General features: G+C 36.9%; 53 protein-coding genes, 2 rRNA genes, 1 other RNA gene and 4 pseudogenes (2 of these 60 only partly in view). 24 read left to right on the forward strand and 36 right to left on the reverse strand.

Annotated elements, in window-relative coordinates:
• The 3 genes from DCC35_RS03600 to DCC35_RS03610 all read left to right on the forward strand — a co-directional run.
• A 23S ribosomal RNA gene (locus DCC35_RS03600) occupies window positions 1–2,343 on the forward strand; it begins 548 nt to the left of the window's first position.
• Between the two features lie 114 nt (window positions 2,344–2,457).
• Window positions 2,458–2,569 (forward strand): 5S ribosomal RNA (gene rrf / locus DCC35_RS03605).
• 363 nt (window positions 2,570–2,932) lie between these two features.
• Window positions 2,933–3,259: a hypothetical protein gene (locus tag DCC35_RS03610; RefSeq protein WP_137089507.1), complete on the forward strand. Its 327-nt coding sequence runs from the start codon at window positions 2,933–2,935 to the stop codon at window positions 3,257–3,259.
• Between the two features lie 34 nt (window positions 3,260–3,293).
• Here DCC35_RS03610 and DCC35_RS03615 read toward each other — a convergent pair whose 3' ends face one another.
• Window positions 3,294–5,630 (reverse strand): penicillin acylase family protein, encoded by a 2,337-nt coding sequence (locus DCC35_RS03615; RefSeq protein WP_137089508.1) that lies wholly within the window; start codon window positions 5,628–5,630, stop codon window positions 3,294–3,296.
• 141 nt (window positions 5,631–5,771) lie between these two features.
• On the opposite strand from DCC35_RS03615, the gene sucD reads away from it, so the two are divergent.
• On the forward strand, window positions 5,772–6,644 hold the full coding sequence (sucD, locus tag DCC35_RS03620; protein WP_137089509.1) for a succinate--CoA ligase subunit alpha: 873 nt from the start codon (window positions 5,772–5,774) through the stop codon (window positions 6,642–6,644).
• Window positions 6,645–6,720: 76 nt separating this feature from the next.
• Here sucD and DCC35_RS03625 read toward each other — a convergent pair whose 3' ends face one another.
• The 10 genes and pseudogenes from DCC35_RS03625 to rpsT form a co-directional block, all read right to left on the reverse strand.
• Window positions 6,721–8,247, reverse strand: a complete 1,527-nt coding sequence (locus DCC35_RS03625) for a M1 family metallopeptidase (RefSeq protein ID WP_137089510.1) — start codon at window positions 8,245–8,247, stop codon at window positions 6,721–6,723.
• Between the two features lie 272 nt (window positions 8,248–8,519).
• Window positions 8,520–10,021, reverse strand: a pseudogene (rny, locus tag DCC35_RS03630) (ribonuclease Y); the annotation flags it as partial.
• Window positions 10,022–10,094: 73 nt separating this feature from the next.
• Window positions 10,095–10,397: a cell division protein ZapA gene (locus DCC35_RS03635; protein WP_137089511.1), complete on the reverse strand. Its 303-nt coding sequence runs from the start codon at window positions 10,395–10,397 to the stop codon at window positions 10,095–10,097.
• Window positions 10,397–10,702: a hypothetical protein gene (locus DCC35_RS03640; RefSeq protein ID WP_137089512.1), complete on the reverse strand. Its 306-nt coding sequence runs from the start codon at window positions 10,700–10,702 to the stop codon at window positions 10,397–10,399. Before DCC35_RS03640 ends, DCC35_RS03635 begins: the two co-directional genes overlap by 1 nt.
• An 82-nt stretch (window positions 10,703–10,784) precedes the next feature.
• The gene (locus DCC35_RS21705; protein WP_317128979.1) at window positions 10,785–11,531 is read right to left on the reverse strand and encodes a phenylalanine--tRNA ligase subunit beta-related protein; all 747 of its coding nucleotides are present in this window, start codon (window positions 11,529–11,531) and stop codon (window positions 10,785–10,787) included.
• Window positions 11,531–13,204, reverse strand: a complete 1,674-nt coding sequence (gene pheT, locus DCC35_RS03645; protein WP_317128980.1) for a phenylalanine--tRNA ligase subunit beta — start codon at window positions 13,202–13,204, stop codon at window positions 11,531–11,533. The genes DCC35_RS21705 and pheT overlap by 1 nt, the downstream gene beginning before the upstream one ends.
• Before the next feature lie 81 nt (window positions 13,205–13,285).
• Complete coding sequence (locus DCC35_RS03650) at window positions 13,286–13,876, reverse strand: DUF1684 domain-containing protein (protein WP_137089513.1); 591 nt, start codon at window positions 13,874–13,876, stop codon at window positions 13,286–13,288.
• Window positions 13,877–13,885: 9 nt separating this feature from the next.
• Window positions 13,886–14,572 carry a RadC family protein gene (gene radC / locus DCC35_RS03655; protein WP_137092583.1) on the reverse strand — a complete coding sequence of 229 codons (687 nt, stop codon included), beginning with the start codon at window positions 14,570–14,572 and terminating at the stop codon, window positions 13,886–13,888.
• Window positions 14,573–14,724: 152 nt separating this feature from the next.
• Window positions 14,725–16,674, reverse strand: coding sequence for a M1 family metallopeptidase (locus tag DCC35_RS03660; RefSeq protein WP_137089514.1), 1,950 nt, complete (start codon window positions 16,672–16,674; stop codon window positions 14,725–14,727).
• Window positions 16,675–17,071: 397 nt separating this feature from the next.
• Entirely contained in the window at window positions 17,072–17,326 is a 255-nt protein-coding gene (gene rpsT, locus DCC35_RS03665; RefSeq protein ID WP_137089515.1) for a 30S ribosomal protein S20, read from the reverse strand.
• A 207-nt stretch (window positions 17,327–17,533) separates the two neighbouring features.
• On the opposite strand from rpsT, the gene DCC35_RS03670 reads away from it, so the two are divergent.
• From DCC35_RS03670 to DCC35_RS03680, 3 genes are read left to right on the forward strand one after another with little or no spacing between them, the layout of a single operon-like run.
• The gene (locus DCC35_RS03670; RefSeq protein ID WP_137089516.1) at window positions 17,534–18,466 is read left to right on the forward strand and encodes a zinc dependent phospholipase C family protein; all 933 of its coding nucleotides are present in this window, start codon (window positions 17,534–17,536) and stop codon (window positions 18,464–18,466) included.
• Window positions 18,459–19,733: an aminopeptidase P family protein gene (locus DCC35_RS03675; protein WP_175402704.1), complete on the forward strand. Its 1,275-nt coding sequence runs from the start codon at window positions 18,459–18,461 to the stop codon at window positions 19,731–19,733. The genes DCC35_RS03670 and DCC35_RS03675 overlap by 8 nt, the downstream gene beginning before the upstream one ends.
• The gene (locus DCC35_RS03680) at window positions 19,730–20,509 is read left to right on the forward strand and encodes an META domain-containing protein (RefSeq protein WP_137089518.1); all 780 of its coding nucleotides are present in this window, start codon (window positions 19,730–19,732) and stop codon (window positions 20,507–20,509) included. The genes DCC35_RS03675 and DCC35_RS03680 overlap by 4 nt, the downstream gene beginning before the upstream one ends.
• Before the next feature lie 52 nt (window positions 20,510–20,561).
• Here the strand turns inward: DCC35_RS03680 and tsf are convergent, their stop codons facing one another.
• The 9 genes and pseudogenes from tsf to DCC35_RS03725 all read right to left on the reverse strand — a co-directional run bounded on the left by tsf (window position 20,562) and on the right by DCC35_RS03725 (window position 27,680).
• Window positions 20,562–21,392: a translation elongation factor Ts gene (tsf, locus tag DCC35_RS03685; RefSeq protein WP_137089519.1), complete on the reverse strand. Its 831-nt coding sequence runs from the start codon at window positions 21,390–21,392 to the stop codon at window positions 20,562–20,564.
• A 101-nt stretch (window positions 21,393–21,493) separates the two neighbouring features.
• Window positions 21,494–22,279 (reverse strand): 30S ribosomal protein S2, encoded by a 786-nt coding sequence (gene rpsB, locus DCC35_RS03690; RefSeq protein WP_137089520.1) that lies wholly within the window; start codon window positions 22,277–22,279, stop codon window positions 21,494–21,496.
• Between the two features lie 50 nt (window positions 22,280–22,329).
• On the reverse strand, window positions 22,330–22,716 hold the full coding sequence (rpsI, locus tag DCC35_RS03695) for a 30S ribosomal protein S9 (RefSeq protein ID WP_137089521.1): 387 nt from the start codon (window positions 22,714–22,716) through the stop codon (window positions 22,330–22,332).
• Window positions 22,717–22,726: 10 nt separating this feature from the next.
• Window positions 22,727–23,169 (reverse strand): annotated as a pseudogene (rplM, locus tag DCC35_RS03700) (50S ribosomal protein L13).
• 123 nt (window positions 23,170–23,292) lie between these two features.
• Complete coding sequence (locus DCC35_RS03705; RefSeq protein WP_137089522.1) at window positions 23,293–24,006, reverse strand: RluA family pseudouridine synthase; 714 nt, start codon at window positions 24,004–24,006, stop codon at window positions 23,293–23,295.
• Window positions 23,993–25,036, reverse strand: a complete 1,044-nt coding sequence (locus DCC35_RS03710; protein WP_246070136.1) for a sensor histidine kinase — start codon at window positions 25,034–25,036, stop codon at window positions 23,993–23,995. Before DCC35_RS03710 ends, DCC35_RS03705 begins: the two co-directional genes overlap by 14 nt.
• Before the next feature lie 52 nt (window positions 25,037–25,088).
• On the reverse strand, window positions 25,089–25,784 hold the full coding sequence (locus tag DCC35_RS03715) for a response regulator transcription factor (RefSeq protein ID WP_137089523.1): 696 nt from the start codon (window positions 25,782–25,784) through the stop codon (window positions 25,089–25,091).
• Window positions 25,785–25,829: 45 nt separating this feature from the next.
• Window positions 25,830–26,645: a DUF3108 domain-containing protein gene (locus DCC35_RS03720; protein ID WP_137089524.1), complete on the reverse strand. Its 816-nt coding sequence runs from the start codon at window positions 26,643–26,645 to the stop codon at window positions 25,830–25,832.
• A gap of 7 nt (window positions 26,646–26,652) precedes the next feature.
• Window positions 26,653–27,680 (reverse strand): annotated as a pseudogene (locus DCC35_RS03725) (aminopeptidase).
• A 130-nt stretch (window positions 27,681–27,810) separates the two neighbouring features.
• On the opposite strand from DCC35_RS03725, the gene recA reads away from it, so the two are divergent.
• Window positions 27,811–28,851 (forward strand): recombinase RecA, encoded by a 1,041-nt coding sequence (gene recA, locus DCC35_RS03735; protein ID WP_137089527.1) that lies wholly within the window; start codon window positions 27,811–27,813, stop codon window positions 28,849–28,851.
• A gap of 193 nt (window positions 28,852–29,044) precedes the next feature.
• Complete coding sequence (locus DCC35_RS03740) at window positions 29,045–29,569, forward strand: YfiR family protein (RefSeq protein WP_137089528.1); 525 nt, start codon at window positions 29,045–29,047, stop codon at window positions 29,567–29,569.
• A gap of 75 nt (window positions 29,570–29,644) precedes the next feature.
• Here DCC35_RS03740 and DCC35_RS03745 read toward each other — a convergent pair whose 3' ends face one another.
• On the reverse strand, window positions 29,645–30,889 hold the full coding sequence (locus DCC35_RS03745; RefSeq protein WP_317128981.1) for an ABC transporter permease: 1,245 nt from the start codon (window positions 30,887–30,889) through the stop codon (window positions 29,645–29,647).
• A gap of 128 nt (window positions 30,890–31,017) precedes the next feature.
• Between DCC35_RS03745 and queA the strand changes: the two genes are divergently transcribed.
• The gene (queA, locus tag DCC35_RS03750) at window positions 31,018–32,070 is read left to right on the forward strand and encodes a tRNA preQ1(34) S-adenosylmethionine ribosyltransferase-isomerase QueA (RefSeq protein ID WP_137089530.1); all 1,053 of its coding nucleotides are present in this window, start codon (window positions 31,018–31,020) and stop codon (window positions 32,068–32,070) included.
• Window positions 32,071–32,127: 57 nt separating this feature from the next.
• The gene (locus DCC35_RS03755) at window positions 32,128–32,805 is read left to right on the forward strand and encodes a 2-C-methyl-D-erythritol 4-phosphate cytidylyltransferase (RefSeq protein WP_137089531.1); all 678 of its coding nucleotides are present in this window, start codon (window positions 32,128–32,130) and stop codon (window positions 32,803–32,805) included.
• A gap of 31 nt (window positions 32,806–32,836) precedes the next feature.
• On the opposite strand, the gene DCC35_RS03760 is transcribed toward DCC35_RS03755, so the two are convergent.
• On the reverse strand, window positions 32,837–33,058 hold the full coding sequence (locus tag DCC35_RS03760) for a DUF2795 domain-containing protein (protein WP_137089532.1): 222 nt from the start codon (window positions 33,056–33,058) through the stop codon (window positions 32,837–32,839).
• 223 nt (window positions 33,059–33,281) lie between these two features.
• Here DCC35_RS03760 and ettA point away from each other — a divergent pair.
• The 6 genes and pseudogenes from ettA to DCC35_RS03790 all read left to right on the forward strand — a co-directional run bounded on the left by ettA (window position 33,282) and on the right by DCC35_RS03790 (window position 40,571).
• Window positions 33,282–34,963: pseudogene (gene ettA, locus DCC35_RS03765) on the forward strand (energy-dependent translational throttle protein EttA).
• A 6-nt stretch (window positions 34,964–34,969) separates the two neighbouring features.
• On the forward strand, window positions 34,970–35,680 hold the full coding sequence (locus tag DCC35_RS03770) for a hypothetical protein (protein ID WP_137089533.1): 711 nt from the start codon (window positions 34,970–34,972) through the stop codon (window positions 35,678–35,680).
• Window positions 35,681–35,726: 46 nt separating this feature from the next.
• Complete coding sequence (locus DCC35_RS03775) at window positions 35,727–36,947, forward strand: M16 family metallopeptidase (RefSeq protein WP_137089534.1); 1,221 nt, start codon at window positions 35,727–35,729, stop codon at window positions 36,945–36,947.
• Window positions 36,948–36,949: 2 nt separating this feature from the next.
• Complete coding sequence (locus DCC35_RS03780; RefSeq protein WP_137089535.1) at window positions 36,950–37,594, forward strand: O-methyltransferase; 645 nt, start codon at window positions 36,950–36,952, stop codon at window positions 37,592–37,594.
• Between the two features lie 89 nt (window positions 37,595–37,683).
• Window positions 37,684–39,987 carry a lytic transglycosylase domain-containing protein gene (locus DCC35_RS03785; protein ID WP_137089536.1) on the forward strand — a complete coding sequence of 768 codons (2,304 nt, stop codon included), beginning with the start codon at window positions 37,684–37,686 and terminating at the stop codon, window positions 39,985–39,987.
• 167 nt (window positions 39,988–40,154) lie between these two features.
• Window positions 40,155–40,571, forward strand: coding sequence for a response regulator (locus DCC35_RS03790; RefSeq protein ID WP_246070140.1), 417 nt, complete (start codon window positions 40,155–40,157; stop codon window positions 40,569–40,571).
• A gap of 14 nt (window positions 40,572–40,585) precedes the next feature.
• Here DCC35_RS03790 and DCC35_RS03795 read toward each other — a convergent pair whose 3' ends face one another.
• Both DCC35_RS03795 and dnaX read right to left on the reverse strand, forming a co-directional pair.
• Window positions 40,586–40,897, reverse strand: a complete 312-nt coding sequence (locus DCC35_RS03795) for a hypothetical protein (RefSeq protein ID WP_137089537.1) — start codon at window positions 40,895–40,897, stop codon at window positions 40,586–40,588.
• Window positions 40,898–41,255: 358 nt separating this feature from the next.
• A complete protein-coding gene (gene dnaX, locus DCC35_RS03800) occupies window positions 41,256–42,341 on the reverse strand; it encodes a DNA polymerase III subunit gamma/tau (RefSeq protein ID WP_137089538.1) in 1,086 nt (361 codons plus the stop codon).
• A 180-nt stretch (window positions 42,342–42,521) separates the two neighbouring features.
• Here dnaX and DCC35_RS03805 point away from each other — a divergent pair, with 180 nt between their 5' ends.
• Both DCC35_RS03805 and ssrA read left to right on the forward strand, forming a co-directional pair.
• A complete protein-coding gene (locus tag DCC35_RS03805; protein ID WP_137089539.1) occupies window positions 42,522–42,956 on the forward strand; it encodes a hypothetical protein in 435 nt (144 codons plus the stop codon).
• A gap of 250 nt (window positions 42,957–43,206) precedes the next feature.
• Window positions 43,207–43,620, forward strand: a transfer-messenger RNA (tmRNA) gene (gene ssrA / locus DCC35_RS03810).
• Window positions 43,621–44,064: 444 nt separating this feature from the next.
• Here ssrA and DCC35_RS03815 read toward each other — a convergent pair.
• Together DCC35_RS03815 and DCC35_RS03820 are read right to left on the reverse strand one after the other, a co-directional pair.
• Complete coding sequence (locus tag DCC35_RS03815) at window positions 44,065–44,922, reverse strand: CHAD domain-containing protein (protein ID WP_137089540.1); 858 nt, start codon at window positions 44,920–44,922, stop codon at window positions 44,065–44,067.
• A 10-nt stretch (window positions 44,923–44,932) separates the two neighbouring features.
• The gene (locus DCC35_RS03820) at window positions 44,933–45,382 is read right to left on the reverse strand and encodes an MgtC/SapB family protein (protein ID WP_137089541.1); all 450 of its coding nucleotides are present in this window, start codon (window positions 45,380–45,382) and stop codon (window positions 44,933–44,935) included.
• A gap of 176 nt (window positions 45,383–45,558) precedes the next feature.
• Here DCC35_RS03820 and DCC35_RS03825 point away from each other — a divergent pair, with 176 nt between their 5' ends.
• Window positions 45,559–45,762, forward strand: coding sequence for a dodecin family protein (locus DCC35_RS03825; protein ID WP_137089542.1), 204 nt, complete (start codon window positions 45,559–45,561; stop codon window positions 45,760–45,762).
• A gap of 272 nt (window positions 45,763–46,034) precedes the next feature.
• On the forward strand, window positions 46,035–46,493 hold the full coding sequence (locus tag DCC35_RS03830) for a hypothetical protein (protein WP_137089543.1): 459 nt from the start codon (window positions 46,035–46,037) through the stop codon (window positions 46,491–46,493).
• Window positions 46,494–46,517: 24 nt separating this feature from the next.
• Here the strand turns inward: DCC35_RS03830 and DCC35_RS03835 are convergent, their stop codons facing one another.
• Both DCC35_RS03835 and DCC35_RS20565 read right to left on the reverse strand, forming a co-directional pair.
• Window positions 46,518–46,745 carry a bactofilin family protein gene (locus DCC35_RS03835; protein ID WP_137089544.1) on the reverse strand — a complete coding sequence of 76 codons (228 nt, stop codon included), beginning with the start codon at window positions 46,743–46,745 and terminating at the stop codon, window positions 46,518–46,520.
• A complete protein-coding gene (locus DCC35_RS20565; protein ID WP_175402705.1) occupies window positions 46,745–46,885 on the reverse strand; it encodes a bactofilin family protein in 141 nt (46 codons plus the stop codon). Before DCC35_RS20565 ends, DCC35_RS03835 begins: the two co-directional genes overlap by 1 nt.
• 117 nt (window positions 46,886–47,002) lie before the next feature.
• Here DCC35_RS20565 and DCC35_RS03840 point away from each other — a divergent pair, with 117 nt between their 5' ends.
• On the forward strand, window positions 47,003–50,047 hold the full coding sequence (locus tag DCC35_RS03840; protein ID WP_137089545.1) for a PAS domain-containing hybrid sensor histidine kinase/response regulator: 3,045 nt from the start codon (window positions 47,003–47,005) through the stop codon (window positions 50,045–50,047).
• Entirely contained in the window at window positions 50,044–50,508 is a 465-nt protein-coding gene (locus tag DCC35_RS03845) for a hypothetical protein (RefSeq protein WP_137089546.1), read from the forward strand. Before DCC35_RS03840 ends, DCC35_RS03845 begins: the two co-directional genes overlap by 4 nt.
• 26 nt (window positions 50,509–50,534) lie before the next feature.
• Here the strand turns inward: DCC35_RS03845 and DCC35_RS03850 are convergent, their stop codons facing one another.
• The 3 genes from DCC35_RS03850 to DCC35_RS03860 are packed head-to-tail and all read right to left on the reverse strand — an operon-like array spanning window position 50,535 to window position 52,211.
• On the reverse strand, window positions 50,535–50,993 hold the full coding sequence (locus DCC35_RS03850; RefSeq protein ID WP_137089547.1) for a c-type cytochrome: 459 nt from the start codon (window positions 50,991–50,993) through the stop codon (window positions 50,535–50,537).
• Window positions 50,994–50,995: 2 nt separating this feature from the next.
• Window positions 50,996–51,670, reverse strand: a complete 675-nt coding sequence (locus DCC35_RS03855; protein ID WP_137089548.1) for an SCO family protein — start codon at window positions 51,668–51,670, stop codon at window positions 50,996–50,998.
• 7 nt (window positions 51,671–51,677) lie between these two features.
• Complete coding sequence (locus tag DCC35_RS03860; RefSeq protein WP_137089549.1) at window positions 51,678–52,211, reverse strand: CopD family protein; 534 nt, start codon at window positions 52,209–52,211, stop codon at window positions 51,678–51,680.
• Between the two features lie 149 nt (window positions 52,212–52,360).
• Between DCC35_RS03860 and DCC35_RS03865 the strand changes: the two genes are divergently transcribed.
• Window positions 52,361–53,044, forward strand: a complete 684-nt coding sequence (locus DCC35_RS03865; protein ID WP_137089550.1) for a Crp/Fnr family transcriptional regulator — start codon at window positions 52,361–52,363, stop codon at window positions 53,042–53,044.
• Here the strand turns inward: DCC35_RS03865 and DCC35_RS03870 are convergent.
• The 5 genes in view from DCC35_RS03870 to DCC35_RS03890 are tightly spaced (at most 7 nt apart) and all read right to left on the reverse strand, a layout consistent with a single transcriptional unit that may run on beyond the window.
• A complete protein-coding gene (locus tag DCC35_RS03870; RefSeq protein WP_137089551.1) occupies window positions 53,041–53,871 on the reverse strand; it encodes a hypothetical protein in 831 nt (276 codons plus the stop codon). The genes DCC35_RS03865 and DCC35_RS03870 overlap by 4 nt on opposite strands.
• Window positions 53,868–54,470: a TIGR04282 family arsenosugar biosynthesis glycosyltransferase gene (locus DCC35_RS03875; RefSeq protein ID WP_137089552.1), complete on the reverse strand. Its 603-nt coding sequence runs from the start codon at window positions 54,468–54,470 to the stop codon at window positions 53,868–53,870. The genes DCC35_RS03870 and DCC35_RS03875 overlap by 4 nt, the downstream gene beginning before the upstream one ends.
• Complete coding sequence (locus tag DCC35_RS03880) at window positions 54,467–55,792, reverse strand: glycosyltransferase 87 family protein (RefSeq protein ID WP_137089553.1); 1,326 nt, start codon at window positions 55,790–55,792, stop codon at window positions 54,467–54,469. Before DCC35_RS03880 ends, DCC35_RS03875 begins: the two co-directional genes overlap by 4 nt.
• A 7-nt stretch (window positions 55,793–55,799) precedes the next feature.
• Complete coding sequence (locus DCC35_RS03885) at window positions 55,800–57,266, reverse strand: cellulose synthase family protein (protein ID WP_137089554.1); 1,467 nt, start codon at window positions 57,264–57,266, stop codon at window positions 55,800–55,802.
• Window positions 57,256–57,671, reverse strand: the 3' portion of a protein-coding gene (locus tag DCC35_RS03890) for a glycosyltransferase family 2 protein (protein WP_137089555.1). 280 nt of this gene lie beyond the right edge of the window; 416 of the gene's 696 nt are visible here — the last part of the coding sequence; its start codon lies off the right edge, out of view; it ends in the stop codon at window positions 57,256–57,258. Before DCC35_RS03890 ends, DCC35_RS03885 begins: the two co-directional genes overlap by 11 nt.

The following is a 57,671-nucleotide window of genomic DNA, read 5'->3' on the forward strand; positions in this document are numbered from 1 at the left end:
CGCTTACAAGCGGTCGGAGTCCGTCAGCTGACGGATGACGGCGTGCCTTTTGCATAATGAGCCTACGAGTTACTCTTCGTTAGCAAGGTTAAGGGTTTAAGGCCCGCAGCCGGAGCGAAAGCGAGTCTGAACAGGGCGAGTAGTTAGCGGAGGTAGGCGCGAAACCCATGTGATCTACCCATGTCCAGGGTGAAGTTTCGGTAAAACGGAATGGAGGCCCGAACCGGTAAACGTTGAAAAGTTTTCGGATGAGGTGTGGGTAGGGGTGAAAGGCCAATCAAACTGGGAAATAGCTCGTACTCCCCGAAATGTTTTTAGGAACAGCGTGAGTGGAGTCTGACAGAGGTAGAGCTACCAATAGGACTAGGGGGAGTCAAATCCTACCAAATCCTGATGAACTCCGAATGCTGTCAGATGCTCACTTGCAGTGAGGGTTAGGGTGCTAAGGTCCTAATCCGAGAGGGAAAGAACCCAGATCCGCAGCTAAGGTCCCAAAATGTATACTAAGTTGAACTAAGGTAGTCCGATTGCTTAGACAGCCAGGAGGTTAGCTTGGAAGCAGCTATTCCTTTAAAGAGTGCGTAACAGCTCACTGGTCGAGCGATAGGGCATCGATAATAATCGGGCATAAAGTATACTACCGAAGCTCGGGATCCGTCAACTGACGGATGGTAGGGGAGCATTCTATTGGCGGTGAAGGTGTGATGTGAGTCATGCTGGAGCGGATAGAAAAGCAAATGTAGGCATAAGTAACGATAAGACGGGCGAGAAACCCGTCCACCGCAAAGCTAAGGATTCCATGGCAATGCTAATCAGCCATGGGTTAGTCAGGACCTAAGGCGAACCCGAGAGGGGTAGTCGATGGCAAATCGGTTAATATTCCGATACCTGCGTATAGAGTGATGGGGAGACGGAGTAGTGACAGGTCCGCGTGCTGACGGAATAGCACGTTAAAGCATGTAGGTAATGTTGGTGTAGGCAAATCCGCACCGATAGCTGAATGTGATAGTACTGCAATCCTTCGTGAGCGCAGATAGTGACCGTAATCAGACTTCCAAGAAAAACCTCTAAGCATATGTATACGCAGCCTGTACCGTAAACCGACACAGGTAGCTGAGGAGAGTATCCTAAGGTGCTCGAGTGATTCGTGGCTAAGGAACTAGGCAAAATGACCCTGTAACTTCGGGAGAAGGGGTGCTTCCTCACCTTCGGGTGAGAAGCCGCAGTGAAGAGGCCCAGGCGACTGTTTAACAAAAACACATGGCTCTGCGACACCGAAAGGTTAAGTATAGGGCCTGACACCTGCCCGGTGCCGGAAGGTTAAGGGGGGACGTTAGCTTCGGCGAAGCGTTGAACTGAAGCCCCGGTAAACGGCGGCCGTAACTATAACGGTCCTAAGGTAGCGAAATTCCTTGTCGGGTAAGTTCCGACCTGCACGAATGGTGTAACGATCTGGGCACTGTCTCGGCCACGAGCTCGGTGAAATTGTAGTAACGGTGAAGATGCCGTTTACCCGCAGTGGGACGGAAAGACCCCATGAACCTTTACTATAGCTTCACATTGGTATTGTGTAAACGATGTGTAGGATAGCCGGGAGGCTTTGAAGCTGCGTCGCCAGGCGTGGTGGAGCCGTTGTTGAAATACCGGCCTTTGTTTACGTGATATCTAACCCGTTAGACGGGGACAGTGTGTGGTGGGTAGTTTGACTGGGGTGGTCGCCTCCAAAAAAGTATCGGAGGCTTCCAAAGGTACCCTCAGCACGGTTGGTAATCGTGCGTAGAGCGCAATAGCATAAGGGTGCTTGACTGTGAGACCTACAAGTCGATCAGGAACGAAAGTTGGGTATAGTGATCCGGTGGTTCCGCATGGAAGGGCCATCGCTCAAAGGATAAAAGGTACTCTGGGGATAACAGGCTGATCTCCCCCAAGAGCTCACATCGACGGGGAGGTTTGGCACCTCGATGTCGGCTCGTCACATCCTGGGGCTGGAGAAGGTCCCAAGGGTTGGGCTGTTCGCCCATTAAAGTGGCACGCGAGCTGGGTTCAGAACGTCGTGAGACAGTTCGGTCCCTATCTACTGTGGGCGTTAGAAGCTTGAGAGGACCTGACCTTAGTACGAGAGGACCGGGTTGGACGAACCTCTGGTGTATCGGTTGTGGCGCCAGCTGCAGTGCCGAGTAGCTATGTTCGGAAGAGATAAGCGCTGAAAGCATCTAAGCGCGAAACTCCCCTCAAGATGAGGCTTCTTTTAAAGGACGTCAGAGACGATGACGTTGATAGGCTGCAGGTGTAAAGTTAGAGATAGCATAGCCGAGCAGTACTAATTACCTGTAACTTTCCAGGGATCTCCTAAGGATCCAATCTTAATGTACTTATGATTATTTTTAATCTGAAGTTTACTTGTGTGTTTGATATGTCAAAAGATATTGGTGTCAGTAAAAGAACTGACCAAGAGTTTATGGTGACTATAGCGAGGGGGATCACCTTTCCCCATTTCGAACAAAGAAGTTAAGCCCCTCAGCGCTGATGGTACTGCAGTTAAATGTGGGAGAGTAGGTCATCGCCATTTTATTATTTAGAACCCTGACAACGAAAGTAGTCAGGGTTTTTTTATTATAGTTCAAAGAAAGACCAGACCCTGACATTTATCGTCATGGGTCATCGCCATTTTATTATCAATGCCTCATCGATTTTCGGTGAGGCTTTTTTTATGCCCGATCCCTACAACGATTACTACCTCTCCACTCTTCGCTCTATGTTCTCCTACCTTCATTCACTCTCACACTGTTCTCCTTCCTTCTTTCACTCTATCTCTTTATATACTATTTCAACTGCCTAATTAAAACCTAATAGGTTATCATGATTATTATTATTTTCTTAATTAAAATTTATCTTCATATATTAGCAACCTCATATTTTTTAGAATCATATTATGCTTGGATTATTTTTAATATTTTTTATCGGAAAACGATTTTATCAATTATCTGAAAGTTTTAACAAATCTAAATGGCTTTTTGCCATACTCGGGATTGCATCCTATTATATTGCAAATTTTCTTGCTGGATTAATTTTCGCAGTGATGGATGATGTTTTTGGATGGGGATTTCTTTATGAAACATCAGAATTTGCTATTTCACTTTTTTTACTGCCTTTCGGTATATTAGGTTGTTATGGGTTTTATAAACTACTTGAACATATATGGTCTAAAGAACCAAAAAGTCCTGATACCATAGACGGTGACTATTTTGTAGCTAAATAGTAATTACTTAATTAATTTTTGTAATTTAAGAGGTTTAGTTGGCAGGGTAAAATTCAGATTTTGATTTTGAGTTTTTCTTAATTTCGTCTTTTTTAAAGAGCATAGGCCTCCAATTTCCCTGTACATAAAGTTCACTTTGATCGTCGTACCATTCACTGTTAAATACGCCTGACTGACCTGTAGGTAAAACGTTTAATGAGCTATTAACATCTGATAAATCAACTATTTTCCTCATTGATGGACCTGCGTGAACTTTATAAGGACGGTTTTGATATTTAAATAAGTAATTGTTTAAAGCTTCGTTGGTAGAACCAACTTCAAAAGGGCCTACATTAAATATTATGTTTAGTGGTTTCTGACTACCAACAGGGTGTTCATGGGTAAGAATATGGTCACTTGCCCAATTAGAAAAATCATTGGAGTTTATAGCCTTTATTACTTTTTTCATGATGTGCTCTACAGACTCTTTATTTTCGGTAGATACATTATCAATCCAAACAGAATTTTTCTCTTTAACTAATTTCTCAAGTGTTCTTTTATAAAGGTGAGTTTGTAAAAAGGTATTATAAAGCTCTTCTCCTAATTCATCCTTAAATACTTCCTCAGAAAATTTTTCTATTCCGAATTGAATTTTAGCAGAAACATCCGAATCACGATTGAAATTTCCATTAAAATCTTCGAGTCCTTTTTTCAAAGTGCCTATTGCATACTCAGACATCCATTGACTAAAGTAAAGGGATGTTTCGTTGTAATTATCCAATTGCATTTTTTGAAAGTATCCGATGTCAAGATCATCTTTACCTTCAATCATTTCGATAATACGATTGGCCCTGTCATCCGGTAAATAATAACCAGGGATTTTAATTGAATCTACCAGTGACTCTGATTGGTTGTTAGCAGAATATACAAATCCGGTTTCAGGGTTTAATGACTTTGGATTGACAGAGAAAGGGTAGTATTCTGTAATATCATCCTTGCCTGTAACACCATCAAGGAAAAATTTAGAATTACTCTGTTTTGATCTATCCGGGAGTTTAGCAGCTGCATACCAGGCAATGTTTCCTGTAGTGTCTGCGTACATTACATTCAGCCCTGGAGCATGAACAAGTTTTATAGCATCTTCAATTTCGTTAACGGATTTTGAATGAGAAAATTTATAGCATGCTTCCATCAATTGGTCATCGAATTTCAGATAAACCCACCATAAACTAACCGGATCCTCATATTTTCTTAATTCATCTACAACATCATTAATAACCACACCATGAACAGTTTTTCGATAATTTTTATTAACCGGCTCTTCATCTTTTATCTTGAATTCCTCATTAATTATTTCGTATTCAATTTCTTCATTGCGGTATTGATAGGATTTATCTGAAACGCTTTTTCCCAGGTAAAGATCCATATCATCATTCTCAAACATGGTAAACCCCCAGGAATGGTGTTCAGTATGGCCGATGATTCCAAAAGGAACTCCGGGAAGGTGACTTCCATAAAAATTAAATTCCGGAGTAATAATATGTGCTTCATACCAGATTGCCGGCTGGGAAAAACTAATATGTGGATCATTAGCAAATAATGGATAACCAGACTTTGTTTTTGTTCCTGATGCAATCCATGAGTTAGATCCTATCAAATCAGGCATATTCAATGAATTTATTTGTTCATTTATCGATATGGCCATAGCCTGAATATCCTTACCTTTATAGGTAGGGGAAGACGGAATTGTTGTAGCAGATGTATCAAAATCAATTGCTAAGTCTGATAAATATTCAGAACCGTATTCAGTCTTAATAAATTGTAATGTTGGTTCTGTCCGTATAGCCATAGCGAAAGAATAAGACATATATCCAGTTACATAATAGATATCATCCAAAGCAAAAGGCTTAGGCTCTGTACCTAGTAAATAATACTCAATTGGTTTATTTTCTTTAAGATATTCATTTACCCCATCTACATAAGCTTTCATTCCCTTGGTCCACGGAGAATTTTCATTAAGTTGGTTAATGCTTTTTTGTGCATGGTTTTTGATCTGTAAAGCCCTCAAAAACTTGTCATTTTTAAGCATATCCTTACCAAATAACTCCGACAAAGTACCACTTCCTATTCTTCTAAATAAATCCATTTGGAAAAAGCGGTCTTTAGCCTGTATATATCCAAGAGCACGATATGCATCAGTTTCATTAGAGGCAAGAATGTGAGGGACCCCGTATTGATCATAAAATACTTCTACTGAATCCTGAAGATCTGTAAGAGGCCTGTTTTCATCATAATCCGGCTTAAAAGATAATGACCATACAAAACCAATTATTAGAAGGACAACAACTACAGTGATCAGACCTAAAAATATCCGGGTAATAGACTTTTTCATTTACACAAACGATTTAATACAATAGAAATCAAGATAATAAGATTATTAAATTTTTAAACACTTAGCGAATTATAAATCGTTAACTTTTGATATTGGGTCATGATGCCCTATTTTTGTCAGCAAAATTTTACCATAGCAGATATGAGTGTACTAGTAAATAAAGATTCAAAAGTTATAGTTCAGGGCTTTACAGGTTCTGAAGGTTCTTTTCATGCTGAGCAAATGATTGATTACGGTACCAATGTAGTTGGTGGTGTTACACCTGGCAAAGGTGGGCAATCACATCTTGGCAAACCTGTTTTCAATTCTGTTTCAGATGCAGTTAAAGAAACTGGAGCAGATGTATCAATTATATTTGTTCCTCCTGCATTTGCTGCCGATGCAATTATGGAAGCTGCAGATGCAGGCATAAAAGTGATCATTACTATTACTGAAGGTATTCCGGTAAAAGATATGATCACAGTAAAAGAATATATTACTGATAAGGATGTTGTATTGATCGGGCCAAACTGTCCTGGAGTTATTACTCCCGGAGAGGCTAAAGTTGGTATTATGCCTGGATTCGTTTTCAAGAAAGGAAAAATCGGAATCGTTTCTAAGTCTGGTACTTTAACTTACGAAGCTGCAGATCAAATTGTAAAAGCTGATCTTGGGATTTCAACTGCAATTGGAATTGGTGGTGATCCAATCATTGGTACTCCAACCAAAGATGCAGTTAAGATGTTAATGGAAGATCCTGATACTGATGCTATCGTAATGATCGGAGAGATCGGCGGTAACTATGAAGCTGAAGCTGCAAAATACATTAAAGAAACTGGTAATAAGAAACCAGTTGTTGGTTTCATCGCAGGTCAGACAGCACCTCCGGGTAGAAGAATGGGACATGCCGGAGCGATCATTGGCGGTAAGGATGATACAGCTGAAGCAAAAATGAAAATCATGTCAGAGTGTGGAATTCACGTTGTGAAATCTCCTGCTGATATTGGTGAAACAATGAAAAATGCATTAGCCTAAGACTATAATATATATAGTTAAAAAGGCTTGTGATTTACATCGCAAGCCTTTTTTTATTTTACTTCCTAATATATAATTAGTTCAGAGCTTCTTTAGTAAATATATAGAACTGACCGGTAGCCACATCAAGTTTAGCATCCTTGTTATCTAACTTCAATTTTTGCCATTCAGTTGTCGGATGAATCCTGGTTTTTTCATTTTCGATAAGTATATCCACAGGCATATCAAATCCGTCAACTGTTCTTGTCCAGCGATACTCGTATTTCTTTCCCTTCCTTTTCCATTCCAGCACCGGGATATCTGTAGTAGTAAGATATTGATCAAATACAGTGCCCAGGTCGATACCTAAATGCTTTTCGAAATAAGATTGAACTATCTGTCTGTTAACGATGGTTTTTTTATGATCAAGAGTATAATTTCTAAATGTATCCCACCATAATTCATCATTAGCAACAATATGACGAATAGTATTAAGCATCAATGCTCCTTTAGGGTACATATCTGATGAACCTTCTTTATTTACACCATAAGGACCAATTATTGGGATGTCATTTTGAACGTTTCTTTTCATGCCATTTAAATAAGTCATTGCATCCTCATAACCCCATCGACATTCTATGTAAATAGCTTCTGTATAGGTTGTAAATGCCTCATGAATCCACATATCAGCGATGTCAGCTGCTGTAATACTGTTGCCAAACCATTCATGGCCTGTTTCATGGATTATAATAAAATCCCATTTCAAGCCTACACCAGTTCCAGAAAGGTCATTACCCAAATACCCTTTTTGATATTTATTTCCATAGGCTATTGCACTTTGATGTTCCATTCCCAGGTAAGGAGTCTCTACAAGTTTATAACCGTCTTCTTTGAAAGGATAAAAGCCCATTTTTTCTTCAAAGCAGGCCATCATCGGATTTACTTCTTTAAATTGTACTTTAGCTTTCTCTAGATTTTCCGGAAGCACCCAGTAATCCAGATCAAGGTCCTTATATGTATCGTGGAAATGCACGTAATCTGCGATATTCACTGATACATCATAATTATTGATCGGATTATTTATATACCAATTCCATCTGTTATATCCATTATCAAGAGTATCAATACCCCTTAATCTGCCGTTTGATATATTCTTTAAATTATTTGGAACAGCAACACTGATCAACATGCTGTCTGGTTCATCACTTTGATGATCTTTGTTTGGCCACCATGAAGATGCTCCAAATCCCTGGCAGGCAACTGCAATAAAATGATCACCTGATGGAGTCTGATCAAAAACAAAACCACCATCCCATGGGGCTCTTTTTGCAATTGTAGGCTTGCCGGAATAATAAAACCGAATAGTTTTGATATCATTTTTTGGCAGTTCTTCTCCCAGATCAATAAAAACAGCATTGAATTCTCTTTCATAATCAAGATGCTTATCTTTAAATTTGATGCTGTCTACATTGAGATTATCAAACAGGTCAATTTGAATTTTACTAGTCGGTTCATCAATTTGAAAGGTGATATCGTTATAACCCTGAATACTTTTCTCATCGGGGTCAATAGAAATATTCAAATGATAGTATTTCACATCAAAACTGGTTCGTTCCGGTCGCATACTGCCTCTAAGACTGTCTGCACGGGTGGCATTACTATTTTTATGTAAAAGCTGAGCATCGGCCGAAAATATTGCCAGATAAATGAACGCTAATAAAAAAATGTTTTCTTCATGAAATGGGTCGTTATGTTATAATATCAAGATGTAAATTAATTAAAAATAAAAAAAGCCGGTATCATACCGGCTTTTAATAAGATTATAGTGATTTTTTACTTAGCGTAATTAACAGATCTCATTTCTCTAATAACAGTAACCTTTATCTGTCCGGGGTATTGCATATCTTTTTCAATCTTTTGTGAGATATCAAATGATAAGCTTCCTGCATCATCGTCTCCTACGCTTTCTGCATCAACAATAACACGAAGTTCTCTACCAGCCTGGATAGCGTAGCACTTTTGAACTCCGTTAAAGCTTAATGCCAGTTCTTCAAGCTCTTTTAGTCGTTTAATATAAGACTCCATGATCTCACGTCTTGCTCCTGGTCTGGAACCGCTAATCGCATCACATGCCTGGATAATAGGTGAAATAAGAGAAGTCATTTCTACCTCATCGTGGTGAGCAGCGATAGCATTTACCACCTCAGGATGTTCTTTATATTTCTTAGCAAGTTCACCACCTAATATTGCGTGAGGAAGTTCCGGTTCTTCAGGCCATACCTTACCGATATCGTGCAGAAGCCCTGCTCTTTTAGCTAGCTTGGCATTTAGACCGAGTTCAGAGGCCATTGTAGCACAAAGTTTAGCTACCTCTCTTGAGTGTTGAAGAAGGTTTTGTCCGTAACTAGATCTGAATCTCATTCTACCCACGAGTTTGATCAATTCCGGATTAACACCGTGTATTCCAAGATCGATTACCGTTCTTTCCCCGATTTCTACGATCTCTTCTTCTATATGCTTTGTAGTTTTGCTTACTACTTCTTCGATACGTGCAGGGTGGATTCTACCATCCTGAACAAGTCTGTGCAATGAAAGTCTTGCAATTTCCCTTCTAACAGGATCAAATCCTGAAATGATAATTGCTTCAGGAGTATCATCAACAATAATCTCAACCCCGGTTGCTGCTTCAAGGGCGCGGATATTTCTACCTTCGCGTCCGATGATCTTACCCTTTATATCATCACTTTCTATATTGAAAACACTTACGCAGTTTTCAATTGCATGCTCAGTAGCTGTACGCTGGATAGACTCAACAACAATCTTTTTAGACTCTTTAGAAGCAGTGAGCTTAGCTTCCTCAATTATATCTTTGATATAAGAATTAGCTTTAGTTTCAGCTTCGTCACGCAGGGCTTCAACAAGTTGCTCCCGTGCTTCGTCGGCGGTTAGGTTTGCTGCTTTTTCAAGAATAGCCACCTGCTGCTGACGGGTTTTTTCCAACTCATCTTTTCTTTTCTGACAAACTCTAATTGTTCTTCAAGGTTTTGTTTGGTTCTGTCCAGATCATCCTCTTTTCTTTTCGCTTGCTCGATCTGCTTTGAAAGGGTAGACTCCCTTTGCTTCAGCTTATTCTCATTGGTGATGATTTGGTTTTTCTTTTTATTTACTTCCTCTTCAAAGGATTCTTTCATTTTAAGAAATTTCTCCTTTGCTTCAAGAATTTTTTCTTTCTTGATCCTTTCTCCTTCAGACTTAGCCTCATTTAATTTGGCAAGTGCTACTTCTTCAGCTTCTTTTACTTTCTTATTATTGGATCCTTTCAATAAGAAGCTTGCGATGGCAAATCCGATAATTAGCCCGGCCACCGCGGCAATAATGGTTATTACCAATGGGTCCATAGTTTTTAACAGGTTTTATAGTTTACAGCCTGTATTCTGAAAAAGGGAAGAGCTGATAAGTGGATAAATGTAATTATATATCTGTAGTGCTTAGTGTTTCATCTAAGGCTTTATTCAGGTTTTGGATTCTTAGCAGGGCTGATTCTGTGACCTGTCCGGTCGAAGCTTCAACTTTAAGCTTATCAGCCATCACATCAAACGCAACCATAGCCAGTAGGTCTTGCATATCATCTAACCCAAAACGGTCTCTATAGGCTTTTAATTTTTCATGTAATAGCTTTCCAGCTTTTCGAATACGCTGTTCATCATCAGGGTGAACCCTCATTGGATACTCCCTGTTTCCAATTTTTATTTTTATGGATAACAGCTCTGCCATTATTGTTCAAAGTCGCTCAACGTTTCAATACATTTGTCGAGCTCAGATATATATTGATCTAATTTGCTTTTCAACTCAGTAGTATCAGTCCCTTCAGACAGAATACCGTCTACAATACTACTAATTTTTAATTTATTTTTATAGGCATCCAGTTCATCGTTTTTACTTTCGATTTGCCTTTTCAGGGATGCGTTATCTTTTCGAAGATCATGCAACTCATCTTCCTGCTTATTATAGGCAGCCTGCAGCAATTTAATCTTTCGCTCCAGTGAGTTTAAGGCATATTCTACGTCTTCCTGCACCATTGGCATTTAAAAAGTAACGGATTGAACAGAATACTAATCTTTAATATACAGACTTATTAAATAAATACACAGTAACAAAGAATTATTTTCTGATATAGGCATTGTTGTGCTTTTCAAATGCCTTGATCAATCTTTGCATACTCTGATCTATCATTTTGTCTGTCAATGTTTTGTCTTTATTTTCAAGAACAAAACTTAAGGCATAAGCCTTTTTTCCTTCTTCAATTTTATCACCTTCATAAACATCAAATACATTGATTCTTTTCAGCATTTTTCTTTCAGCTTTGAAGGCGGTTTCTTTCAGATCATCAAAAGAAATATTTTTATCGATCACTAAAGAAAGGTCTCTACGTACTTCAGGGAATTTTGAGATCTCGTCGTATACTACGCTATTATCTTTTTTATCGATCATTTTATCCCAGTCGAACTCAGCATACCACACCGGCATTCTGACTTCATTGATAGCAGTAAGGTCATTTTTTACCAAACCGAGTTTTACCAGTGGCGTTTTGTTAGAATATAGTGTAAGGCCATCTGCTAAAACACCGTCTGAAGTTCTTTCATTTGTGATATTATCAAAATTGAACTTTTTTAGAAGTGTTAAAACCTTTCCGTACAGGTAGTGGAAATCAGCTTCTATTGCTTTACTTTGCCAGTTTTCTTCTACAGCATCACCTGTAACGAATAAAGCTAATTTATATCCTTCCTTATAGTTGTCACCTTTCTTTTGATAAGTTTTACCTAGTTCGAAAAACTTAAGGTTACTCTGCTTCCTGTTTTGGTTTCTTGCAATTGCTTCAAGTCCTCCAAAAAGCATAGTCTGTCTCATTACCCCAGATCTTCGCTAAGCTTATTCAGTATTACGACATCTTCTTCACTGTTTAGATCTTCTACTGCCTCAGAGTACTGTGGTTTTGTTAAGGAGTTAGACATGATCTCATGAAATCCAAGCCCTGCAAGATAATGAGCAGTTGTCGTGTAAATTTTACCCGGATCTTTCTCATCAAAACTGCTTAAATAATCAGCACTAAGAGTTTCTCCAAGTGGAATATTATTTAATCCATAAATTCGGATGATCTCTTCGATCACATCAGCCTCACGAGTAACATCAACCCGATACGTAGGAACTGTTGAAATAAAGCCTTCGTCAGTTTCGTTTGACACTTCAATCTCGAGCCTTTGTAAAATTTCTTTTATTTTTTGCTTTTCAATCTTGATACCGATTAACCTGTCAATATTGTTATATTTCATATTAACTTTGACTGGCTCAACAGGCGTATCATAAATATCAATCACTTCGCCTTTAATTTCTCCTCCAGCAAGTTCTTTGATTAAGAGAGCAGCCCTTTTAAGTGCGTATAAGCAAATATTAGGATCAGTTCCTCTTTCATATCTGAAACTAGCATCTGTTTTCAATAAATGACGCTGACTGGTAGATCGGATGTAATCAGGGTTGAAATAAGCGCTTTCAAGAAAAACATCTGTTGTTTTTTCAGTCACACCGCTTTTTTCTCCACCAAATACTCCTGCGATACACATTCCGTCATCATTGCCATTACAAATCATCAGGTCTTTCTCATGAAGCTTTCTTTCTTCTCCATCTAAAGTGGTGAAAACAGTATTTTTAGGTAAAGTTTTAACCCGGACTTCATTGTTATCGATAGCGGTAACATCAAAAGCATGCAATGGTTGTCCTATTTCATGAAGAACGAAATTGGTGATATCTACAATATTATTTTTAGGAGTGAGTCCGATAGCCCGCAATTTATTTTGCAACCATTCAGGAGATGCACCTACTTTTACGCCTTCGATCGTAACACCAGAATATCGAGGACATGCTTCCTTATTTTCCACAACCACTTTTACAGGTGGCGTGGTATTGGTAGTTGAAAACGAATCGATGCTTGGCCATTCTACTTTATTGCCTGTAACAGCATGTACATCCCTGGCAACACCTATGTGAGATGTAGCATCAGATCTGTTTGGCGTTAATCCGATTTCAATGACTTGATCAGACTCAATATTCAAATATTTTGCGGCAGGAGTACCTGCAGGAAGGTCAGTATTTAAAATCATTATCCCTTCGTGAGAAGTGCCAATTCCTAATTCATCTTCGGCACAGATCATACCAAAAGAGGCTTCACCCCGGATCTTGGCTTTTTTAATTTTGAATGGTTCACCACCTTCGGGATACAAAGTAGTTCCAACAGTAGCTACCAGCACTTTTTGTCCGGAATCTACATTTGGTGCTCCACAAACTATATGTGAAGGTTCTTCTTCTCCGATGTCAACAGTGGTGATTTTTAGTTTATTAGCATTCGGGTGTTTTTCACAGGTTAACACTTCACCTACTACTACACCTTCAAGTCCGCCTTTAATGGTTTCAAATTTCTCTATGCCTTCAACTTCAAGTCCTGTTTGAGTTAACAGTTCTTCAAGTTCGTCAATTTTCAAATTATTTACATCTATATAATCTTTCAGCCAGCTAAGCGAAATTTTCATATTTAGTTCTATTCTGATTTTAAAAACCCAAAATTAATCAATATCCTTTGTGAACCCATATAAAAAATGAATCATATCAGATTAAGAAGCATCTTTTTCACCTGCTTTTACCGGGATGTTGATATAATTGCCTTTGGGAGGTATTGGACAGCTGTAATCGTGAACATAAGCACAGTAAGGATAATATGCTTTATTAAAGTTTATGAAGATGTTCCCCGCCTCTTTGTAAGGAATTTCGAGATATCTGCCACCGCCATAGGTTGACAAGCCGTTAGTTTCATCAGTAAAAAGCAGATGGTATTCATCCGGATCTTGTTTCGTCAGGGTTAACAACATGACCTCGAAATTTTCTCCATCGATTTCAAAGGATGCCATAGCTGATTGAAAATAGGTAAGATCTTCGCCTGTAGTACTTGTTAGCTTTACAGGGTTTTGAGGCCTGATCGGGCTTAGTCGGGCTTTAATTTCATAATCAGGGTTGTAGTCAAAGTAATTTACCCCTTCAAATTCCACATCAGCTTCATTAAATGGAGAGGAGGAAGAATTTCTCAGGAATTCCTCTCTATCGGATTTCCATTTTTCCCAGGACTCCTCTTGATTTCCGGAAAGACTGTAAATAGTTATACCTATAACAGCAATAAAAGCGATGGCAATAATTATTTTAAGCTTCATTTTTTCAATTTATAATACTCCTTCATCTGCCATGCTAAAATAGCCATTATTGGTAATTATTAAGTGATCAAGTACTGGAACTTCCAGAAGAAGGCCGGCTTCTTTGATTTTTCTGGTAAGTTGAAGATCTGCCTGGCTGGGCTTTAGGTTCCCTGAGGGGTGGTTGTGTGAAAGAATAACTCCTGAAGCAGTATGATCAATAGCCATTTTGAAGACAATTTTGGGATCGACGACAGTTCCGGAAACACCTCCGCTACTTGTCTTTATTGATTTTATAACTCCATTTTGCCTGTTTAATAAAATAACCCAGAATTCTTCATGAGGTAAATCTCTCATTAACGGGCTGAGAATATTATAAGCATCAGTCGAGCAGGTTATTCTTGAAATGTTTTTTCCTTCAGGTTTTCTTCTTCTTCCCAGCTCAAGTGCGCTGACTATACTTATTGCTTTTGCCTCACCGATTCCTTTAAATCGCATTAATTCGGATACGGTCATTCTGGCTATTTTATTTAAGTCGTTGTCATTGTGATGAAGAATCTGTTTACAGAGATCGACTGCGGACATAGAGCGGGTTCCCGATCCGATTAGAATTGCTAATAACTCCGCATCACTAAGTGTTGATTTTCCTTTGGTTAATAATTTTTCACGCGGCCTGTCTTCTTCGGCCCAGCTTCTAATGTTTAGGTGTGTGTTCATCCTGACAAATAAAATACTGTCTAAGGTAAATGCCAAGGTAAACGTTTAATTAGCAGAATAAATCCAAAAGTGGAATCAAACTGATGAGTTTAATTCTTTTGTTTTGGTAAAAAATAAAGGCAGGTATAAAATTTACCTGCCTTAAATATTGATTATTTTCTTTTTGCAGTAAAGACCTGACCCTGGGCGCTAATATTTGCAGCTGTGAATTCATCTCCTTCTTTGATGAATTCAATAGATATAAATCCATCCAAGCTTTTAAATTCACTGTCACTTACTGGAATCAACCAGCTATTTACACCACCACGGGGCACCCTTATTTTTAGTTTTCCGTTTTCTTCTTCAATAAACATGGCAAGGGGCACCTGATCGATCATATATTCTCCGGATACCTTCATGTCTGGCCCAACGGATTTATAAATTTTCTCCATAGAAGGAGAGATGTTATTCTTTTGAGATTCGTCAGGAACTCCAAGGCTAACCAACGCATAATTTACTTCTTTAGCATTATCTATAGTGATAGTATATTTCTTATCATTTTTCCATACATCAGCCTTCTTGGTATAAGTTTTTGTAGAGCCATCATTATAATAAACATCAAGCTTTAAGGGTACAGGACGAGTCCCTTTATTTTCTACAGTTATTTCATTTCCCTTAAGATCAGTAATTGCCAGATCTGCATTTCCATAATTAAAAAACCATGGTTTAAAAAGCCAGGTTAGATCTTCTCCGGTTACATCCTCCATTGTGAATATAAAGTCATATGGGGTTGGTGATTTCTGAGCCCACCTATTAATATATTCACTATATGCTTTTTGAAACATTTCATCACCCAAATAATCATGCAACATTGCATAAAAGAACCCAGGTAGACTGTATGATGCGTAGCCGTAATTGGTTTGATCCATAAATTGAGTAGAAGTGATCAGAGGAAGATCTTCAATTGTTCCCATGGTACCACCACCTGTTGCCAGACCAACATAATTTGGGTCCTCGCTTTCTACGAAATATTTATTTATCACTAATTGAGTGATATACTGAGCCCAGCCTTCATCCATAGCTGCGAATCTTCTTTCATTTATTCTAACATACATAGGAAAATAGGTGTGGAACATTTCGTGTACCGTTACTCCCAATCCAGGACCGGCATTGTTAGCCATCATTGGAAACTCCATTCCCCCACCTCTTAATCCGATAAAAGTAGTAAAAGCAGGATATGGATAAGCAACTCCAGGCATGTCTTCAGAGAAATGCTTCATAGTTTTTTTCTGATAGTCCGTCACTTTTGAATATGCTTGGGCTTGTCCTTTAGGGAATACAGTACTTATTAAAACATTTCTATCTTCAACTTTTTGGTTTATCGCATCCCACTGGTAGTGATCACTAACACTAAAAGCAAAATCGCTTACTTCTTCTGCAACATAATGCCACGTACCTGATTTATTTTTATAATTCTGAAGATCGTCTTCAGTTATCACATGAACTACTTCTTCAGAAGTTTTGGCTTGCTTGTATTTTTCCAGAATATCATCCTGGAAAACTTCCTCGGGGTTTTGAAGCATTCCCGTTGCCCAGATATTGAAGTTCTCGGGCATAGTAAGTGTGACATCGTAATTTGCCAGGTTGTTATAAAATTCTGAAAGGATAGTGTAGTTCATGGTATCCCATCCGAAGATATCATCGTAAACGGAGATTTGCGGATACCAGTAGGCTACATGATAGCTAGTGCTGTCATAAACACCCGTTCTTCTTAAGGTATTAGGTATTGTATAATGCCACATGATTTCAAGTTCAACTGAAGATTCAGGAGCTAAAGGTTCACTAAGCCTGATATACATATTTGTACCACTACGAGACACCTGATCTCCATTTAAATCGACTTCCTCTTCTTCCACAGATAAAGATGAGATTTCTGTACCGTTACCAATGTCTTCAGGGTTAACAGATGATCTTCTGCTAGAACCTTCTTTGAATACATCATGATAAAGTCTTACTACGATAGTGTTTAATTCGTCAGGTGAATTGTTATGATAAGTAATCTTAGCTGCTCCGGTTAATAGTCTTGTCGCCGGATCGATATTCGCATTAATATTATAGTCCACTGTGTTATGCCAATAATTTTCACCAGGGGCTCCATTCTTACTCCTGGTTCCGGCTTCGTAAGCTTCTCTTATTTCTCTTGGAATATAATATTTTTCTTCCTGAGCATAGATTACACAGGATAGTAATACAAATAAGTAACTAAATATTATTTTTTCATGGTTGATATTATTAATACAATACGAATATAAATTAATAGGACCAGAATTCGAATCGAATAAATATGTTGATCACATATAATTCAATGAACGGTAGATAATAATGAAGAGCGAACTTTATTAACACCAAATACCGGGCGGTTTTTGGTGTTAAATGGATATCCTGTGGCATGGATAACAAAAAAAGCCTTACCCGATCTACAGGTAAAGCTTTAATATTTTAAGCTAAAACAGCTGGGAATTACGCCAGGCTGTTAACGTGTTTTCTCAACTTTGATTTCTGGTTAGCTGCTTTGTTATCGTGAATGATATTTTTCTTAGCTAACTTGTCAATCATTGAAGAAACCTTGTTGTATAGCTCTAGAGCTTCATTTTTATCAGACGTATTTCTCAAACGTTTTACAAACGTACGAGTAGTTTTATGCTGATAACGGTTTCTCAATCTTCTAGCAGCGCTTGAACGAATTCTCTTTAATGCCGACTTATGATTTGCCATTTATCTATACTTTTTCTTGTTTCAAATTTAGGAGTGCAAATGTACGAAAATATTTACAAACACAAAACATACCCTGTATTTTATCTGTAAAATTAATCGCCTTTTGCTCAACAGGTTACAAAGGTAGTAAATAATAGTGCCAATAATGAATTTTTCATCAATAGATTATTAGTGGGTATTCAAAAGGAATTGGCTTATTTTAGACCAATGAAGAAAATAAACTTTTTACGTGTATTTATTATTTTAACATTGATTTTGATCCCGGTAATTTCTTTTTCCTGGGGCTTTTTTGCACATCGGGAGATTAACAGAAGAGCGATCCTGACACTTCCTGCTGAGATGAGTAAATTCTATAAAAACTTCTCTCAGTATATCAGCGAACATTCGGTAGATCCTGACAAGAGGAGGCATTCAGTTCCTGACGAGGCGCCAAGGCATTATCTTGATGCAGATGTATATGGTGATTCAGCAGTATATAAGTTGCCCAGGTATTGGAAAGAAGCAGTGGACTCACTTTCTGAGGACACCTTGAAGGCTTATGGCGTATTGCCCTGGCATGTTCAAAGAGTTTGCTATCAATTGACGGATGCTTTTAAAGAAAAGAATGTAGAAAGGATAATACAGCTTTCTGCAGAAATGGGTCATTATATCGGAGATGCTCATGTTCCTTTGCATACTACAATAAATTACAATGGACAATTAACAGGTCAGGAAGGAATTCATTCATTCTGGGAAACCAGGCTACCAGAATTGTTTTTCAAAAATTATGTTTTAGTACCTCGAAAGGCTAAGTATATAGAAAATACTCAACTTGAAATCTGGAATGTTATAGCACATAGCCATAGCCTTGTTGATTCAGTTTTATCTTCTGAAGTTAAGGCTCGAAAGAATATCCCTGAATCTGAACAATACAGTGTTACAATAAGGAAAAATGTTGAAGTTAAGCGACCTTCGTATGAATTATCAGCAGAATACAATCGATTGTTAAATAACATGGTTGAAAAGCAAATGCTGCGATCCATAAATAAAATTGGTGATTTTTGGTTTACCTGCTGGGTAGATGCGGGACAACCGAATCTTGATAAGATGCTTAAGAAATATAATAAAAACGAAGAAAGCAAAAAGAAGAGGAATGATTAAACCCGTAGATTATTACAGGAGAAGGCGTGCTAAATTAATTTCAGATTTAGAAAGTTCAACGCTAGCAGTTTTTCACAGCAATGATCTGATGCCTACTAATGCTGATGGTAATTATCCGTTTGTTCAGGATTCCAATTTGTATTACCTCACGGGAATTTTACAGGACAGAACCACTCTGATTATTGATAAAAGAGGAGAAAATGTTAAGGAAATACTCTATATAAGATATTCTGATGAGCATACGAAAATATGGGAGGGAAGAAAGCTTTCCCAGTCTGAAGCCAGTGAAATATCCGGTGTGGAGGATGTGCGATGGGAGAAAGATCTTGAGGAGGATCTTGAAATGCTTTTATCCAATGCAGATTCAGTTTCTGCTTTGGAGGATTATCCACGACGAACAACTCCGGAAGTTTACAGCAAGAATAAGAGATTTGTTGAATACCTGAAAAAAGAATACCCCGGAAAAGGCATTAGTATTTTAAATGATCTTCTAAGAGAATTACGCTTTTCAAAAGATAATCTTGAATTAGGCTATCTTCAGGAAGCTTGTAATATTACCGCCAAAGGATTTGGAAAAGTCCTTGAAACAATACGGCCCGGAGTTACTGAAAATGAATTGCAGGGAGTTTATTATTCGGAATTTCTGAAGCATAATGCGGAAGGATTTGCTTATGAACCAATAATTGCTTCAGGAAGGGATGCTTGTGTATTACATTATGTGAGGAACAATAAAATCATCAAAGAGGAATCGCTCATATTAATGGATGTAGGAGCTAAATACAGACATTATAGTGCTGACCTAACCAGGACAGTTCCGGCAAGCGGGCGATTCACCTCAAGACAAAAGCAGATATACAATATGGTGCTGAAAGCTCAGCGTCATGCATTTTCCATTATAAGAGCCGGTAAGACACTCAAAGAGATTAATGCAGAGGTTGGGCTATATATTCAGGAGCTTTTACTAGAACATGGTCTTTTGACTATTGAGGACATCAATAATTCATCTAAAGAAGCCCCTGCCTACAGAAAATACTTTATGCATGGCACTTGTCACCATTTGGGTATAGATACCCATGATATACCATCGGGGACAGAACCTTTAAAAGAAAATGCTGTAATTACAGTTGAGCCTGGATTATATTTGATCGAAGAAGAGATTGGTATACGATTAGAAAATGATGTGGTAGTCAAAAAAGATGGTATCGTTGATCTTATGGCAGATATACCAATTGAAGCTGATCATATAGAAGAATTAATGTCGAAATGAAAAAACTTTTTATTCTAAACGCCCTGGTATTAACTGGCATTCTATTTACTGGCTGTGGTGATACTTATAGTATCGACAACGAAACGTGTACTTACGAAGTTTGTGATCCCAGAAGGGCATTTACTGAATCTGTATCAAACAGGAGGTTAAGAGCTCTGCTTAATGAAAGTAATAATTATGAATTCTACCTTTACAATTCTGAAGGCTCAGAAATAGTCGATACACTTAACATATGCAATCAATTAGCTGAAAGTGTAAATTATAATGGTGAATTATTTCTTGTTACAGCCAATATCAAAACTCAGTGTCAGGAAGATCAGTCTCCAAAAGGCACTGCTTATCTAGCGAGTATAGTATCTGAACCTTTTTGTGATGTGGACAGGGTTAATTCTGAAGAGTCTGCAGACCTGATCAATACTGAATGGCAATTAGTTGGAAAGATTGTCCTGGGTGGCGATATCAATTATCCACCTTGTGATTATATAGGGGCAACTCTAGAGTTGACTTCAACTACTTTTGGACAACTTTCCGGCGGTATGAATGAATTCAATGGAGCAGTAAATGAAAGCGGAAATACAATAACCTTTAATTTCGAGCAGCAAACTTCGATTGAAGGCTTTGAAATTTCAGTGCAATATGAAACATCATTAGTAGAGGAATATTTCACTAATGATGAATTATCATATATAAATAACAATAGTGAGCTGAAATTGTGGAAAGAGACCGGTGTGGCTACTGATACGCTATTATTTCAGGTTCTGCCTGAAGAGCAATAAAAAAAGCGCTTCGATTGAAGCGCTTTTATTTTATATTTCAGTAGGATAAAAATTATCCGATAGAAATTCTTTTGAATTCAGCAACAGTAAGGCCATCTTTCACACTATTAAGATATTGTGAAATAGACTGGCTGTTATCTTTAACGAAAGCCTGCTCAAGTAGAGTGTTTTCTTTAAAGAACTTATTTAGTTTACCCATAGCAATTTTTTCAACGATTTGCTCAGGTTTACCTTCAGCCTTAGCTTGTTCTTTACCAATTTCAATTTCTTTCTCTACAATAGCAGAGTCAACACCGTCTTTGTCAAGAGCAACCGGGTTCATAGCAGCAATTTGCATAGCAACATCTCTACCAGCTTCAGTTTGGTCTTCACCACCAGTGTTTTTAAGAGAAACTAATACACCCAGTTTGTTTCCAGCGTGTACATAAGGAACAACTTGCTCGCCTTCCATTTTTTCGTAAGCAAGGATATCGATTTTTTCACCGATCTTACCTACTAATTCAGTGATCTTTTCTTCGACAGTCTGATCACCAAGCTTAATTTGCTTAAGCTCATCAATGTTTGAAGGGTTGTTTTCAAAAGCAGCGTCAGTAATTTCTTTACCAAGATTAACGAATTCATCGTTCTTAGCTACGAAATCAGTTTCACAACCGATGGCAACAATAATACCTACAGTTTTGTCGTCGTTAGTTTTGGCAAAAACATACCCTTCATTGGTCTCACGGTCACTTCTTTTAGCAGAAACCTTTTGACCTTTTTTTCTTAAGATTTCGACAGCTTTGTCGAAGTCACCGTCAGCTTCAACCAATGCCTTTTTACAGTCCATCATACCGGCACCGGTCATTTGTCTTAATTTGTTAACTTCTTTTGCAGTAACAGCCATGATTATCTTGTTTTATAAGAGATCTAGATCGTATTAAAAAAAATTGAACACCGGAAGAAGATCTCCAATGTTCAATTTTATGATATTATACTATAGTGCCATTATTCTTTATCTGAAGCACCTTCTTTAACTTTTTCGCCTTTATCTGCGGCGCGCTTTTTATTTTCCTCTTCCTTCATCTTAGAGTCTTCCTTATCTTTCTTACGCTCCATTAATCCTTCTTCGATTACAGAAGCGATATGTCCCATAAGTAGCTCTACAGATTTGTAAGCATCGTCGTTTGCAGGTATTGCGTAGTCAACCAGAGTGGGATCTGAGTTAGTATCTACAAGTGCGAATACCGGAATGTTGAGCTTTTGCGCTTCTTTGATTGCAATATGCTCACGCTTTATATCTACTACAAATAATGCTGCAGGTAGACGGGTAAGGTCTGAAATACCACCTAAAACTCGCTCTAGTTTTTCTCTTTCACGAGTAATCATCAGTCGCTCTCTTTTTGCCAGGTTTAGATAAGCTTCTTCTTTCATCATTTTATCGATGCCTGACATTTTCTTAAGCGATTTTCTGATGGTTGCGAAGTTAGTAAGCATACCTCCCAACCAACGCTCAGTTACAAAAGGCATTTTAAGATTCTTTGCATTTTCTGCAACGATACCTTTTGCTTGCTTTTTAGTAGCAACGAACATAATTTTTCTTCCTGAGCGTGCAATGTTGCGCAGCGCGTGGGATGCTTCGTCAAGACTTGCTAAAGTCTTGTTGAGGTCTATAACGTGGATCCCGTTTTTCTCCATGAAAATGTATGGAGCCATTTTAGGATTCCACTTACTCTTTAAATGCCCGAAATGGACACCAGCATCCAATAAGTCTTTGTACTCTAGTTTTGCCATTGAGTAGTTTGATTAACAATAATTTTGATTTCTTAGTCCTGTTATCAGGATTAACGTTTCGAGAACTGGAATCTTCTTCTCGCTTTGCGACGGCCGTACTTCTTTCTTTCGACCATACGTGGATCCCTTGTAAGGAAACCTTCCTTCTTTAACGCAGGTCTGTGTTCCGGATTGATCTCGTTTAGTGCACGAGCAATCGCAAGGCGTAGTGCCTCAGCTTGTCCGGCGATTCCTCCTCCGTCTAATATAGCTTTAACATCGTAATTGTCATTTTCGTCTACTAGAGCGAAAGGCTGTTTTACGATAGTCTGAAGAATATCAGAAGGGAAGTACTCGTCAAGAGCTCTGTCGTTAACGGTGATTTCACCTTTACCGGGCGTCACGTAAATTCTCGCAACAGAAGTTTTACGTCTTCCTATGGTATTGATTACTTCCATTAATTATTAATTAAAGTTTAATTTCTTTCGGTTTTTGTGCTTCATGAGGATGCTCAGTTCCTGCATAAACATGAAGATTGTTAAATAACTGACGTCCAAGTCTGTTTTTTGGCAACATGCCTTTTACGGCCATTTCCAAAACTCTCTCAGGTCTTTTATTTAACAATTCCTGTGGAGTAGCAAAACGCTGTCCCCCGGATGTCCTGTGTGACGAACGTATTGTTTAGCAGTCATTTTCTTCCCTGTAAGGTTGATCTTTTCTGCATTAATAATAATAACGTTGTCTCCGCAGTCAACATGTGGAGTGAAATTAGGTTTGTGCTTTCCTCTGATCAGTTTTGCAACCTCGCTCGCAAAACGTCCCAATGTCTGTTGTTCAGCATCAACAATAACCCACTCTTTGTTAACTGTTTCTTTGTTTGCTGAAATGGTTTTATAACTCAATGTATCCACTTTTATAAAGCTTTAATTTTTCCAATACATAATCGGTCCCCTCTCAAAAAGGGACACAAAGATAGACGTATTAATTTTGAATTCCAACAATAGTAGACAAATATCAATGAAATTGTTTGATAATCACCTGTTTTTGTCTAATTGTTTGATTGCAACTGCGAAATCTTTAGGGTATGGAGCCTTAACATCGGTCATTTTACCTTTGGGATCCTCAAAAGAAATTTCATTTGCATGAAGTGCCAGTCTTTGGATTAATGGTTTTTCGATTTCATCTCGGCCAATATTGTAATTTCTTTTGACCTTACTTAAATAGAGCGGCCTGCCTCCATATGATTCGTCTCCGGTGATTGGTGCTTTTAGAAAGCTAAGATGAACCCTGATCTGGTGCATTCTTCCCGTAACGGGCCGGCAGGCAACTAAAGTATGGGTTTTATAGGCTTCTAGGGTATCAAAATAAGTTAGCGCTTCTTTTCCATCCTGAAAATCAACTACTACTATTCCTTTTTTCAAAGTTTTGATCGGGCCGGTGGCTTTGGTATTCTTAAATTCATGCAATCCATCTACTATGGCATGATAAATCTTATTGACTTTTCTCTTTTCAAAAGCAATTGACATATGCCTGTAAGTCTCAGGATTTTTTGCGATAACCAAACAACCCGAAGTTTCTTTATCCAGGCGGTGGCATATTTGTGAATCCGGCTGATATTCTTTTGCAAACTTAAGTATGCTTAGATTTGAAGTACGATCATCTAAGGTTGAAATACCCGGAGGTTTGTTAATGATATATAAATTATCATCTTCGAAAAGTACGGATTCACTTATATTAAACTTTTTCATTAGAAGTTTTTTTACCTTTGTTTCTTTGCGGTTGTTCGCTTTGCTTTGCCAAAGGTAATGTAAAGTAAAACAACGTGCCTTCACCTGGTTTACTTTCAAGCTGAACCTTGCTGTTATGTCCGTCAACTACATGCTTTACAATTGCCAGTCCAAGTCCGGTTCCTCCTTTTTTCTTCGTACGGCTTTTTTCTACCCTGTAAAACCTTTCGAATACTCTGTGGGCATGTTCATTTGATATACCAACGCCATTATCCTTTACGCCAATAAAGGCTTCTCCGTCTTGTTGCTTTAGTATTATCTTGGCCCACCCGCCTTCTTCAGTATATTTTATAGCATTGGAGGTCAGGTTTAACATTACCTGGTAAAGCCTGCGTTGATCTCCATAAATCATTAATCCAGGGTTCGTATCCTTCGAAAAATCTAGTGATATATTTTTTTTCTGGGCTTTATCTTCTAGTTCATCAATAATCTCCTGGCACATGTTATAGATGTCGAAGTTCTCATAATGCATTTTTATTTCTCCGGCCTCCATTTGTGACAGAGTCAGAAGATCATGGACAAGGTTATCTAAGGCATCCAGACTTTTTGCTGCTTTCTTTAGAAATTTAGTTCTTACAGTCTTGTCTTTAATTGCACCGTCCAAAAGGGTGTGTACAAATCCCTGAGCTGCAAAAATGGGAGTTTTTAATTCGTGTGAAACATCTGCAAGAAAGTCTCTTCGGAATTGTTCCAGTTTTTTAAGTTCGGCGATTTCCCTTTCCTTAGTTGATGCAAATGAATAAAGTTCATCATATAATCGTCCAAACGGGCTTGACTTACTGGCAAGATCATCTTTTAGTAAGCTATAATCCTCACCTCTCATTTGCTCGAGAATGTGATACACTTTTTCGAGTTCTTTAATAAATAGAAATTCGAGTACGATATAGCTTAGAAGGTAAGAACTGGCAAATGTAACCAGGACGATCACAACAAGAGTAGTTGTATCAAAGTTACCCCAAAGAGAAATGAAGGCGACACTGATCAGGGCCACACATATTCCAATTAATATCGATATGATTTTGGAATTAAGTAATAGTGATTGTTTACTCTTGTTCAAATTTGTAGCCAACGCCTTTTATTGTTTTAATATAATCCTGTCCTACTTTTTCTCTTACCTTTCTTACGTGAACATCAACAGTTCTGGCAAGAACGAAAACATCACTTCCCCAGATATTCTTCAATAATTCATCGCGATTATAAACTTTCAAAGGGTTATTGGCAAGAAAATAGAGTAATTCGAATTCTTTTTTTGGCAAACTAATTTCTTTACCGTCCTTAATGACTTTGTAAGAAGTCTTATCGATCGTGAGATTTGGAAAGGTAAGAACATCCGAATTTTCCTCTTTGCTTTCTTCTCTCCTGAAAATAGCGCTTAAACGACTTATAAGAGCCCTTGGCTTGATCGGTTTGGTGATGTAATCATCCGCGCCCACTTCAAAAGCAGCCACTTCAGAATACTCCTCTGATCTTGCAGTGAGAAAAATAATATGGGCACTTTTAAGATCGGGAATCTCTCTCAATCTCCGGCATGTTTCTACTCCGTCCATATCGGGCATCATTATATCCAGGAGAATAACATCCGGTTTAAAGTTTTTTGCTATATCTAAAGCTTCAGCTCCGTTCTTTGCTGCTTTAGTTTGAAATCCCTCTTTATCCAGATTGTAGGTGAGTAACTCAATGATATCTTTTTCGTCATCTACGATAAGGACTTTCTTATTTTTAACTTTATTGTCTTTCATTTTAGATTCTTATGTAGCCGAAAATACCAGTTTTCATTTATTTATTCAAATCTCACCCAATTCATTCTTCAGTCCATCAACGCTGGTAATATCAACTTCTACCGCTCCAATGAACATCTTTGCTTTGATCTTAAGAGGGATTCGGTTTTTATCAGCGCTTATCCATGCTTCAATACTATCTTCACCATCAAAAATTTCATTGTCAGGCATAATTGGTGCAATAACATAAGCATCCATTTTGCCCAGTTTAGTCCTGACTTTTTCTTTTCGAAGATATCTGATTTTAAATTCATAAACCTCATCATCGAAAAAACCTGAAAGATCTACCTGGTCACCAGGTTCATATTGGTCAAAATCCAGCGTTCTAAAAAAGTAATAACCACTTACGAGATCCAATACATTTTTAGGGATGTCATATTTGTCTTTTTTCTCAACTCTTTTTGAGTCTTTGCTTAGTCGGGTAACGAGTGCTGTTCCTGTTTTATGATTAAAATCAACGATTTCATTTTTTCGATACCTGTTTTCTTTAATAAATCTATAAAACCGATGAGGGATTAAGGCAGCTGTATCCATGTAGCTACCCCATCTGTCGTCAACTTGATAAAATACTTCTACTGCACCAGAAGTCCTGCCTTGAATATCAATTCTATAACAAGGGCGGTTATTAAGTTTATAGATCTTATCACTGATGGTCATTGTAGCTTTTGCAGCATTGAATATACCATAATGAATTCTATAATTTAGCACTTCTCCAGGACCAAAATTATTTTGTTCAAGAGTTCTGTACGTTGAGTCCTGAACGGTAAAAGCACTAAAAGCCAATATTGCAAATACAGTAAAAAGTTTTTTAAATAATTTCATTATGATTTTATTTATTATTCTTTACATAGTGATCGATCATTATTTTAAGATCGCCACCAAATTTTTCATTTAGCTGAGTATTAAGAGTTTTTTCATAGCCTCTATATCTTATAAATGACATCAGATATGCGTTATTGAGCTCCTTTTCTTTAAAGATATCGTAATAAGCCTTGTTTTCGAATTGAATTGTGTTCAATTTTTCTTTTATACTGTTTATAAATTTCTTTTTAGCTTCTTCTTTAAAGGAGTCTGGCAGATAGTCAATAGACTTATATAAATCATCAAGCTTACCTGCTTGTTTTACCATATATTGTATATACGTATTTCTGTCATTTAGTTCTTTCTTATAGTTTTCGACTATTTCACTCTCAGTACCATACTTAGATTTTAAATATATCAGTGCACCTTTCGTGCCAAAAAATGAAGCGAGATTCTCATTAAATGTCAGGCTGTCCTTAATAAATAGTGTGCCATGAAATAATTCATGGATTAAAGTTTCTGAAAGCCGGGCTTCACCAGCGATTAACATTCCGGAAAGTACCGGATCATTAAAAAAGCCCAAAGTTGACCATCCACCAGCAGTCCTGATAAATGCATCATAGCCCTGATTTTTAATTTTTGCCAATTCGCTTTTTGCCATTTCTTTATCGAAAAAGCCTTTATAAGAAAAAGTTCCGATGATCGGAAAGCTCCATTCTTTTGGCTCGAACTGATAAGGCTTGCATCCGCTTACCACGAACATTATCGGATCCTCACCATGATCATAAAAATCGGTGTAGTTGTCTGATTTTTCAGGCCCAGTTCTGAAAATGCAAATTCTCTGATATCACTAACTTTTGATAATAGATTTCTTGTGGAGTCAGCAACATTATTATTGGAAATCAGTTCAGTTATCGGTTTTGCATTTTTAACTACACGAAGTTGTCCTTCACCTTGTTTGAAACCATAGTAAATTAGTTCCCTGTTCCAAATTGCCAGCGCAAAAAACAAAATTATTAAAATTGATAATATCCTCGACTTTCGTGTTTTAAGCATAATTAATGATAATACTTATAAATATAAATTGCCACTGATTAATAATCTTATATAAACGTTTATTTGTTTGGCAATTAAGTTGAATGATGTAAATTCGATCGTTGAATTAATTTTAAAAACAGAATATAAAATGGCAGATAAGTCTGAAAAAAACGAGAAGCTGAAAGCGTTGCAGCTCACTATAGATAAACTTGAAAAAACTTACGGAAAAGGAACTATCATGAAGCTCAGTGATGAGCGAGTAGTGGATGTTCCGGCAATCTCATCAGGTTCTGTTGGCCTCGATATTGCATTAGGAGTAGGTGGTTTTCCTCGAGGTCGAATAGTTGAGATTTATGGACCTGAGTCTTCAGGTAAAACTACTTTAGCAATGCATGCTATTGCCGAGGCTCAGAAAGCCGGAGGGATGGCAGCTATCGTCGATGCAGAACATGCCTTTGATAAGACTTATGCTGAGAAACTAGGTATCGACACTGAGAACTTACTGATCTCTCAGCCTGATAACGGTGAGCAAGCACTTGAAATAGCAGAGCATCTAATTCGTTCGGGAGCTTTAGATATAGTAGTTATTGACTCAGTAGCTGCTTTGGTGCCAAAAGGGGAGCTTGAGGGAGAAATGGGAGATAGTAAAATGGGTCTTCAGGCTCGTTTGATGTCTCAGGCATTGAGAAAATTAACGGGTGCGATCAACAAGACAAAATGTACCTGTGTATTTATTAACCAGTTGAGGGAAAAGATCGGTGTTATGTTTGGTAACCCCGAAACTACCACCGGTGGTAATGCCTTAAAATTCTATGCTTCAGTTCGTCTTGATATTAGGAGAATAGGGCAAATCAAAGAAAGCGCAGATTCTGTTCAGGGTAACAGAACAAGAGTGAAAGTAGTAAAAAACAAAGTTGCACCTCCTTTCAAAGTAGTAGAGTTTGATATACTTTATGGAGAAGGTATATCAAAGGTAGGAGAGATAATTGATATTGGCGTTGAAATGGGGATTCTTGATAAAGCAGGATCATGGTTCAGCTATGACGGAAACAGGCTTGGACAGGGTCGTGAGGCAATAAAAAAACTAATTCTCGATAATCCGGAATTAATGGAAGAATTAGAGAAAAAGATTAAAGACAAAATTGCCGGTAAAGACGAAAACACTAAAGAAGCAGTAAAAGAAAAGTAGTTTATACAATTATAACTATCTCATAATAAAGCAGAAGTGATTTTTTCACCTCTGCTTTATTATTTTAAGCGTAAAAAATATAAACATTCTAATAATGTTGTATTTATTTAAGATGAATGATAGTTGAATGGGTTACATTATACTTTTAAACTGTATAAATTTACGATAATTGTCACTCAAATTGATCTAAGTTATGAAAATGAATGGTGTGAAGAAAGGTCTGCTTTCTTTCGTCTTTACTTTTTTTGTCGGAATAGCAGCATTTGCCCAGGGGGATATGGAAGATGTGCAGTCGATGTTCATTTATCACTTTATTAAGTATATTGAATGGCCAGCTTCTAGTAATTCCGGAAATTTTGTGATAGGCGTAACTGGAAATGATGCGCTTTATCAGCAAATCAGTTCAAAGTTAAATGGAAAGCCAAGACCGGGAGGTAAAATAATTGTTAAACAAGTGAGCGATCCTTCGCAAGTGAGCGGATTACAGATCGTCGTGTTGGGAAAAAATAAATCGAGAGAATTTGAGTCTTATAAGGCTAAAACAGCTGGAAAGCCAATTCTTTTAATAACCGAAGATAGAGGTTTAGGTAAAAAAGGAAGTTCGATTAATTTTATTGTCGTGAATGGCAAGCTGAAATTCGAACTCAATAAATCAGTAATTGACGCACAAAAGTTAAGGGTTTCTTCCAGCCTTACTCAAGTTGCCGTTGTGATTTAAAACTTGTTTTTGTTAAGAAAAAAAGCCGATTTCGTTGATCGAAATCGGCTTTTTTAATTTGTCTATTTTTATTGATTAAGATCTTATTGCGATCACCGGGTCAAGTTTCGCTGCTTTCGCTGCTGGTATTAAGCCAGACAAAATTCCGGTCAGAGAAGCAATGATTACCCCTATAATAATATTTTTCGTGGTTAATATTATTTCAAGGCTTCCTAATGGAACGAACGTGAGAAGATAAACTAAAATTATACCACAGAATCCTCCAATAAGACTTAGTAATAATGCTTCAAATAGAAATTGAGCAAGAATAACATAGTTTTTTGCTCCCAGTGATTTTTGAATGCCTATCAACGGAGTTCTTTCTTTTACTGTAACGAACATAATGTTTGCGATACCAAACCCTCCGATCAGGATGGCACAGAGACCAATTATGGTACCGGCGACATTTACAACTCCAAAAACCCCGGATACCATATCAGCAATTGCTTCAGGTTTGTTTATAGAGAAGTTGTCTTTTTCACCGGGTCTGAGTCCCCTTACCGGACGTAACAGGCCTTTAATCTCTGAAATTAACTGTTCTAATCCAGTATCACCTTCCACCCCGCCAATACCTATTCTGGCTCCTATTCCTTCGTATTTACTTCCGGTTAGATATAGTTTTTGAAATGCTTTAAAAGGGATGATAATCTTCTCATCGTTACTAGTAATTCCCAAAAAGCTTTCTCCAGCCTCTTGCATAACACCAATAACTTTAAACTTGTAACCCCTATGCTTAATTTCATTACCTATTGCAGGTTCATTTGGAAAAAGTGAGGTAGCCACAGTATGACCAATAATAGCTACAGGTCTTCCTCCTTCAATCTCCTGCATTGAAAAATATCTTCCTGTTCCAATTGGAGTATCCTGTAGTTTAAAGTAATCATAGGTGCTGCCTGTCAGATTAACTGTTCCAATACTGTTGGATCCATGCTTAAATGTTCTACTTCCAACACTGCTTATAATTGCAACACCGCTTTGATTGACCAGATTTTCTTTTAGTAATTCGTATTCCTGATAAGTTGCCTGCGGGCGTTTAAGATATTCCCACCATGGAAAGTCAGGACCTCCTACAAAAGGCCATTTTTCAACATATACTACGTCAGCACCTAGAAAAGAAAAACTGTCTTTAATATTTCTTTCAAGTGAGTCAACAAGGGTGTAAACGGCTATAATCAGAAAAATACCTACTGTAACACCCAAAAGAGATAGAGTGGTTCTGAGTAAGTTAGTTTTTAAGGCCGTGAAGGCAAAAACAAAGCTTTCGTATAACTGCCTGAGCATCTTTATGATTTATTTAACGGAGTTTTTCAGAAGTAAGAAATGAATGTTAAGAAATTAAAAAACAATTCATTAGATTTGCAACCTTAAATTATTCTGTTCATTTTGAACAATATAGTGTAAATATACATATGAAGTTATCAGAGTTCAAATTCGATTTGCCCGAAGGTTCTATTGCGTTATATCCGGCTGAAAACAGGGATGAATCTCGCTTAATGGTCGTAAACCGCAAAGAAGGAACAATTGAGCACCGCCTATTTAAAGATATTATTGAATATTTTGACGAGGATGATGTGTTTGTTCCAAATGACACAAAAGTATTTCCTGCCAGAATGTATGGAAATAAGGAGAAGACCGGGGCAAAGATCGAGGTATTTTTACTTCGTGAGCTGAATAAAGATCTTCACCTTTGGGATGTTCTTGTAGATCCTGCCAGAAAAATTCGTGTAGGTAATAAGCTTTACTTTGGTGAAAGCGATCTTGTAGCAGAAGTAGTTGACAACACAACATCAAGAGGAAGAACGATTAGGTTCTTGTTTGATGGAACAGATGAGGAGTTTTATGCTACTATCGATGCTCTTGGTGAAACTCCATTACCAAGAGAGATCAAAAGAGAGACAGAAGCTGAAGACAGAGAGCGATACCAGACAATTTTCGCTAATGAGAATAAGGTAGGTGCAGTCGCTGTTCCAAGTGCAGGTTTACATTTTACCCCTCACGTAGTTAAGAGACTTGAGCTAAAAGGTATTGAAATTGCTCCAATCACTATGCATCTTGGCTTGGGTACGTTCAGGCCTGTTGATGTGGAGGATCTTACTAAGCATAAGATGGACAGTGAAAACTTTACTGTTGCTCAATCTACTGTAGATATTGTTAATAACGCCCGAGATAATAAAAACAGAATCTGCGCTGTAGGTACCACGGCCATGAGAGCATTGGAGTCTTCTGTTTCTGCAAATAATGAGTTGAAGGAAAATTCGGGATGGACAGATAAATTTATTTTCCCTCCATATGAATTTAAAATTTGCGACGCATTATTAACTAATTTTCACCTTCCTGAATCGACCTTATTAATGAGTGCTGCGGCTTTCGGAGGTTATGATCTGATCATGGAGGCTTATCAAATTGCCATAAAGGAAGGATATAGATTTTATGCCTATGGTGATGCAATGTTGATCATATAAATAATTATTTAAAATATATTAAATTCCGATCCTTACAGGTTCGGAATTTTTTTTGCCATGAAAAAGTTTGTTGTAATAGTAGCCGGGGGTTCAGGGTCAAGAATGAAGTCTGAAATCCCTAAACAGTTTTTAAGACTAAAAGGTATTCCTGTGTTAATGCACACCATTCAAAAGTTTTATAGTGCTTTTGAAGGGGAGATTACTATTGTACTCGTATTACCTTCTGATCAGCATGAGTATTGGAATACGCTGTGTGAAGAACACAATTTTATATTACCACATATTACTACCCATGGCGGTAAAACCCGGATGCATTCAGTTGAAAATGGCCTAAATGAGATAAAAGAGGAGGGGGTAGTAGCTATTCATGATGGCGTACGTCCTTTGATCAGTGAGGAGGTAATTCGTGAGTCGTTCTTTACTGCTGAAGAACATGGTAGTGGGGTAGTTTGCGTTCTACCGAAGGATTCATTAAGAAAAATATCAGATACTGATCGAAATGTTACCAGAGCGGTAAACCGATCTGATTATTTGTTAGTACAAACTCCTCAAACTTTTAGAGTAAAAGAAATTAAGCAGGCTTTCATAAAAGCTGACCATTATGAATTCACAGATGATGCCAGTGTTTATGAAAATTCAGAGCAGAATATTAAAGTCATAATGGGAAACTATGACAATATAAAAATTACAACTCCTGAAGATCTGGTGATCGCAGAGTCACTCATCGGAAAATAATTAACCCCCGAAATAAATCGGGGGTGTATAATTAATATTCGTCTTCGTTGAAGAAAAAGTCTTCTTTGGTTGGGTAATCAGGCCAAATCTCTTCAATGCTTTCAAACGGTTGTCCATCATCTTCCAGTTCCTGAAGATTCTCAACAACTTCCAATGGTGCTCCTGATCTGATTGAAAAATCAATCAATTCGTCTTTAGTTGCCGGCCAAGGGGCATCTTCTAAATATGACGCAAGTTCTAATGTCCAATACATAACTTACTCTTTTAATAGATTCTAATTTCCGCAAAAATAAAAATTCGGTTGAATAATCAAACCATTTATTTGATTCTTCTAATAAGAATATAAATCTTACCGCTAACTTTGCAAAGTTTAATACGACAAATTTTATATTTAGTTATTCTATCGAAAAATTGTGTTAATTTATTATATAAATATCAATTTTATCATCTGATATTTTTGAATAGAAGTAATCTATATGAGTGACGAAAAAATAATATTTTCAATGTCCGGTGTGGGCAAGATATATCCTCCTAAGAAACAGGTTCTTAAGGATATTTACTTATCTTTTTTTATGGAGCCAAAATAGGGGTTATCGGATTAAACGGAAGTGGAAAGTCCAGTTTGTTAAAGATCATTGCCGGTATTGATAATGAATATCAGGGTGAAGTAGCATTTAGTAAAGGTTATTCAGTCGGTATGCTGGAACAGGAGCCTGAGCTCGATCAGGACAAAACTGTAAAAGAGGTCATTGAGGAAGGCGCTAGTGAAACCGTAGCCCTTTTAAAGGAATATGAAGAGATAAATAATCGATTTGCAGAGCCAGAAGTGCTTGAAAATGCAAATCTGATGAATGAACTCATCGAAAAACAAGGAGAAGTTCAGGAAAAACTAGACCAGGTAAATGCCTGGGAGCTAGATACTAAGCTAGAGATTGCAATGGATGCTCTGAGGACTCCTCCTGCCGATAAAATAATCAGTGTACTTTCTGGGGGAGAGAAAAGGAGAGTAGCTCTTTGTCGACTTCTCTTGCAGGAGCCTGATATACTATTACTTGATGAGCCTACCAACCACCTTGATGCTGAATCTATTTTATGGCTGGAACAACATCTTAAGCAATATAAAGGTACTGTTATTGCAGTAACTCACGACAGATATTTCCTGGATAATGTTGCTGGCTGGATCCTCGAATTAGACAGAGGACATGGAATTCCATGGAAGGGGAATTATTCTTCCTGGCTCGAACAGAAGCAAAAACGTCTGGCAGAAGAAGAGAAATCAGAATCTAAAAGACAAAAAACTCTTGAAAGGGAGTTGGATTGGATCAAGATGACTCCAAAAGGGCGTCATGCCAAGCAAAAAGCAAGATTAAATGCCTATGATAAAATGGTTGGCCAGGAAGCAAGGGAGAAAGAAGCTTCTCTGGAATTATATATTCCGCCTGGACCACGCTTAGGTAGTAAGGTCATCGAAGCTAATAACGTTTCTAAAGCGTATGGCGAAAAAGTTCTATTTGAGGACCTTTCATTTGCATTACCACAAGGAGGTGTAGTTGGAGTTATCGGTCCAAACGGAGCAGGTAAAACCACTTTATTTAACCTTATAACCGGAAAAGAAAAACCGGACTCAGGTGAATTTGAAACAGGTTCTTCTGTTAAATTAGCATATGTGGATCAGGAGCACGATGATCTAAAACCTGATGAATCGGTTTGGGAAGCTATTTCGGAAGGAAATGAGTGGATTGAACTTGGAAATGTTAAAGTTAATAGCCGTGCTTATGTTAGCAGGTTTAACTTCAGCGGATCTGATCAGGAGAAAAAAGTCGGAAAACTATCCGGAGGAGAAAGAAACAGGGTTCACCTTGCGATGACACTTAAAGAAGGCGCCAACTTAATTCTACTTGATGAGCCCACAAACGATCTCGATGTAAATACATTAAGAGCATTAGAGGAAGCGATAGAAAACTTTGCAGGCAGTGCTGTAATTATCTCACACGACCGCTGGTTTTTAGATAGAATTTGTACTCATATTCTTGCTTTTGAGGGAGACTCACAGGTATATTGGTTTGAAGGCAATTTCACTGAATATGAGGAAAACAGGAAAAAAAGATTAGGGGATACCCAACCAAAGAGAATTAAATATAAAAAGCTTATAAAATAACTGATCATGAACAAACGACACATTTTTTCTTTATTAGCCATAGTTCTGTTAATGTCTTCTTGTTTCAATTTCAAGGAGCGGATCTTTCTTAAAAAAGATGGTTCCGGAACATACACCTTCACTATTGATATGTCCGCCTTAAAGCCAATGATGGAGGCCTTCGAAAATATGGCGGATTCTACTAACACGGATGAAGAGAAGAAAGAAGGACCGAAGGATATGACCAAAAAGTTCGATGACGACATGCAGAAGGACAAAGAACTCCTTGAATCTGTAGATGGCATTACAAATGTTGAAGCTATATCTGATGAGGAAACCTTTAATTTTGGATTAAAATTCGATTTCGAAGATGTTAAAGCGTTAAACAATGCTTTAAATGCGATGAATAAGAAGGAAAATGAAAATTACCAGGAAAAAGAATTCTTCAAGCATAGTAAAAAATCTTTTGAGAGAGTTTCTTTATTTCTCGATAAGAGTGAGTTGAAGGAAGAAATGAGTGAAGAAAGTGATGAAGAAATGACAGATCAGGATTTTGAACAGATGTCTCAAATGTTTGGAGATATGACTTATACCACTGAGTATGTTTTCGAACAGCCTGTAAAGAATATTTCAAATCAAAAAGCAATGATGTCACCAGATGGAAAAAAAGTGACTATTGAAACTAAAATCTTAAAAGAAGAGGAAGGAGAAAGTGGTTCGACAAAGTTCTCATTTTAATATTAAATCTCTGAGAGGATTTGTGATGCATGGATGATTTTAATTTTTGATTTTACCTAACGGTATTAAAGTAGTTCATAAAGAAATAACTTCAACCCGGCTTGTTCATGCCGGGATTGTTTTAGATGTAGGATCCAGAGATGAGGACACCGACGAATTGGGACTTGCTCATTTCTGGGAGCACATGGCTTTTAAAGGCACCAGGAAAAGAAAAGCATTCCATATTTTAAGCAGATTAGATGGTGTAGGAGGTGAGCTGAATGCGTATACTACAAAAGAGAAGGTTTGCTTTTACGCTTCTGTGCTTGACACTTATGTAGATAAAGCAGTTGATATAATTTCCGATATAACTTTCAATTCAGTTTTTCCTGAGAAGCAGATAGAGAAGGAAAGAGGGGTTATACTGGAAGAAATGTCAATGTATTACGATTCACCTGAAGACGCGATACAGGATGATTTTGATGAAATAGTATTTGCAGGCCACCCTCTTGGAAATAATATTCTAGGTACACGTGAAAGTGTATTAAATTTTACAAAGGATGATTTTTTGAACTTTATATCCAAAAATATGGATACTTCACGGATGGTATTTAGCATCACGGGAAACATCAGTTGGAAAAAAGTTCAGAAATTATGTGATAAATACCTTTCAATACAGGAACCCAGAGTTAGATCATCCCATCGTGAAGAATTTAAGAATTATATCCCCAGGCATGTCGAAATAGAGCGTCCAACAACTCAGGCTCATTGTGCTATCGGATGTGAAGCTTATAATGTTCATGATGAAAAACGTTTGCCATTTTTCACTTTAACAAATATTCTGGGAGGTCCGGCAATGAGTTCACGGCTTAATATGGGAATAAGAGAAAAGTATGGATATGTTTATGCTATTGACGCCTCTTATCAATCATTTACAGATACCGGTCTCTTTTCTATATTTTTTGCCACTGAACAAAAGCAATTAAAAAGGTGCATTAACCTCGTAAATAAAGAACTGGAGAAATTAAAAACGACCAAATTAGGTTCACTTCAGCTACATAAGGCAAAAGGACAGATTATGGGACAACTGGCTATGGCAGAAGAAAATAATGTTAGCCTGATGCTTTTAATGGCAAAGAGTCTTCTAGATCTTGGTAGAATAGAATCTTTGAAGGAAATTTTCTCAAGGATTGATTCAATCTCTGCGGAAGATTTACTTGAAGTTTCAAATCAGATATTACAATCTGATCAATTAAGTTTATTAACTTTCTTACCTCAAAACCATTGACAATGCAGTTTTTGCCCGAGGAAATATATAAATATACTGTAGAGCACACCCAGGAAGAGCCGGAAGTATTAAAAGATTTAGATCGAGATACTCACCTTAATGTATTAATGCCCCGAATGATTTCAGGACATCTGATGGGTCGAGTACTTGCCATGCTTTCAAAAATGGTCAGACCAAAATTTATTTTAGAAGTAGGAACCTATACCGGATACAGTGCGATTTGCTTTGCAGAAGGACTGCAGGAAGACGGCCATATTTTTACAATTGATAAGAATGAGGAAATAGAAGAGATGGCAGAGCGTCATATAGAAAGGGCAGGCTTAAATGATAAAATCACCCGAATTCAGGGTATTGCATCTGATATCATTCCTACTCTTGAAAAGAAATGGGATATGGTTTTTCTGGATGCAGACAAAAAAAATTACGATCTTTATTATGATCAGGTTTTTGAAAATGTAAATAAAGGTGGATTTATTCTGGTAGATAACGTTCTATGGAGTGGAAAAGTAGTCGGAATGCACGGAAAAAAAATAGATGCTGACACCAGGGCCATTATGGACTTTAATAAGAGGGTCCACAAGGATGAACGAGTTGAAAATGTTTTATTTCCGATAAGAGACGGATTGATGGTTTTAAGAAAAAAATAAATATTTATATAACAGGCAGCGATGAGGATTTTTTGAGTTTTTTATTTTGTTTTTTATTTATTTTTTCAATTTCTGCACAATCACCCAAAGTGCCGGAAGTCATCCATTTCGCAGATCTCAAACTCAAACTAAGTAATAAACTTCAGAAGGAAATTCAGGCTGAGGTTGACAACCTAACGAGATATCCGAAGTATTTTAATATTAAAGTCGACAGGGCATTAATGTATTTTCCATTGATCGAGAGGGTTTTTCGTCAGGAGAAATTACCGGAAGATTTTAAATATCTTGTATTACAGGAAAGTGCTTTAATCGGAGATGCTGTTAGTTCTTCGAATGCTGTCGGTTACTGGCAATTCAAAGATTTCACTGGTCTTGAAGTTGGCTTAAAGATTGACAGGCGCATTGATGAGCGTATGCATATCGTTCGGGCGAGTGAAGGCGCAGCTAAATACTTAAAGACCAATAATGCATTTTTTGATAATTGGCTATATGCCCTGCAGGCATATCAAATGGGTAGAGGAGGTGCTGAAAAGGTCGTAGATAAAAGAGATTACGGTGCGAAAAAAATGAACCTGGATGCAAGTCTTTATTGGTACGTTAAAAAATTTCTTGCCCATAAAATAGCCTTTGAGCATGGAATAAAACAAAGGATGCAACCAGCGAATGATTTGGTACTCGTTGAATACTACGATGGGGCGGGACTTGACCTGAGTGATGTTTCCAAAAAACTAAAAGTATCTGAAGAGCAATTAAAGACATACAACAAATGGTTGAGGAGAGGAAATATTCCTGATGATCAAAAACTAGCCCTATTGGTACCGGTTTCGAAAGAACAGGCTAAATATTATATAAAAGGAGAACGTTTAGGAGTTCCTGAACCGACAGTCATCACCGCATCAAATAAGATTAAATCTAAGAGGTATTTAGATCCTGTAGTTGGCATAGTGCCTGCCCGGCTAAAAGTAAACGGTAGAGAAGCTATCGTGGCAGAAAAGGGTGATACCTTTGAATGGTTAGCTGTACACGCTGCGATTCCTTTAAAAAGATTTTTAAGGTATAATGATATTGAAGGCAATGAAAAAATAGAAAACGGGCAAATTTTTTATACTGAAAGGAAAAAGGGAAGGGCTAATGTTCATTACCATACCTTGAAAAAAGACGAGTCACTATGGGAAGTGTCTCAAAAGTATGGGATAAGGCTGAAATCTTTATTGAGAAAAAACAGACTTGATGGACAGAACGACATTAATGTGAAGCCTGGTTTAATTGTATGGCTGAGAGATAAAAGACCAAAAGACGAGCCTTATAAATACAAACAAACCCAGGATATCATACCAGTTGAGGATAATAAGAAAACGATCATAGCAAAATCCAATGATAAACCTGAAAACTTATCAGGCCCGATAGCAATAAATGAATCAGGGAAGCTGGCTGTAAAAGAAAATGAAAAACCGGTTGATGAAGATAATTTTGAGAAATCTGAAAATATCTCATTTAATAAACCAGAATCCAGTGCTAACCAAAATAACGTGATTCAGGGTACTTCTGACAATCAGGTTAAGAGTGATTCAGAGAATATTGAAGCCGGTAAAATAATAGAATTTGATCAGAACCAGGCAGAAACTAATGTCGAGAAGGTTAAAAATACTTCAGCAGCGAACCAGGATATTCTGACTATTGGATCTAAACAGGAATCTCCAGAGTTAGATTCTAAAAATGAGGATGATTTGGACCCATCTGTTAAGGTTTCAGCTCCGGTAAATGCTAAAGGAAAACAGCAACCAGTGAATAATGATATACCGGTTATAGCTGTTGACAGTTTGCAACCAAAAGTAGTTGTGAATGAAGATGGACTGGATGTGATAAGCTATGGTTCTAACACTGAAAGTAAGTCAGAACAGCTCGAAAACGAGACTGATAATCCTGATGAAAAAGATTTTGACCTGATAGATAGCGGGAAATCAAATACAATTAAATCTAACGAAGAGAATAAACGTGACATTGAAAGTAAAAACATACATAGGGTAGTTAGGGGAGATACTTACTATTCAATATCACGAAAATATGAGGTAACAGTAGGAGAATTACTTAGAAAGAACTCTTTATCAATTGATTCGGTTTTAAGTATCGGGCAAGAGCTTAAAATACCAACGGATGGTGAAAGTTCTGACTCTGATTTGATAGAAGCCAGGGCTTATAATAAAGTGGATAATTCCAAAGGTGATGACTCGTCTGTGTCAGGATTTGAAGTTTACATTGTAAAAAAAGGTGATAGCCTGTATAAGATTGCCAGAGAGAACGACGTTACTATACAGCAAGTGATGGATTGGAATGGAAAGGCAGATTTTAACATAAGTGAAGGGGAAAGATTGAAAATTAAAAAAGTAAAATAAGCTCGAACTATTTTACAATCGAATAGAAATTTATATTTTAGTCGAATCATAATTTAAACTTGTTTGATAGTTATTTAGTCAATTCATTACATTTTAACTTTTTATTATTTTATTATTAATATATTTGAATTGATTATCAGCAAGTAAAATAAATCAAATAGTAGTTAATGACAGCTGAAGAAAAAAGCATTGATCTGGTTATGCTGGTAGACGATAATGACACTGATAACTTTATCAGTAAGCGAATTATCGAAATTACCGGTTTTGCGAAGAATGTAGAAATAAAGAATTCAGGCAAGAGTGCTCTTGAATATATCGAGCAAAACAAGGATAACCCTGAAAAGCTTCCAAACATCATATTTTTGGATATCAATATGCCGATCGTTGATGGCTTTGTATTCTTATATGAGTTTGAAAAATTCGCAGAAATAGTAAAAGATAAGTGTAAAGTAATAATTCTGTCCAGTTCGGATAATAAGCGGGATATTGATAAAATTGTCAATAACGACCATGTTATTAAATTCATAACAAAGCCGCTTACAGAAAACGCTTTACAGGAAATAAAAGAAATGGGAGTAGCGTAGTTGCTACTCTTTTTTTAAGATTCCGGGTCCAGACCTAATTTATCAATCAAAGATTGCAAGAGAGGGACTTCATTTTTTAAATAGTCGAATTTATCCCTGTCTGTATATAGTTTATTTCCTGAACTTTGATTTGATGTTAATTCATGAGTAAGAGAAAGTTCCGGATGGTTTATACGACTTTTCAAATAACCGAAAATCTCACCTTTCCTTTCAATAAATAATTCTTCCTGCACGCTACTATTGATGCTCAATACCACTTGACCATTTTCTCCTAATCGGAATGGTTGTTTAAGCATTACCTGAAGTAAAGCACTCGAATTTTTCACCTTCTCCTGTAATTCTTTAAAAGCAGTTTCTATATTTTCTTTACTGAAAGAAAGTTTTTCGTTTTGCCTGGAGTCATTTGCAAAATCCTGGGTTCTGTCATTCTCCTCTTTTTCAGATTGTTGCTTGGGAGAAGAATATGCGGATTGACTAACCTTACTTTTTAAAGCGTCAAGGCTTGGGAGTTTAGCTGATTTCTTTAAATTATTTTTCAGCCCGGCTTTTACTTCGGTTCCTAAAGTTTTATTAGAAGATTTTGATTTTATCTTTTCAAGATCATCGGAAGAAGGCTTACCTCGTTCCGGCTTTTCAGATTCTTTTATACTTGTCTTCTCTTCAACTTTAGCCTGACTTAACTGACTACTTTTTTTTTAATTCTGCAGCTAATGATAATGCCGATGGAAGATTGGCTAGTTTCATCAGGGTCAGCTCGATTAATAATCGCTGATTTTTGCTGCTTTTAAATTGAATGTCAGCTTGATTGCAGAGATTTAATGCACTAAGAATAAAAGATTGAGAAACCGACTGAGCTTGTTCGTTATACTTCTCTTTAACCTTGTCTGAGACGTTTAAGAGATTAATAGTCTCTTTGTCTTTGCACATCATCAGGTCTCTGAAATGGCTTGATAAACCATTGATAAAATTGTGACTATCAAATCCTTTACTGATGATTTCATTATAGATCAATAAAGCCTGTGCACTGTTTTGATCTTTTAATGCATCGGTAACCCTGAAATAGTAATCATAATCCAGAATGTGAAGATTGTCGATAGTAGTTTTATAATCGACACTTCTATCTTTCGAGAAGGTAACGATCAAATCAAAGATCGATAAAGCATCTCTTAATGCACCATCAGCTTTCTGAGCAATGAGGTGAAGCGCTTCAGGTTCTGTTTGTATTTCTTCCCTGTCAGCAATTTGTTTTAAATGATCAGCAATATCGCTTACCTGGATACGGTTAAAATCATAGATCTGACAACGAGAAAGAATCGTTGGAATGATTTTGTGCTTTTCGGTAGTTGCCAGAATGAATATGGCATATGGAGGAGGTTCTTCTAATGTCTTTAGAAAGGCATTGAAAGCAGCATTTGAAAGCATATGAACCTCATCAATAATGTAAACTTTGTAGTCACCGTGTTGAGGAGGGTATCTTACCTGGTCGACAAGATTCCTAATGTCATCAACTGAGTTGTTAGAAGCAGCATCAAGTTCGTAGATGTTCATTGAACTCTTTTCAGAACCTTGCTCGAACCCGTTGATTAACCTGGCTACAATACGCGCACAGGTAGTTTTACCAACACCTCTAGGTCCGCAAAAAAGTAAGGCCTGGGCCAATTGATTTTTATCTATCGCATTTTGAAGTGTTGTGGTAATATGACTTTGACCGACAACTTCGTCAAAACCTTTGGGTCTGTATTTTCTAGCTGAGACTACAAAATTTTCCATCGCTGCAAGATAAAAAGTTTATGGAATTTGAAAGACTAAAAAGCAATTTTCTTCCAGTCAAATTTTTAATATTTGAATTTTGACTTATATAAAACTAAACTAACAGACTTGTCAATTTAGTTGAATAATAAATCTTTGCTAATTTAGTCTTTGGGATTTTATTTTTACGCAATATCAATTATGAAAAAGCTAATATTTATTTTTTCACTGTACGTATCGATAACAAGCATTTCGTTTTCACAAACTTATAAACCATTTAGTGTTGATCTTGGCTTGGGACTTGGAATTCCTTCAGATAATGCTTTTGACATCGGTTTATTGATGTTTTTAGAACCAAGTTATAAATTTACTGATCAAATTGAAGGGTCTTTAAAATTGGAATATGGTGCGTTTGGAGGTTCGGATAATTATTCCAATAATATTTCTGTAGCAGGATTAGGGTCTTATTTAGTAGGAGGAAAATATTATTTTAATCACAATGATGTCCGCTTCTTCGGAGGATTGGGATTGGGGGTTTATCAGTTAGGATCATTTACTTACCGGGATGGAGCAAATAATGAATATGATGGTGAATATGGTGGTAAGTTTGGTTTTGCCCCAGAGCTGGAATTTTAGTTTTTGATTATTTTAGATTTTATACAGAATACAATGTAATTCTTGGAATCAAGGAAAGTTTACCAGGTAAAAATTACTTGTCTGTAAAGATGGCTTTGGTTATCGGAGGAGGAAAGGTAGAATGATGTCACTTGGATTCTTCTGGTATTGTAACTTTAGAAAAATAGTTTCGTTAGTTTAAAAGGATATAAAATAAAGACAATAGAGAGTTGTAGTTATTTTACTATCTTTGGAAGCTCCATGAACGAATGGGGCCGACCGGTTTTGACGGTAAGATGAGTCATGTACTTGCGTGCCGGGTGGTGAGTGTACATCCGTAATCAATGCACTTAAACTATAATTGGCGAGAATAACTACGCCATGGCTGCCTAATTCAGACTTTTTATAAGCTGAATAAGGGCTTAAACGGTTGAGTCGACGGTAAACATCGACTCCCGAGCCACATCTCACAGCGCTTTGTTTTGTCGGCGCTGACTCGAGGTGACGATCAGGCAAAACTAGCGCCACGATGCTGCTAAGTGGTTGCGAAATTTAAGCAGATAAGCTGTAGATAGGAATGTTGCCTTTCCAGTCTGCAGTCGAAAACCTGACAGGCAACTACGCATGTAGACGGTGCATAGGTTCGCTTATCCGGACGAGGGTTCGAATCCCTCCGGCTCCACAAATGAATCCTTAATGAATTAAAGCAGTTACGTTGAAAAAATGTAGCTGCTTTTTTATTTAAGGCCGGAGGGATTGCTGCCCTGCAGGCCTGCTCCTCACTAAAACACTTCACAGGAGTGTTTTTTATACGCTCGGCCACCCGTCCGGCTCCACAATTTGAATCTCAAAAGGTATAAAGCAGCTACTATTTTTATGGTAGCTGCTTTTTTTATGTATTGCTGGAGGGATTGCTGCCCTGCAAGCCTTGCTCCTCGCTAAAACACTTCACAGGAGTGTTTTATAACGCTCGGCCACCCATCCGGCTCCACAATTTGAATCTCAAAAGGTATAAAGCAGCTACTATTTTTATGGTAGCTGCTTTTTTTATGTATTGCCGGAGGGATTGCTGCCCTTCAGCCTTGCTCCTCGCTAAAACACTTCACAGGTACGTTTTTTAGGTATCCGGTTATGACCAAGAGGATTCCAGGAAATTTACAAATTCTTTTTTAGGTAGGGAGTATAATTTTTTACCGTATTTTATTGCCTCTTGTTGGTATTCCATTCTTTGAGAACTAATAATAGCTTTTAATAGCTTACTATCCTCTTCAGATTCAAAACGGTGTTCGTTATTATCAATTACATTTTTTAGCATAAACAAGTCACGGTCATCACCCAGGAAATCAGTTAGCTTGTGATATTCGTCTTCTAAGGGATCAATTATTTCAGGCCATAATGGTGTCAAAATGTCTAATTGATATCGTAAATATTTAACCCTTTTCCTCCATTCGTGCAATTTGGGAGGTGAAGGGTCTTCGCTAACACGACTGTATGCTTTTTTACCTCTTTTATAGACTTTAATTAAACCAGGTATTATAAATTCAAATGAATTTTCAATTTCCCAGGTTTTCATTTTTTCAAGTGTTTCTGCCACATCGTTTTTTATCTCCTGAAAGATATTCTCCATGCGTTTCATTTCTTGTAACCGATCTCTTTTCTCTATAAGAAAATTAGTGAATGGCTTAAAGGTATTTTTATATAGCTGATTGCTATATGTTGATTTTAGGTCTTCGATAGCCTCAATTACAGAAGTAGCATCTCTTACATCAGATAACATTCTGCCAGCATCCCTGTATACCACATTATATTTCTTATAATCATCAAAATTGCCACGGATCAGACGCAAAGCACCTCTCAGCTTTTTGAGACATTTTCTTATTTCATGGATTTTCGTTTTAAGATCTGATTCTGGATCATCAATAATTTCAATTATTGATTCAGCATTATCATTTAAGTATGTTCTTATTTGAATTGAAATATTTAACATTCAGATACTATTATTTTAAATCAAATAATTTAGCCATTAACCTGTTTATTACTAAGATCAAAAGGGTAGCGCCTACTGCGATATAATACTGATCCAATGCTATTGAAATACCTATACCTAAAGAAAATAATAAAGTAGCTGCTGTGGTTAATCCTTTTACACCTTCACTCTTCTTAAGGATCGTTCCTGCGCCAATAAAACTGACACCCACAACCAGAGCCTGCAGAACCCTTATCGGGTCTGTGGTTATTATATCTGCTGCATTTTTGATCTGAACAAAATCAACCAGTGGAATGGTTAAAGAAACTATTAAGCAGGCTGCTCCTCCAACAATCATGTTAGTCCTGAGGCCGGCAGGCTTTTCAGCACTTTCCCTTTCATACCCTACAGCGGCACAAAGTATCGTTGCCACGGTAACATCTAAAAGAGTAAATAACTGATAGCTAATTTCTTTTGACATGTTAAATCATTATTTGTCTCTATTAATCTAGAAAAAATAGGCAACTGTACAAAGCTATTTATATATGAAAAATATAATTATTTGGAAAAATAGTGACATTTTGGTTAACTTATAATACCAGCTTAAAAATAAGCGAAGAGTCTATCAATCATTCATCAATAAAACCAAATAAAATTATGGGAATAGTAAAAGTTATAGAAGTAATAGCTACATCTGATAAAAGCTTTGACGATGCCGCAGCAAATGCTGTGAAAGAAGCAGCTAAAACTGTTAAAAATATCAAATCGATCTACATAGAAAATATGAATGGAAATGTAGAAGGAGATAAGATTATAAGTTATGGGGTTAATGCCAAAATTTCATTCGAAATCGGCAGTTGAAAAACATTAATAAAAATTAAATAAAAAGGCAATACCTGTTAGAAGTATTGCCTTTTTTAATATAAATACCTGTAAATCATCGATAATTTGCAATAGCAAAAGCGGTATCAGATTTGTTTCATTTATCACAAAAGAGCGGGTTTTATATTAGTATTATTCATCATATTTTTAAAACAATTCCTATTATTTACGTATATTATAATAAGCAGATACCCACCACAAGTTGTTTTAATCATTGAGTTTTAAGTTTTAAATAACTAAAGCTGTGGCGTATGGAAAAATTTTACAAAACAAGAAAAATATTTGCGCAATCCTTGCTACTCATTTTAATTTCCGCTATAATATCGTGTAGTAGCGATGACTTTATTGAGGAACCTTACAGGTCTGACTCTGAATTTGTTGGAGTCTGGGAATTTGAAAAGGCTACCCTTTATAGCGCCAGCGGAGATTTGATTATTGACAGGAGCACATGTGGGCAGGGTAATGAGATCGATCGTTTAGCAACTGATTTTGTTTTTTATCCAGATGAAACAGCAGAAGCTCTCCCTATATGCCCAGATGTCCAAAGGTTGGATTTTGACAGATTTATTCAAACAGAAAATTCCATCACATTGTATTATAATGATCGTACAGAAACTATTACTTATGGTATAGATTCTATCACAGAATCTCGAATCATTATTTACAAGGATGGAAAATGGATACATTTACGTAAAACTGAGGATTTATAATCTGAGCAATAATTGAATTTAAATTCATTTACTAGTAGCCATAGGCTTTTCCTGGTTACCGATCGATATTTTACCATTAATAAGCGCCCCTGCTTCAACTTTAAGATCATTTGATTTAATTTCACCAGTGATCTTTGCTGTACTTTTACATATCACCTTGCTTTTGCAAGCAACGTTACCCGCTATAGTTCCCTCAACATCAAGTTGACCACATGTAATATTGCCCTGAACCTCTCCCTTTGATCCAATTATTACTCGGGAGCCTTAAGAATATCTCCCTCAATTTTACCTTCGACGCGTAAAAGATCGTTAGATTCAACGTTACCTTTTAATGAAGTTCCGGAGCTCACTATACTACCTGCCCCGGCAGATTGTCTATCTTCCGCTGCCATATTTTGTTTATTTGAATTAAACATTACTCTGTATTTAATTTTCTAAGTTTTGATCAATAATAATTTCTCAATGGATGTATATTTGATATCTTACTATTTTATTACTAAAGTTAAGATATGAATAGCCTCGAAAAGCATTCATCATATATATACGTTAAGGTTTATCGTTTTATTTTACTCACCTCTTTAATTTTGCTAATCGCATTATTAATGAATGCGGAAACTTATTCCTCGGTCATAGCCGGAGGGTTGTCATTTATAGTTTTATTTATTTATTACTTAATAGATCCTAAAGGGAAATTTAGACTCAGTAAACATATACTTTTTTATATTTACATTGGTCTGGTTTCAGTAGTAACTATTTCCTCAGAATTTCTAACCACCTCCCATTTAGTAGCATTCAGGTATTCTGTCCATATAGTATTAATTGGGGCTTGTATCATCCCGTTACTTACCGGAGCTTCACTAAGAAGTAAAGCTAACTACTATAGTAATATAGTCATAATACTGCTACTTATTGCACTTTTAGATATTGTATATCCCTTGCTTCATGACACGGATTTATGGATAAGTTTTTCACAACATTTACTATACGGATACTATGTTGTTGTCGCCCTGGCTACCTTTACATTGTCTTATGCATTTAATCATCAAATAATAAAGTATAATCTACTTAAAGCTAAAATTGATAATATTCGTAGCAAAAACCTGGAATTACAGGATGAAAGCAACAGGTATAAATCACTAATAAATAGAGTTGATAACGATAATAAGAAATTAAGCAGGGCCCTTTTTGATAAAAATGCGGATAATGAGGTATTAAGGGATGAGATAGCCTATAGAGAACAACAACTTTTCGAATCGCAAAGGATGACCAGGACAGGGGTAATTGAGATTAGCCTTGAGAATCAGGAAGTGGAATTGTCTCCGATACTATGTGAGCTTTTTAATATCTGTTCAAATAGCCATAAAATTGACCTCGAAACATTTGTCGACACTATCGATCTGGATGATTCTGCTAAATTCTTTAAAGCAATGGAAGGGGCTAGTCAGGGAGGTGATACCTTCGAATTAGAGATTACCCACATTACTCAGGATAACACCAAAAAGATTTTCAAGTATACCGGGAGACCAAGCTATAGTGAGCGAGGAACAATAAAGGGGGTTTATTCCATGGTTCAGGATATTACCGATATAAAGCAAAGAGAAAAGTTGTTTTTCCTTAAAAAGCAACAACTTGAATCTTTTGTTAAAACGGTGCCGGTGCCATTGGCCATGTTTGACAAGGAGATGAACTTTATTGCTGCAAGTGGCAAATGGGTGGATGATTATAATTTGAGAGAAAAAGAATACTTAGGCAGGCCTTATTATGATTTGTTTCCAAATGCATCACAGGAATGGCGAAATATCCATAGAAGGTGTCTGAATGGAGCCATCGAATATGAAGAGGAAGAAATGATCATCGACAAAAAGGGAAACAAAAGATGGTTTAGATGGGAGGTAAGACCTTGGTTTGACGAAAATTATGAAATTGGAGGAATAATTATTTTTTCTGAAGAAATAACAAACTGGAAAATCCAGGAAAATGAACTGATAGATAGCAAAAAGCGAGCAGAAGAATCTTCAGAAGCAAAAGCATTCTTTTTATCCACAATGAGTCATGAAATAAGAACACCACTTAATGCAGTGATTGGAATGACCCATTTACTACTGGATGAGTCTCCAAAGCCTGAACAAATTGAAAGTTTGAAAACATTAAAATTTTCAGCTGATAATCTGTTGGTATTGATTAATGATGTTCTTGATTTTAATAAAATTGAAGCAGGAAAAATCTCAATCGAGAACATTGATTTTTCACTTCCGTCTCTTGTCAGTGGTATTCGCCAGTCATTATCACCTAAAGCAGAAGAAAAGAACATTTCTTTCAAAGTAAGGATAGATATGGGTATCCCTGACATAGTTATTGGTGATCAGGTCAGGTTAGGTCAGGTTATCACAAATCTTGTAAGTAACGCTATAAAATTTACTGACAGGGGCTCTGTGATACTGGATATCGGACTTGAATCGGAGGATGAAGAGTCGGTGTTTATTTCTTTTGCTGTTGAGGATACTGGTATTGGTATTCCTGAGGAAAAGCATAAGCTTATCTTCGAAAGATTCGAACAAGCAGGATCTGATACTACCCGAAAGTTTGGTGGGACAGGGCTGGGACTTGCTATTACTAAGAGATTACTCGAATTAATGGGAAGTGAGATCAATTTGGAAAGTTCATACGGTGAAGGCTCTAAATTTAGTTTTGTTTTAAAACTGAAGAAAAGCAGTAAATTAATTTTAGGTGATGGTATTAGTGAAGTTAATTCTAAAAACACCGGAGTATTAAAGGGTATAAAAGTACTTGTCGCAGAGGATAATCCGGTAAACCTAAATATTGCCAAACGATTTTTATTAAAGTGGGGCATGCTGATTGATACTGCGATAAATGGAGAAGAAGCAGTGGAAAAGGCTTCAATAAATGAGTATGACCTTATTTTAATGGATCTTCAAATGCCAGTAATGGATGGTATTAAGGCTGCGAGAAGAATTCGGGCACATACTAGTAGTAAAGTAAATAAAGTGCCTATTATAGCTCTAACTGCCCATGTACTTGATGAAGTAAGGGAAAAAGTAGAAAATGCTAAGATGAATGACCTGATCTCTAAGCCTTTTCATCCGGCAGATCTTTATAAAAAGATATCTAAGTTTGTAAAATCTGACAGAATAAAAGAACCTCAAGACATGATTCCCGGGGATCCGACTGAAGGGTTGATTAAAGATTCATTGATAAACCTCCAAAAAATAGACTACCTGACAGATGGAAACCAAACCTTCGAGGAAGAATTTGTAACTTCATATATAACTCAGTTGGATGAATTTAAGGTAAGGTACAAATTACCTTATCAAGAGGAAGATTATGATGTAATTTCTGATGTCGTGCACAAGATAAAATCAATGCTTAAATTCCTGGAAGCAAACGAATTGCTGGATCAGATTAATAATTCCAGAAAAGCATTGGAAAATGGTCTTACTACAGAAGAAAAGGAAGCTGAAGTTGAAAAAGTCTTTAATACGATAGATAACATTATTAATATACTGAAGAAAAGAATTGACAACGTAGAAATATGAAATATTTAATTTATTCACTTTCGTTTATTTGTTTATTGTCATTAGGTAGCTGTGGTGATAACCAGGAATCTGAAGAGGACCTTAGTTCAAAACGTGATTCTCTATACAATGTAGTGATGCATGAGCATGACGAACTTATGAACCCTGCCACGACATTAAATAAAATGCGAAGTAATGTTGAAAAGCAGCTCGATTCAATTTCAGTAGCAGGAGATACTGTTAATAACGTTTATTATACAAATCTTAAAAAAGCGCATCTCGAGATATTGACAGCCCAAAATGAAATGAGAGCGTGGATGATGAATTTCAAAAGGAAAGGAGTTGCAAAGGATAAGGTTACAGAATACGATGCTATGGTAGATACTATGGCAATCGAATACCTTGAGGGAGAATATATCAAGCTACAGGAGCTAAGAAAAACAACTGAAAAAGCATTGCAGGCTGATAGTCTGGCTAATTAAATAAAGCCTCATTTTGAGGTTTTATTTTAATCTTCGCAATTTTCAGATGCTTCGCTAACCATTTTTTGAGTAATTAAGCCTTTTTCATTCCCCCAGGAGTTATATACATAGGTCATAACTTCTGCTACTTCCATATCTGATAAATAACCCAGGGCTGTCATAGGTTGATTATACTTTTTACCATTGACAACGATCTCTCCTTTTAATCCATATCGAATAATGCAAACAGTTCTGTCAACATCATTAAGCATATAGTCAGATTTGGCCAGTGGAGGAAATAAAGAAGCCAGGCCTTCACCGTTTTCCTGATGGCAATTGCTACAATGCTTTTTGTAAAGCTGTTCTCCTGCGATCATATAGTGCTTAAATTTCATTTCATTTGATGCAGTGCCTGATCCTTCAGAGTCGGAACTACCTGATTTTGAATTACAAGACATAGTAACAAAAAATATGAGTACAGGAAGATAACTAATATATTTCTTCATAATTAATTTTTTAAAAGTCTGTCGATATCGTTCATCATTCGGTTGACATCATCTTTTTTAGTTCCGTCATACATTCCACGCGGTCTTCCTTTTTCATCAACTAATACAAATGCACCACTATGTGCAAAGCCTCCCGGAGCCTGAGGATCCTCGTAAGCGGTAACCATGTATTCTTTTTCAGCGAGCTTAAAGATCTCATCAAGCTCTCCAGTCATAAATAACCATTGATCATTGTCTACACCTAGCTTATTCGCGTAGTCTTTTAATGCAGGAACAGTATCATTATAAGGATCGATGCTATGAGATAGTATCAACAGGTCATCATTCCCTTTATATTTTTCATAAACCCTCAGCATTTGTGCAGCCATGGTTGGGCAAATAGAAGGACAGGTTGTAAAGAAAAAGTCTGCCACGACAATTTTACCTTCAATATCATCCTTTGTAACTGTGTTGCTATCCTGATCCACAAGGGTGAAATCACCTATCGTATGATAAATAGTATCAGTAATTTCTTCACCATTAATTACGGTGTCTTTTACCTGGAAATTACCGATATAACCCAATTTTTTGTTGGGTTCATCAATAGAGATGATTTGTCCCGAACCGCTTTCGTTATTTTTATTGCACGCAGCTACAGATGATAATATCAAAAGCGCTGCCAAATATTTTCTTATCATATTAACCTTAATTTTTTCTGTATTTTTTATATAATTTGATTCCTAACATTAACAGAATCATTACTGCAAAAAGCCCGATTACACCATATACCATATCTAGTGCACTTTTAAGTACCACAATGAAAGTAATGGAAATTAGAAACAAGGTAGCTCCTTCATTAAACATTCTTAATTGATCAGAAGTATAGCCCACTTTTTCATTTTGCAAGTTTCGGTAAATTTTCCAGCACCAATAGTGATATCCATATAATCCGGCTACCAATGCTAGTTTAACCCATAACCATCCGCTAATGTTACCTAATTCATAAACCATCCAGAATCCGAAGATTGCAGTTAAGATTGATGCCGGAACTGTTATGATCTTCCATAGCCTGGCCGTCATTAACTTCAACTGATCGCTGAGCACAGTTTTTTCAGGTTCTTGTTTTTCGGTAAGAGCTTCTGTATGATAAATAAAAAGCCTTACAATATAAAAAAGACCTGCAAACCAGCTTACAACGAAAATTATATGAAGTGCTTTTGCGTATAGGTAGAAACTCATTCTAGTATATTACCGTTATAAATGTATTACGGTTCAAAAATAGTGATGTTTATTGAATTCAATAGTAATTAATTGAAAAGCAATATTAAAAAATCATATATTTAAACTAAACGATAGATATTTCTTTACAAAGCATTAATTTTTCAAGCATGAACAATGGGAATGATTTATGGTATTTTGAAAATGTAGATCTTTTTGGAGTGATGTGTCCTCACAAATTAGGAGCAGCAGCTGGTAAGGACCATGAGATGATGAAGTTTGATAAAGACGAATTCATTTATTTCCCTAACGATACGTCAGATCAAATTTACCTGGTAGCCGAGGGTAGAGTAAGAATTGGAAATTATAGCGAAGATGGAAAAGAAAATCTTAAAGTTATTCTTGGGAAAGGGGAGTTATTCGGAGAACTGGCCCTGAGCGGTGAAGGAAAACGAAATGATTTTGCCCAGGCTATGGATAAGGAAACTATCGTATGCCAGATGACAATCGATCATATGGAAGAACTTATGAGGGAGGATCAAACTCTTAGTATAAAGTTGCTCAAACTCGTTGGTTTTCGCCTTAAAAAAATGGAGAGAAAGATTAATTCGCTTGTCTTTAAAGATGCCAGAACCAGGATTGTTGAGTTTTTAAAAGAGCTGGGCGAAGAAAAAGGGACCAAAGTTGGATACGAAATAATGGTTAAAAATCACCTGACCCATAAAGATATTGCAGCATTGACCGGAACCTCAAGACAAACCGTGACAACAGTCTTAAATGAATTAAAAGACCAGAACTTAATTAATTTTGACAGAAGAAGGATTCTGTTTAGAGATCTTGAAGCACTGGCCTAGTCCGCCCAGTAATCATCTCTGTTGGATGATTTTAACTTCCAAATTCTTCCATCGCTGGATTCCATTAATATCATTTTATGCGGATAATCTTTTTGAAAAAGATAATTAACTTCTCCAATATGCGGACCCTTGACCTGGACTGACCAGCCATCATCTGTTTCGGAAATTTTAAAATCAGATTTCTCTATTATTGGCTTGGACGCTTTGGAGGTCATTCGTGATTTCATGACAGGTGCAGAAAATGCTAGACCATCTTTAAATTTTAACGCACGCAATGTAAATACTAATTGATCTTCTATGAGGCAGAGTTTTTTTATCTGTCTTTCGCCTCTTCCTTCACCATCCCAATAGCTGTTATAATTCTCATCAAAACCATAAGATTTTTTTCTCATAGCTTTAAAGGTGGTTCCACACCACTCCTGAGAAGAAACAGTTAATTTATGAACCATATCCGGATTTTGCCTTTTAAAAAAAATGCTCATCAAAAAATGGTAGGGATATCGATGTGTTGGGATATCTGAAAACAAGTTTACCTTAATTACTTCAAAAAGGTCCTCACGCTCATAATTATCAGTTTTAACCTGAAACTCCTTATTGAAAGTCTCTTTAACTGCTACATAAACTTGCTCATAATTTCTGGGTTCACCATAAATCACGCGTTGAGCATCATAAATATTGACCTCCGCTAATCCATCATCCCATAAACTATTATTAGTCCAATCATTATTAAAGTGCTCACTCCAGGAAAGTTCTTTATTTTTCTTTAATCCGCTTTCGGTATGGCAGGAAAAAGCTACGAAGGTGATCAATATCATTAATTTCCTCATAATGATCCTTGGTTAATAGAGTTCAAGTCTTCTAATGTATCTATATCAATTAATTGTTCAATAAAATCTATTTTAAGACCCAGCGATTTACATTTTTCAATTGTTTTATCGAGGACCTCAGGAGTGGACCACTCTATGCCAGAAAAAAGTTCATCGTTAATGGATTTCAGGCCCAAAAGGTAATATCCACCATCATTTGAAGGGCCGATTACTACATCACTATCATCCAGTTTTTTAGAGGCTTTTTCAAGGTGCTGAAGCGAAAGATCATAGCAATCAGAACCGATAATAATGATTTTATTTGCTTCGGTTTCCTCTTTTACTTCAACAAACGCATCGAGCATTTTTTTTCCGAGGTCTCCGTTGCTTTGAGTTTTTTTGATAACCCAGGGAAATGAGAAATAATCATTTTTGCCCACCTGGTCTTTATAATAAACAAATGTCGGCCATTGACTTTCTTCAATTATATCCGCAGTCTTTTGTAATAACTTTTTATAAACCTCCAGGGCTTTTTTATCACCAATATCCTTTGCAAGCCTGGTCTTAACTTTACCTATTTCAGGTTGTTTTACGAATACTATTAATTTAGTCTCGGTCATCGTTTCAATGGGTTGTTTTTAAATTTAACCCAATTCAAATCAAATAAAAAGGTAATGAAGACTGCAGAATATTCGATATAAAGCAGAAGTGAGGATTCATTGTAACCTTTTTCATTATATCCCAGGTAAGTATAAAAGATAAAGAAAGACCAGATAATTCCGGATTTGTAATTATTTATAACTGATAATCCAACCAGCGGAATTACATACCATGGGTGGACCGTTGTGGCAAAAATCAGATAAATAGCCCATAACCAGAATAGTATTTTAGAGGCTTCTTTTTTACGGTAAATCCACGATATTCCGAGGATAATCGAAGTTGTAACAATTGAAAGATAAGGACCCAGCGTTTGAATGGTGTTATACCCTTTTATCATATAACCCACCTCTCTCAGGAGATAATATACCGAGGCGTTAAATTCAAACTTCCGAAAGTAAAGGGAAGTACTTTCAATAATTCCATCAACAAAGGATGAACTATATAGCGGAAAAAATAATACCAGAGTGGTTATGATTGATCCCAGAAGAAAAGGGAACAATTTTTTATCACGAATTGAGTTGAAGAGTAAAAAAGGGCCAAAAATGAGTGGCAATAATTTGATCGCGACCGAAACTCCCAGAGCAATTCCTGCAAGCAAATATTTTTTTACATGGGCGTAATAGACAAGAAATACCAGTACAGGAACGAGCATAATCTCAAAATGGGCATTGCCGGCACCTTCTATTATAACCAGCGGGTTGAGTAAATAGATAGTGAGCCATTTGGAGATATTTGGGTTGTTCACTTTTAATCGTCTGCCTGCTTTCAGTATTGTCAGTTCAGTAGCTACCAGGATGGACTTAATGAAAATTATTGGAGCAGATAATGAAATAGGCAGTAAGTAAGATGATAAGTATCCAATTGCCTGGTAGACTGGCGGGTATATGGTGTGATATTGCTTTGAATTAAGTTCGCTATATAGTTGCTGAACATTTTCAGGAAGATCAGAATTATTCATAATCTCTTGAGGAGTCGAAGAAAATGGATGAATGCCTTCTCTCCATAAGGCACCATCCCAAATAAATCTGAAAATATCCTCTGAAAGCCATGGGATAATAAATATCAGTATAATTCTGATAAATATTGCTGTTCCTATTTTAAAGTCATTGTTGATGGTATTAAAAACCATGACCAGGTATCCTGAAAAAGCAACGAGATAAGTTATCAGTAAACCGAAATCATTATTTCTTTCTATGAAAAGTCCCTGGATAATAATTCCGGAGATAAGGAGAGTAGCTCCAAGAATATTCTTAGTACCAACAGATTGAAATCCTGGTTTCATTTTTATATCAGGTTGCTTTAGCTGAGTGGTAAAAAACCATTGAAAAACCTGTTGCTAGCATAAAGTGAAATAGGATCATTCCGTAATCTCCTATAAAAACACCATAAGCTATTCCAAATAAAAAATAAAGAGCAAGGACTGCTTCTAAAAGAATCATCGGAGAAAAAGTAAGATTCAGATATCGATTATTTCTCCATGATTTTTTGTCTGAGACATTAAATTTAGGAGTCCTGATGAACGGAGATCGTTTTCCTATCCATCCTTCAAATACTGCTATAGCATTATGAAGAGACAACCCCATAGACATAGTCAGAAAGAGGAAATATGTTTTAAGAAACTTCCAGAAGGATGATTTTTTTGATTTCCCTATTTGCTTATTGGCCTCCCAGAAATAGTACGATAACCCCAGAAAGCCAATTAAAAATACTGTTCCAAGATCAAAAAGCCAGTTTAGTCCGGGAGAGGAATCTTTAATATAAAGTAAGGGTACACTGATAATAGCTGCGACCAATAGAAAAAGAAATACACTGGAGTTCAAAAGGTGAAAAGTGCCGTGAATCTTATTCTTAAGAGGAAGCTCAGTTTGCCAAAGTTTGCTGAGATGTTTACGTGCAGTTTCGGCAGCACCTTTATTCCATCTAAACTGTTGAGATTTTACCGCAGGCATAATAATCGGGAGTTCTGCCGGAGATACGAGGTCTTCCAGATAATGGAACTTCCATCCCGAGATTTGGGCTCTATAAGATAGATCCAGGTCCTCAGTGAGGGTATCATCATTCCATCCACCAGCATCAATTATACAGTTTTTTCGCCAGATGCCTCCTGTACCATTGAAGTTAATAAAGCTCCCGGATGCCATTCTTCCTACCTGCTCAATGGAAAAATGCGCATCAAGCCCGAAGGCCTGCAACTTTGTGAGAATACTATAGTTTTTATTAATATGTCCCCATCGCGTTTGAACCACACCGATATCTGAATAACTGAAATAAGGAACGGTTTTCTTTAGAAAGTCCGGAGCTGGTATAAAGTCAGCATCAAAGATCGCAATAAAATCCCCATTTGCAATTTTGAGTCCATAATCAAGAGCACCAGCCTTAAAACCACTTCTATCCGGGCGAAATACATGTTTTATATCGATTCCTTTCATCTGCAGCTCTTTTATCTTCTTTGCTGCAATTTCAACTGATTCATCCGTAGAATCATCGAGTACCTGAATTTCCAGTTTATCTATTGGGTAGTCCAGTCTGCCCACTGATTCAATTAGTCTTTCAATAACATATAATTCATTGAAAACGGGTAGTTGAACTGTCACGCGAGGCCAATCATTTACCTCAGGAGATTTGAGTTTTGAACGTGTTTTAAATTTCTTATATACCTTGGTGAGATGAAGCTGCGTGAGGCTAAAGGCGAAGATAAAAAACAGCGCCACAATATAAATAATCAATATAACCAACTCCCACACGCTAATCTGCATATCTTAAAATCGTTGTAATAATTTTATATCCTGCCATCACAGTACCTTTAACAGTGCCGGAAACCTTGCTTACCCCGATCCGCTGACGGTATTTCACTGGGACCTCGGTAGATCTCATTTTATTTTTAGCAGCTTTCACCTGCATTTCTACTGTCCAGCCATATGTTTTATCCTGCATGTTTAAATCAAGTAATTTTTGGTATTTAATAGCCCTGAAAGGCCCCAGATCAGTAAAATGTTCATCGTAAAACCATCTGATCATCCTGGTTGCCAGCCAGTTTCCAAATATTTGCTGTGGAGTCATGGATCCCTTTTCCCTGTTACCCAGGGCTCTTGATCCAATCACCATATCATATCCATTCTCAGTAATGGGTTCAATTAGCTTGTAAGTTTCTTCCGGATAAT

The sequence above is a fragment of the Mangrovivirga cuniculi genome (assembly GCF_005166025.1).
In the GTDB taxonomy this organism is placed as follows: Bacteria; Bacteroidota; Bacteroidia; order Cytophagales; family Cyclobacteriaceae; genus Mangrovivirga; species Mangrovivirga cuniculi.

What these genes read in the sequence shown, in the direction of transcription:
- sucD (WP_137089509.1), top strand. Translation starts at nt 5,772, where the DNA reads ATGAGTGTACTAGTAAATAAAGATTCAAAAGTTATAGTTCAGGGCTTT.
- rpsB (WP_137089520.1), bottom strand. Translation starts at nt 22,279, where the DNA reads ATGGCAAAACTAGAGTACAAAGACTTATTGGATGCTGGTGTCCATTTC.
- DCC35_RS03705 (WP_137089522.1), bottom strand. Translation starts at nt 24,006, where the DNA reads ATGAAAAAGTTTAATATAAGTGAATCCGTACTTTTCGAAGATGATAAT.
- DCC35_RS03850 (WP_137089547.1), bottom strand. Translation starts at nt 50,993, where the DNA reads ATGAAGAAATATATTAGTTATCTTCCTGTACTCATATTTTTTGTTACT.
- DCC35_RS03640 (WP_137089512.1), bottom strand. Translation starts at nt 10,702, where the DNA reads ATGGTGCAGGAAGACGTAGAATATGCCTTAAACTCACTGGAGCGAAAG.
- DCC35_RS03780 (WP_137089535.1), top strand. Translation starts at nt 36,950, where the DNA reads ATGCAGTTTTTGCCCGAGGAAATATATAAATATACTGTAGAGCACACC.
- DCC35_RS03610 (WP_137089507.1), top strand. Translation starts at nt 2,933, where the DNA reads ATGCTTGGATTATTTTTAATATTTTTTATCGGAAAACGATTTTATCAA.
- DCC35_RS03830 (WP_137089543.1), top strand. Translation starts at nt 46,035, where the DNA reads ATGGAAAAATTTTACAAAACAAGAAAAATATTTGCGCAATCCTTGCTA.
- DCC35_RS03825 (WP_137089542.1), top strand. Translation starts at nt 45,559, where the DNA reads ATGGGAATAGTAAAAGTTATAGAAGTAATAGCTACATCTGATAAAAGC.
- DCC35_RS03875 (WP_137089552.1), bottom strand. Translation starts at nt 54,470, where the DNA reads ATGACCGAGACTAAATTAATAGTATTCGTAAAACAACCTGAAATAGGT.
- DCC35_RS03720 (WP_137089524.1), bottom strand. Translation starts at nt 26,645, where the DNA reads ATGAAATTATTTAAAAAACTTTTTACTGTATTTGCAATATTGGCTTTT.
- DCC35_RS03880 (WP_137089553.1), bottom strand. Translation starts at nt 55,792, where the DNA reads ATGAAACCAGGATTTCAATCTGTTGGTACTAAGAATATTCTTGGAGCT.
- DCC35_RS03820 (WP_137089541.1), bottom strand. Translation starts at nt 45,382, where the DNA reads ATGTCAAAAGAAATTAGCTATCAGTTATTTACTCTTTTAGATGTTACC.
- DCC35_RS03650 (WP_137089513.1), bottom strand. Translation starts at nt 13,876, where the DNA reads ATGAAGCTTAAAATAATTATTGCCATCGCTTTTATTGCTGTTATAGGT.
- DCC35_RS03635 (WP_137089511.1), bottom strand. Translation starts at nt 10,397, where the DNA reads ATGGCAGAGCTGTTATCCATAAAAATAAAAATTGGAAACAGGGAGTAT.
- DCC35_RS03860 (WP_137089549.1), bottom strand. Translation starts at nt 52,211, where the DNA reads ATGAGTTTCTACCTATACGCAAAAGCACTTCATATAATTTTCGTTGTA.
- DCC35_RS03740 (WP_137089528.1), top strand. Translation starts at nt 29,045, where the DNA reads ATGAAAATGAATGGTGTGAAGAAAGGTCTGCTTTCTTTCGTCTTTACT.
- DCC35_RS03865 (WP_137089550.1), top strand. Translation starts at nt 52,361, where the DNA reads ATGAACAATGGGAATGATTTATGGTATTTTGAAAATGTAGATCTTTTT.
- DCC35_RS03760 (WP_137089532.1), bottom strand. Translation starts at nt 33,058, where the DNA reads ATGTATTGGACATTAGAACTTGCGTCATATTTAGAAGATGCCCCTTGG.
- DCC35_RS03855 (WP_137089548.1), bottom strand. Translation starts at nt 51,670, where the DNA reads ATGATAAGAAAATATTTGGCAGCGCTTTTGATATTATCATCTGTAGCT.
- tsf (WP_137089519.1), bottom strand. Translation starts at nt 21,392, where the DNA reads ATGGCTGTTACTGCAAAAGAAGTTAACAAATTAAGACAAATGACCGGT.
- DCC35_RS03615 (WP_137089508.1), bottom strand. Translation starts at nt 5,630, where the DNA reads ATGAAAAAGTCTATTACCCGGATATTTTTAGGTCTGATCACTGTAGTT.
- DCC35_RS03845 (WP_137089546.1), top strand. Translation starts at nt 50,044, where the DNA reads ATGAAATATTTAATTTATTCACTTTCGTTTATTTGTTTATTGTCATTA.
- DCC35_RS03770 (WP_137089533.1), top strand. Translation starts at nt 34,970, where the DNA reads ATGAACAAACGACACATTTTTTCTTTATTAGCCATAGTTCTGTTAATG.
- rpsT (WP_137089515.1), bottom strand. Translation starts at nt 17,326, where the DNA reads ATGGCAAATCATAAGTCGGCATTAAAGAGAATTCGTTCAAGCGCTGCT.
- DCC35_RS03745 (WP_317128981.1), bottom strand. Translation starts at nt 30,889, where the DNA reads ATGCTCAGGCAGTTATACGAAAGCTTTGTTTTTGCCTTCACGGCCTTA.
- DCC35_RS03885 (WP_137089554.1), bottom strand. Translation starts at nt 57,266, where the DNA reads ATGCAGATTAGCGTGTGGGAGTTGGTTATATTGATTATTTATATTGTG.
- queA (WP_137089530.1), top strand. Translation starts at nt 31,018, where the DNA reads ATGAAGTTATCAGAGTTCAAATTCGATTTGCCCGAAGGTTCTATTGCG.
- DCC35_RS03625 (WP_137089510.1), bottom strand. Translation starts at nt 8,247, where the DNA reads ATGCGACCGGAACGAACCAGTTTTGATGTGAAATACTATCATTTGAAT.
- DCC35_RS03840 (WP_137089545.1), top strand. Translation starts at nt 47,003, where the DNA reads ATGAATAGCCTCGAAAAGCATTCATCATATATATACGTTAAGGTTTAT.
- DCC35_RS21705 (WP_317128979.1), bottom strand. Translation starts at nt 11,531, where the DNA reads ATGAGACAGACTATGCTTTTTGGAGGACTTGAAGCAATTGCAAGAAAC.
- DCC35_RS03805 (WP_137089539.1), top strand. Translation starts at nt 42,522, where the DNA reads ATGAAAAAGCTAATATTTATTTTTTCACTGTACGTATCGATAACAAGC.
- rpsI (WP_137089521.1), bottom strand. Translation starts at nt 22,716, where the DNA reads ATGGAAGTAATCAATACCATAGGAAGACGTAAAACTTCTGTTGCGAGA.
- pheT (WP_317128980.1), bottom strand. Translation starts at nt 13,204, where the DNA reads ATGAAAATTTCGCTTAGCTGGCTGAAAGATTATATAGATGTAAATAAT.
- DCC35_RS03670 (WP_137089516.1), top strand. Translation starts at nt 17,534, where the DNA reads ATGAAGAAAATAAACTTTTTACGTGTATTTATTATTTTAACATTGATT.
- DCC35_RS03870 (WP_137089551.1), bottom strand. Translation starts at nt 53,871, where the DNA reads ATGAGGAAATTAATGATATTGATCACCTTCGTAGCTTTTTCCTGCCAT.
- dnaX (WP_137089538.1), bottom strand. Translation starts at nt 42,341, where the DNA reads ATGGAAAATTTTGTAGTCTCAGCTAGAAAATACAGACCCAAAGGTTTT.
- DCC35_RS03715 (WP_137089523.1), bottom strand. Translation starts at nt 25,784, where the DNA reads ATGAAAGACAATAAAGTTAAAAATAAGAAAGTCCTTATCGTAGATGAC.
- radC (WP_137092583.1), bottom strand. Translation starts at nt 14,572, where the DNA reads ATGAACACACACCTAAACATTAGAAGCTGGGCCGAAGAAGACAGGCCG.
- recA (WP_137089527.1), top strand. Translation starts at nt 27,811, where the DNA reads ATGGCAGATAAGTCTGAAAAAAACGAGAAGCTGAAAGCGTTGCAGCTC.
- DCC35_RS20565 (WP_175402705.1), bottom strand. Translation starts at nt 46,885, where the DNA reads ATGGCAGCGGAAGATAGACAATCTGCCGGGGCAGGTAGTATAGTGAGC.
- DCC35_RS03755 (WP_137089531.1), top strand. Translation starts at nt 32,128, where the DNA reads ATGAAAAAGTTTGTTGTAATAGTAGCCGGGGGTTCAGGGTCAAGAATG.
- DCC35_RS03815 (WP_137089540.1), bottom strand. Translation starts at nt 44,922, where the DNA reads ATGTTAAATATTTCAATTCAAATAAGAACATACTTAAATGATAATGCT.
- DCC35_RS03680 (WP_137089518.1), top strand. Translation starts at nt 19,730, where the DNA reads ATGAAAAAACTTTTTATTCTAAACGCCCTGGTATTAACTGGCATTCTA.
- DCC35_RS03675 (WP_175402704.1), top strand. Translation starts at nt 18,459, where the DNA reads ATGATTAAACCCGTAGATTATTACAGGAGAAGGCGTGCTAAATTAATT.
- DCC35_RS03790 (WP_246070140.1), top strand. Translation starts at nt 40,155, where the DNA reads ATGACAGCTGAAGAAAAAAGCATTGATCTGGTTATGCTGGTAGACGAT.